At 69.1% G+C, this 42,630-nt stretch carries 37 protein-coding genes and 1 pseudogene (1 of these 38 only partly in view); 12 read left to right on the top strand and 26 right to left on the bottom strand.

Annotated features, from left to right (window positions below):
* The 11 genes and pseudogenes from rapZ to E6J58_03765 all read right to left on the bottom strand — a co-directional run.
* A pseudogene (rapZ, locus tag E6J58_03815) lies at nucleotides 1-794 on the bottom strand (RNase adapter RapZ); it reaches 85 nt to the left of the window's first position.
* On the bottom strand, nucleotides 794-1,759 hold the full coding sequence (locus tag E6J58_03810; protein ID TMB40843.1) for an HPr kinase/phosphorylase: 966 nt from the start codon (nucleotides 1,757-1,759) through the stop codon (nucleotides 794-796). Before E6J58_03810 ends, rapZ begins: the two are co-directional and overlap by 1 nt.
* 36 nt (nucleotides 1,760-1,795) lie before the next feature.
* A complete protein-coding gene (locus tag E6J58_03805) occupies nucleotides 1,796-2,980 on the bottom strand; it encodes a hypothetical protein (GenBank protein ID TMB40842.1) in 1,185 nt (394 codons plus the stop codon).
* 76 nt (nucleotides 2,981-3,056) lie between these two features.
* A complete protein-coding gene (locus E6J58_03800; protein TMB40841.1) occupies nucleotides 3,057-3,518 on the bottom strand; it encodes a PTS sugar transporter subunit IIA in 462 nt (153 codons plus the stop codon).
* A gap of 15 nt (nucleotides 3,519-3,533) precedes the next feature.
* Nucleotides 3,534-4,118 (bottom strand): ribosome-associated translation inhibitor RaiA, encoded by a 585-nt coding sequence (gene raiA, locus E6J58_03795; GenBank protein ID TMB40840.1) that lies wholly within the window; start codon nucleotides 4,116-4,118, stop codon nucleotides 3,534-3,536.
* Between the two features lie 75 nt (nucleotides 4,119-4,193).
* On the bottom strand, nucleotides 4,194-5,861 hold the full coding sequence (gene rpoN, locus E6J58_03790) for an RNA polymerase factor sigma-54 (protein TMB40839.1): 1,668 nt from the start codon (nucleotides 5,859-5,861) through the stop codon (nucleotides 4,194-4,196).
* A 13-nt stretch (nucleotides 5,862-5,874) separates the two neighbouring features.
* Nucleotides 5,875-6,600 (bottom strand): LPS export ABC transporter ATP-binding protein, encoded by a 726-nt coding sequence (gene lptB / locus E6J58_03785; protein ID TMB40838.1) that lies wholly within the window; start codon nucleotides 6,598-6,600, stop codon nucleotides 5,875-5,877.
* A complete protein-coding gene (locus E6J58_03780) occupies nucleotides 6,597-7,493 on the bottom strand; it encodes a hypothetical protein (protein ID TMB40837.1) in 897 nt (298 codons plus the stop codon). Before E6J58_03780 ends, lptB begins: the two co-directional genes overlap by 4 nt.
* The gene (locus E6J58_03775; GenBank protein TMB40836.1) at nucleotides 7,490-7,882 is read right to left on the bottom strand and encodes a hypothetical protein; all 393 of its coding nucleotides are present in this window, start codon (nucleotides 7,880-7,882) and stop codon (nucleotides 7,490-7,492) included. Before E6J58_03775 ends, E6J58_03780 begins: the two co-directional genes overlap by 4 nt.
* Nucleotides 7,883-8,123: 241 nt before the next feature.
* Nucleotides 8,124-9,029 (bottom strand): lipid A biosynthesis acyltransferase, encoded by a 906-nt coding sequence (locus E6J58_03770; protein TMB40835.1) that lies wholly within the window; start codon nucleotides 9,027-9,029, stop codon nucleotides 8,124-8,126.
* Nucleotides 9,026-9,502: a 3-deoxy-D-manno-octulosonate 8-phosphate phosphatase gene (locus E6J58_03765; protein ID TMB40834.1), complete on the bottom strand. Its 477-nt coding sequence runs from the start codon at nucleotides 9,500-9,502 to the stop codon at nucleotides 9,026-9,028. Before E6J58_03765 ends, E6J58_03770 begins: the two co-directional genes overlap by 4 nt.
* Between E6J58_03765 and E6J58_03760 the strand changes: the two genes are divergently transcribed.
* Nucleotides 9,431-10,534 (top strand): DMT family transporter, encoded by a 1,104-nt coding sequence (locus E6J58_03760; GenBank protein TMB40833.1) that lies wholly within the window; start codon nucleotides 9,431-9,433, stop codon nucleotides 10,532-10,534. The two genes, E6J58_03765 and E6J58_03760, sit on opposite strands and share 72 nt — an antisense overlap.
* On the opposite strand, the gene E6J58_03755 is transcribed toward E6J58_03760, so the two are convergent.
* From E6J58_03755 to kdsB, 3 genes are read right to left on the bottom strand one after another with little or no spacing between them, the layout of a single operon-like run.
* On the bottom strand, nucleotides 10,497-11,294 hold the full coding sequence (locus tag E6J58_03755; protein ID TMB40832.1) for a 3-deoxy-8-phosphooctulonate synthase: 798 nt from the start codon (nucleotides 11,292-11,294) through the stop codon (nucleotides 10,497-10,499). The two genes, E6J58_03760 and E6J58_03755, sit on opposite strands and share 38 nt — an antisense overlap.
* A complete protein-coding gene (locus E6J58_03750; GenBank protein ID TMB40831.1) occupies nucleotides 11,291-13,021 on the bottom strand; it encodes a CTP synthase in 1,731 nt (576 codons plus the stop codon). Before E6J58_03750 ends, E6J58_03755 begins: the two co-directional genes overlap by 4 nt.
* Nucleotides 13,018-13,749: a 3-deoxy-manno-octulosonate cytidylyltransferase gene (gene kdsB / locus E6J58_03745; protein ID TMB40830.1), complete on the bottom strand. Its 732-nt coding sequence runs from the start codon at nucleotides 13,747-13,749 to the stop codon at nucleotides 13,018-13,020. The genes E6J58_03750 and kdsB overlap by 4 nt, the downstream gene beginning before the upstream one ends.
* Before the next feature lie 61 nt (nucleotides 13,750-13,810).
* Here kdsB and E6J58_03740 point away from each other — a divergent pair, with 61 nt between their 5' ends.
* Complete coding sequence (locus E6J58_03740; GenBank protein ID TMB40829.1) at nucleotides 13,811-14,497, top strand: tetratricopeptide repeat protein; 687 nt, start codon at nucleotides 13,811-13,813, stop codon at nucleotides 14,495-14,497.
* 15 nt (nucleotides 14,498-14,512) lie between these two features.
* Here E6J58_03740 and E6J58_03735 read toward each other — a convergent pair whose 3' ends face one another.
* Nucleotides 14,513-16,162, bottom strand: coding sequence for a hypothetical protein (locus tag E6J58_03735; protein ID TMB40828.1), 1,650 nt, complete (start codon nucleotides 16,160-16,162; stop codon nucleotides 14,513-14,515).
* Between the two features lie 444 nt (nucleotides 16,163-16,606).
* Nucleotides 16,607-17,692 (bottom strand): UDP-N-acetylglucosamine 2-epimerase (non-hydrolyzing), encoded by a 1,086-nt coding sequence (locus E6J58_03730; GenBank protein ID TMB40827.1) that lies wholly within the window; start codon nucleotides 17,690-17,692, stop codon nucleotides 16,607-16,609.
* Between the two features lie 56 nt (nucleotides 17,693-17,748).
* On the opposite strand from E6J58_03730, the gene E6J58_03725 reads away from it, so the two are divergent.
* Nucleotides 17,749-18,750: an RluA family pseudouridine synthase gene (locus tag E6J58_03725; protein ID TMB40826.1), complete on the top strand. Its 1,002-nt coding sequence runs from the start codon at nucleotides 17,749-17,751 to the stop codon at nucleotides 18,748-18,750.
* Here the strand turns inward: E6J58_03725 and E6J58_03720 are convergent.
* Together E6J58_03720 and E6J58_03715 are read right to left on the bottom strand one after the other, a co-directional pair.
* On the bottom strand, nucleotides 18,737-19,735 hold the full coding sequence (locus tag E6J58_03720) for an NAD-dependent epimerase/dehydratase family protein (GenBank protein TMB40825.1): 999 nt from the start codon (nucleotides 19,733-19,735) through the stop codon (nucleotides 18,737-18,739). The genes E6J58_03725 and E6J58_03720 overlap by 14 nt on opposite strands.
* A gap of 16 nt (nucleotides 19,736-19,751) precedes the next feature.
* Nucleotides 19,752-20,072, bottom strand: a complete 321-nt coding sequence (locus E6J58_03715; GenBank protein ID TMB40824.1) for a hypothetical protein — start codon at nucleotides 20,070-20,072, stop codon at nucleotides 19,752-19,754.
* A gap of 53 nt (nucleotides 20,073-20,125) precedes the next feature.
* On the opposite strand from E6J58_03715, the gene E6J58_03710 reads away from it, so the two are divergent.
* Complete coding sequence (locus E6J58_03710; GenBank protein TMB40823.1) at nucleotides 20,126-20,779, top strand: alpha/beta fold hydrolase; 654 nt, start codon at nucleotides 20,126-20,128, stop codon at nucleotides 20,777-20,779.
* On the opposite strand, the gene E6J58_03705 is transcribed toward E6J58_03710, so the two are convergent.
* From E6J58_03705 to glmU, 3 genes are read right to left on the bottom strand one after another with little or no spacing between them, the layout of a single operon-like run.
* Nucleotides 20,755-22,062, bottom strand: a complete 1,308-nt coding sequence (locus tag E6J58_03705) for a UDP-glucose/GDP-mannose dehydrogenase family protein (protein TMB40822.1) — start codon at nucleotides 22,060-22,062, stop codon at nucleotides 20,755-20,757. The genes E6J58_03710 and E6J58_03705 overlap by 25 nt on opposite strands.
* Before the next feature lie 34 nt (nucleotides 22,063-22,096).
* Complete coding sequence (gene glmS, locus E6J58_03700) at nucleotides 22,097-23,944, bottom strand: glutamine--fructose-6-phosphate transaminase (isomerizing) (GenBank protein TMB40821.1); 1,848 nt, start codon at nucleotides 23,942-23,944, stop codon at nucleotides 22,097-22,099.
* A 14-nt stretch (nucleotides 23,945-23,958) separates the two neighbouring features.
* Nucleotides 23,959-25,440 carry a UDP-N-acetylglucosamine diphosphorylase/glucosamine-1-phosphate N-acetyltransferase gene (gene glmU, locus E6J58_03695; protein ID TMB40820.1) on the bottom strand — a complete coding sequence of 494 codons (1,482 nt, stop codon included), beginning with the start codon at nucleotides 25,438-25,440 and terminating at the stop codon, nucleotides 23,959-23,961.
* Here glmU and E6J58_03690 point away from each other — a divergent pair.
* The 4 genes from E6J58_03690 to moaC all read left to right on the top strand — a co-directional run bounded on the left by E6J58_03690 (nucleotide 25,298) and on the right by moaC (nucleotide 30,918).
* The gene (locus tag E6J58_03690) at nucleotides 25,298-26,200 is read left to right on the top strand and encodes a hydrolase TatD (GenBank protein ID TMB40819.1); all 903 of its coding nucleotides are present in this window, start codon (nucleotides 25,298-25,300) and stop codon (nucleotides 26,198-26,200) included. The two genes, glmU and E6J58_03690, sit on opposite strands and share 143 nt — an antisense overlap.
* Before the next feature lie 196 nt (nucleotides 26,201-26,396).
* The gene (locus tag E6J58_03685) at nucleotides 26,397-29,015 is read left to right on the top strand and encodes a DUF4962 domain-containing protein (GenBank protein TMB40818.1); all 2,619 of its coding nucleotides are present in this window, start codon (nucleotides 26,397-26,399) and stop codon (nucleotides 29,013-29,015) included.
* Between the two features lie 133 nt (nucleotides 29,016-29,148).
* Nucleotides 29,149-30,399 carry a tetratricopeptide repeat protein gene (locus E6J58_03680; GenBank protein ID TMB40817.1) on the top strand — a complete coding sequence of 417 codons (1,251 nt, stop codon included), beginning with the start codon at nucleotides 29,149-29,151 and terminating at the stop codon, nucleotides 30,397-30,399.
* A 9-nt stretch (nucleotides 30,400-30,408) separates the two neighbouring features.
* Nucleotides 30,409-30,918: a cyclic pyranopterin monophosphate synthase MoaC gene (moaC, locus tag E6J58_03675; GenBank protein TMB40816.1), complete on the top strand. Its 510-nt coding sequence runs from the start codon at nucleotides 30,409-30,411 to the stop codon at nucleotides 30,916-30,918.
* Nucleotides 30,919-30,923: 5 nt separating this feature from the next.
* Here the strand turns inward: moaC and trxB are convergent, their stop codons facing one another.
* The gene (gene trxB / locus E6J58_03670; protein ID TMB40815.1) at nucleotides 30,924-31,862 is read right to left on the bottom strand and encodes a thioredoxin-disulfide reductase; all 939 of its coding nucleotides are present in this window, start codon (nucleotides 31,860-31,862) and stop codon (nucleotides 30,924-30,926) included.
* Between the two features lie 91 nt (nucleotides 31,863-31,953).
* On the opposite strand from trxB, the gene E6J58_03665 reads away from it, so the two are divergent.
* The 3 genes from E6J58_03665 to E6J58_03655 all read left to right on the top strand — a co-directional run bounded on the left by E6J58_03665 (nucleotide 31,954) and on the right by E6J58_03655 (nucleotide 35,330).
* Complete coding sequence (locus tag E6J58_03665; protein ID TMB40814.1) at nucleotides 31,954-32,415, top strand: cyclic nucleotide-binding domain-containing protein; 462 nt, start codon at nucleotides 31,954-31,956, stop codon at nucleotides 32,413-32,415.
* 99 nt (nucleotides 32,416-32,514) lie between these two features.
* The gene (locus tag E6J58_03660; GenBank protein TMB40813.1) at nucleotides 32,515-33,183 is read left to right on the top strand and encodes a hypothetical protein; all 669 of its coding nucleotides are present in this window, start codon (nucleotides 32,515-32,517) and stop codon (nucleotides 33,181-33,183) included.
* Between the two features lie 5 nt (nucleotides 33,184-33,188).
* On the top strand, nucleotides 33,189-35,330 hold the full coding sequence (locus E6J58_03655; GenBank protein TMB40812.1) for a RecQ family ATP-dependent DNA helicase: 2,142 nt from the start codon (nucleotides 33,189-33,191) through the stop codon (nucleotides 35,328-35,330).
* 18 nt (nucleotides 35,331-35,348) lie between these two features.
* Here E6J58_03655 and E6J58_03650 read toward each other — a convergent pair whose 3' ends face one another.
* Both E6J58_03650 and dacB read right to left on the bottom strand, forming a co-directional pair.
* Nucleotides 35,349-35,825 carry a single-stranded DNA-binding protein gene (locus E6J58_03650; protein ID TMB40811.1) on the bottom strand — a complete coding sequence of 159 codons (477 nt, stop codon included), beginning with the start codon at nucleotides 35,823-35,825 and terminating at the stop codon, nucleotides 35,349-35,351.
* Nucleotides 35,826-35,960: 135 nt separating this feature from the next.
* Nucleotides 35,961-38,447, bottom strand: a complete 2,487-nt coding sequence (dacB, locus tag E6J58_03645) for a D-alanyl-D-alanine carboxypeptidase/D-alanyl-D-alanine-endopeptidase (GenBank protein ID TMB40810.1) — start codon at nucleotides 38,445-38,447, stop codon at nucleotides 35,961-35,963.
* Between the two features lie 117 nt (nucleotides 38,448-38,564).
* Here dacB and nagZ point away from each other — a divergent pair, with 117 nt between their 5' ends.
* Nucleotides 38,565-39,701, top strand: a complete 1,137-nt coding sequence (gene nagZ / locus E6J58_03640) for a beta-N-acetylhexosaminidase (GenBank protein ID TMB40809.1) — start codon at nucleotides 38,565-38,567, stop codon at nucleotides 39,699-39,701.
* 21 nt (nucleotides 39,702-39,722) lie between these two features.
* Here nagZ and E6J58_03635 read toward each other — a convergent pair whose 3' ends face one another.
* Nucleotides 39,723-41,879: a hypothetical protein gene (locus E6J58_03635; protein ID TMB40808.1), complete on the bottom strand. Its 2,157-nt coding sequence runs from the start codon at nucleotides 41,877-41,879 to the stop codon at nucleotides 39,723-39,725.
* Nucleotides 41,879-42,630: DUF58 domain-containing protein (locus tag E6J58_03630; protein ID TMB40807.1), on the bottom strand; the 752-nt coding region annotated here is incomplete at its 5' end. The genes E6J58_03630 and E6J58_03635, both read right to left, overlap by 1 nt.

Raw genomic sequence — 42,630 nt, 5'->3', positions numbered from 1 at the left:
ATGCTGACCGTGAGGTAGCTCTTTCCCTCGGCCCGGTACTGAGGGATCAGGAAGTGGAGCAGCGACTCCAGCCGGGCGAGGAACTCCTGCGTCTGCGTGCGCTCGAGCACCCACTGCGAGACCCTCGGGTCGTTCCCGGGGTGCGGCTTGAGGCCCTCCACGAAGTACGGATTCGGCAGGAAGCGGACGTCGAACACCAGATCGCTCGCCTCTGGAATCCCGTTGCGGAAGCCGAAGCTCAGCAGGGTCAGGTTGAGCTTGTCGTCGAGGCCTGGTCCGCCGAACTTCGCGGTGATGGCATCGCGCAGCTCGTGAACGTTCATCCGCGTGGTGTCGACGATCTGGTCGGCGAGAGCGCGGAGCTGCGCCAGCATGCGCCGCTCCTCTGCGATGCCCTCCTCGACGCTGCCGTCCGGGCTGAGCGGATGGCGCCTGCGCGTCTCGGAGAAGCGGCGGATCAGCGCTTCGTCGGCGCAGTCGAGAAAGACCACCTCCAGCTGATGCCCCTCGCGGCGCACCTCGTCCAGCGCCCCCGGGGTGGAATCGAGAAAGCGCCCCTCGCGCGCGTCGACCACGATGGCCAGCCGCTGTACCTCGTCGCTGGTCCCGTGGCTGACCAGCTCGAGCAGCTTGGGCAGCAGCAGCGCCGGCAGATTGTCGATGCAGAAGAACCCCAGGTCCTCCAGCGCCTTCGTCGCAGTCGACTTGCCTGCGCCGGAGAGCCCGGTCACCAGCACGATGCGATGGGTGTCCGCTCCGCGCTTGGGTGGGTTGTTCTCCCCGAGATCGGCCACTACTCGACCTCGTCGCCGATCCCGCGGGTCAGCGTGGCCTGCGCGATCTCGCGCGAGAGCTTCTCCTGGAACTCCTTGGCGGAGTGATGGCCCTGCAGCTTGAGCAGGTGGTTGCGCGCCGCCACCTCGACGATGGTGGTCAGGTTGCGGCCGGGACGCACCGGGATCACCAGCAGCGGTACCTCGATGTCGAGGATGGTGTACTTCTGCTCCTCGACGCCGAGCCGGTCGTACTCGACCTTGTCGTCCCACTCGACCAGCTCCACCACCATCTCCACCTTCTTGCGCTCGCGCACGGCGGACACGCCGAAGAGGTCCTTGATGTTGATGATGCCGATCCCGCGGATCTCCATGTGGTGCTTGATGATCTCCGATCCGCTCCCGTAGACGGAGCCACCCTGCTTCTTTTTTAGATCCACGATGTCGTCCGCCACCAGGCGGTGGCCGCGGGTCACCAGATCCAGCGCCAGCTCGCTCTTGCCGATCCCGCTCTTACCGAGGATGAGGACGCCGACGCCGATCACGTCGATGAGCACGCCGTGCACGGAGGTGCTGGCGGTGAGCGCCTCCTGGAGGAACCGTTCGATGTTGTCGATGAAGGTGGAGGAGAGATGGCTGGTACGCAGCAGCGGGACGCGGGCGTCGCTGGCCTCGCGCTTCACCCAGTCCTCGACCGGCAGGTTCTTGGTCACCACCAGGCAGGCGATGGGGAGGCGGAAGAGATCGCGCACGCGCTTGAGCGCCTCGTCGTGGCGCAAGGTCGCGAGGTAGCTGATCTCGGTGTTGCCGAACACCTGAAGGCGGTCCTTGTGGATGTGCTCGGTGAAGCCGCTGAGCGCCAGCCCCGGCTTCTGGATGCGAGAGCTGACCACGCGCCGATCGAGACCGCCCTCTCCGGCCAGCAACTCGAGGCGGAGATCGAAATCCAGGTCCTTGACGAGCTGCTCGATCTTGATCGAGTCCATCGACAGCGCAAGCGTAACAGAGCGCGGCGCTCTGCTCTACTTGAAGAGCTGCGGATACCAGCGGAAGGTGCAGGGCCCTGCGGAACCGGTGAGGTCCTGCTCGACCAGGGTGCCGTCGCGACCGATGACGAAGGGCCCCTTGTCCAGGTCCGCCGGGCGCACCTTGCCGCAGGTTTCTCCCGTTGCGGCGAGGATCTCGATCGGTTGACCCGATCCCTGCCGCCGCAGCGCGTATCCCTTCCCACCCGGCAGCAGGAAGAACTCGCGTAGCGTGACGCCGGCGAGCCATCGGGGAGGATCCTCGAAGCCCGCCGTCCGGGGCCGGGCGAGCGCGACGACGGCCGGGTTCCCGTCGAGGTCGTTGCTGGAGACCGCCAGCGTCCCGTCGAGGAGCGGATGCAGCTCTTGCACGGTGCACCGGGCCGGTGCGAACTCGGGGGACGTCCGGCCCCCGTCGCGATCCAGCCAGACGGCGCGGCAGCCGCCATTTGTCGTGGCGAACACCAACAGCGTGTCGCCCGACGTCGTCGTTCCCGCCAGCCAGGTGACATCCTCATCCGCTCCCAGAGGAGGGCCTGTGGCGACGACGGCGGTGGCGGCGAGCCCGGCGTCGGAGTCGAACCGGTCGTAGCGTAGCGCGTACTGCGCAGCGGATCTCTGCACTTCGAACGTGACCATGCTCCCGCCGGCGGGGTCGGCGACGACGGTCCGCCCTGCTCTGGTCGGCGTCTCGAGAGACTCCGCTCCTTGATGCGTGAGACTGTGCAGATCGATCTCGCCGCTCTCGGGCGACAGCTCGATTCCCGTGAACCCCTCCGGGTGAGTGAGGAGCGCCACCGGACCGTCTCCGCCGTTCCACTGGCGGCGTCCGAGGACCGCGGCATCCGTCGAGCGGTAGAAGACCCATGCGTTCTCGTACGAGCCGCCAACGCTGGAGTGGTACGAGGCGAAGCGCAGCGGTACCGTTCCGGTTCCCTCGTCGGACCTCGCGGCGCTGCAGATCGGCGTGGCATTCACGTTGCCGCTGCCGACGTCGACGACCAGCGGCGTGCCCGAAACCGTCGGGACCAGGCCATCGCAAGCTGTCTTGACGGTGCCGGCATCGGCCGCGACCCCGCCCGCATCGGCGCCTGGGAGACCTGCGGCCGCGGTTTCGACCTTTTCTCCGCTGCCGCAGGCGACGGCCACCAGAACCGCCGCCGCGACGAGCCCGTGCCGCATCGCCCACCCCCAGCACGGACGGTACGCATCCGGCCTTGCGATGCCCACGGGCAGACAGGCGAGCGATCGCCTGCGATCAGTACTTCGCGTCTTCCTCGGAGATCAGCCGGAAGATTGCGGCGCCGTCGTTCGCGGCGAGGATCCCCTGCCTGAACTGCGGCTGCTTGAACAGCCGCGAGATGCGGGCCAGGGCCTTGAGATGCAGGCCCGCTGAGTTGTCCGGCGCGAAGAGCACGAAGAAGAGATACGTCGGCTTGGCGTCGATGGCGGCGAAGTCGACGCCTGACTTCTTTCGCGCGAACGCTGCAAGAAGACCGGGAAGCCCGGAGAGCTTGCCGTGCGGAATCGCGACGCCCTCGCCGATCCCGGTCGAGCCGAGCTTCTCGCGCTCGAGCAACGTCTCGGTGAGCTTCTGCGCGGAGAGCGACGGGTAGACCCGGGCAAGCCCGGCGCACATCTCGCCGAGCACGCCCGCCTTGTCCGTCGCCGCGAGGTCGGGGAACACCAGGTCCTCGCGCAGGAACTCGGCGATGCGCATCGGACCGAGCTTACTTCACTTCGCGGCGACTTGCTGCTTCACGACGCTTTCACCGCCCGGCGCGATCAGACCGTAATTGCCGTCCTTGCGCCGGTAGATGACGTTCAGCTCGGAGCTGTCGGGCCTGGTGAAGACGAGGAAATCGTTGTTGAGCAGGTCCATCTGCATCAAGGCTTCCTCGACGCTCATCGGCTTGGCGAGGAACTCGTCCCGGCGGATCAACTCGGGAGAAATGCCGTCGAGATCCTCCCTCGCGGAAAAGACCTCGTAGCGGACGCGCACCGGGCCGGCCTGGTGGACGTGCGCCGGCCGGTGGTTCTTCAGGCGCTCCTTGTGCTTCTTGAGCTGCCGTTCGATCTTGTCGATCGCCGTGTCGATCGACGCGTACATGTCCTCCGACTTCTCTTTCCCGCGGACATGGAAGTGTCCGGCGTGGAGGTTGACGTCGGCCTGGTGCAGATAGCGCTCCAGGGACAGCGTGACGTGGGCCTCGGTCACCTTGTCCAGGTACTTGTCGACCACCTTGGAGAGCTTGTCCTGCACGTGGTTCCGCAGAGCTTCGGTGGCGAACATGTTCCTGAAGGTGATGTTGACCTGCATGGAGTGACCCCCAAGACCAACTTTAGGATGTACAGCCTAAAGCGTTAGCCACTACCCGGCCTTCGGCGGGGGTGGCTAAAAGTACCTCTTGCGCTTGCTGGACGGCAGGATCCCGAGCACCTCCCTGTATTTCGCGACGGTGCGCCGCGCGATGTCGACGTTCTGGGAGCGGAGGATTTCCACGATCTTCTGATCGCTGTACGGCTTGTCCCCGGGCTCGCCGGAGACGATCTGCTTGATCTGGTTCTTCACCGCCTCGCTGGCGATGTCGTCGCCGCCGTTGGCGCGGGCGATGGAGGAGTTGAAGAAGAACTTCAGCTCGTAGATGCCCTGCGGAGTGTGCACGTACTTGTTCGTGGTCACGCGCGAGACCGTGCTCTCGTGCATCCCGATGTCCTCGGCCACGTCACGCAGGATCAGCGGCTTGAGGTGCGCGATCCCCTTGTCGAGGAAGTCGCGCTGGAACTTGATGATCGAATCGGTGACCTTGACGATGGTGCGCTGCCGCTGGTGGATGGAGCGGATCAGCCACACCGCGGAGCGGAGCTTCTCCTGGATGTACTCCTTGCTCTGCGGGCTGGCGCCGTTCTTCAGCGCGTTCCGGTAGTGCTGGGAGATGCGGAGCTTGGAGAGCCCGTCGTCGTTGAGGACCGTGACGTACTGGTCGCCGATCTTGTGGATGTAGACGTCGGGCGTGATGTACTGCGGCTCCTCCCCGGAGTAGTTGCGGCCGGGCTTCGGATCGAGGCGGGAGAGGAGCTTGATCGCCGCCACCACCTCGTCGAGCGAGACCTGCAGGTCGCGCGCGATGACCGGGTACTTCTTCGATTCCACGCTCTTCAGATGCTTGCGGATGATGGCCGGCAAGAGCTCGGCGTCCGGGTCGTCCTTGCCCTCGCCCTCGCTGTTGTAGTGCTTGGCCTGGACCAGCAGGCACTCGCGCAGGTCGCGCGCGGCGCAGCCGATGGGATCGAAGCGCTGGATCTTCTTCAGCACCTTCTCCGCCGTCGCCGCCGAGACCCCGGCCTCGAGCGCAAGCAGGAGCAGCGGATCGCATTCGCTCTTCGGCTTGCGCGACTCCTGCTCGCGCCGCAACGCCTCCAATGCCTCGGGAGCCACGGCGGGGACTTCCGGCGGCTTGTCCGGATCCGCCGGCGCAGGGTCCGGCTCGAAGGCAGGCACGGTGGGCTGCAGATCAGGGTCGACGACCAGATAGCCGTCGCGGTTCAGGTTCCCGATGATCAGCCCGCCGATCCGCTCCTCTTCGGGCGACAGCCCCACCATCCGCAGCTGCTCCATCAAGTGCTCGGTGAGGTTCTCGCCGCGCGTGAGCGTGCTTTCCAGCGAGGGCAGGTCCTCGGAGCTGAACCCGCCGCCGGAGGGGGCGGTGTGCTGGGTCTGGTAGTTGTCGAGGTACTGCTCCCAGTCGATGTCGTCGCGCTTGACGTCGCCTTCGGCGCGGGCCTTCAGATCGGGTTGGGCGACTTCCGGGGCGGGCGGCGCGAGCTCGCTCGCCTCGATGCTCTGGTTGAGGGTCGAGACCAGCTCGGGCGGAGCCTCGTTCAGCTCGGTCTCGGCTCCCTCCTGCGGCTCCTCCAAAAGAGGATTCTGCTCCATCTCGGAGCGGATGAGATCGACCAGCTCGAGTCTCGAGAGCTGCAGAAGCTTGATCGCCTGCTGCAGCTGGGGAGTCATCACCAGCTGCTGCGACAACCTCAGACTCTGCTTGAGCTCCAACGCCATCCCCGCACCCCCCTTACTCTAGCCTGAACCGCTCGCCGAGGTACACGGCGCGCGCCCGCTGCGAAGCCGCGATCTCGGCCGGAGTTCCCGACTCGAGAAGCCTTCCTTCCACGAGCAGGACCGCGCGATCGCAGATCCCCAGCGTCTCTCTGACCGCGTGGTCGGTGATCAGGATCCCCAGCCCCTTCTCCCGCAGCCTGTGGATCAGACGCTGCAGGTCGTGCACCGCGATGGGATCGATGCCGGCGAACGGCTCGTCGAACAGCATGAAGCGCGGATCGGCGAGCAGCGAGCGGGCGATCTCCGCGCGCCGGCGCTCCCCGCCGGAGAGCGTCTCTCCACGGGCGTCCGCGACGCGCAACAGATCGAACTCCGTCAACAGCTCGTCGGCCTTCTCCTCCTGCTCCGCCCGCTTCATCCCGAAGCCTTCCAGGACGAGCAGGAAGTTCTGCCGCACCGTCAGCTTGCGGAAGATCGACGGCTCCTGCGGCAAGTAGCCGATTCCCATCCGGGCGCGCTCGTGAAGGGGAAGGCCGGAGAGGTCCCTCTCGCCGAGGCGCACCTCGCCCGCGTCCGGCGCGAGGAGGCCGACCACGCAATGGAAGCTGGTGGTCTTGCCGGCGCCGTTCGGTCCGAGAAGGCCCACCACCTCGCCGGGCGCCACGGAGAAGGACACGCCGTCGACGACGCGGCGTCCGCGGAAGCTCTTGGAGAGGCCGTGCGCGTGGAGCGTCGTCATTGCGCCGCGGCCTCGCGCTTGTGGGCTTCGGGGCGCAGCCGGCCGCGGGCGCGCTCGACGCGCACTTCCTTGGAGTCGAGCGCGAGATCGATGCGGTCGCCGGTCAGCACGTCGCCCTGGTCGTAGAGCTTCGGATCGCCCTGCAACACCAGCGTTCGCGCCTGGGCATCGTAGTCGGCGCTTTCCCCGGTGGCCCGCCGGTCCCCCTGGCGCACGTCCACGCCTCCCCGCAGCTCGAGCCTGGTGAGCTGCCCGTCGGCGTCGTAACGCGCCTCCATCCGCGGGCTGCGCGCCACCGCGTCGCCGCGGCGAAGCACGACGTCGTCGGTGAAACGCGCCAGCCGGCGCGCCTGAAGCAGCACGAGATGGTCCGCTTCCACCTTGACCGGCGTGGGAGGAGCAGCGTGACCCTCCTCGGCCAGCGACCGCCGCAGGACGACGCGGGGACGGATCACGTCGACGTCCTCGCTGTCGAGCCGCAGCAGGATCCGCTCCCCGGAAAGCGTCTCGGCCCCGTCGCGAACCATGGGAGGCGTCTCGAGCGTTCCGGTCAGGACGAGCGTCTGACCCTTGACGTCGACGACGCCCTGTTCGCCCGTAGCCGTCCGCGAGCCGCGCTGTACGCGCACGTTGCCGCGGACCGTAAACCGTTCAACGGTCTGCCCACCGGCGACGGCCTCGGCCTTCCTGGCCCGCGCCTTTTGCGCCGATTGCTTCCCGTACTCGGCGACGGCGTGCTCGCCCGTCACGTGGAGATCGCCGCGCGTGAGGCGGACGTCCCCATCGAGGAGCACGCGCCGACCCTGCGGCTCGATGCGCATGTCGCGAGCGTTGAAATCCAGCGGGCCGGAGAGGAGAGCGGCCGCCGCCAGGAGAACGATCGCGCCGGTCACCGCCGCGCCTCCGTCTGCAGTTGCCCGACCACGCCATCGGTGAGCCGGATGGACGTGCCATCGGTGCGCGCGACCATCCCGCGACCGTCCACGCGGTAGCCGGGCCCCTCCGCCGCCACCGGCACGTCGCTGCGCAGGAAGTCGCCGTCGTAGAACACGCGTTCGGTCCGCGCGGTATCTCCGCGCGATGTGTCGACCCGAACGGCGCCCGAGGCGATCCCTCTGCGGTTCGCAATTTCGCCCTCGACCCGCTCGGCGATGAAACGCACGGAGCCGAACGCCGCGATGCCGGTGCCCGGGTCCGGGTCGATCACGGCGCCGCCGCGGACCGCCTCCATCCGGGCGCCGGCGCGCCGGTAGTCGAGCCGCTCGGCGTTCCCTCGGGCCACCACCCGCCCTTCAGCCAGGCGGGCGAACGCTACGCTTCGCAGGGAAAGGTCAGGAGCGTCATCACGTAGGGAAATGGAGGATATTCGCGGGGGTAGGCCGTTGCCGCAGGCAGCCACCAGAACGGGCGCGACCACTCGGAAGACAGCGCGTGCATTCTGGCTTCTCATTTGCAGGGAAAGGCTATCACCGCGCTGTTTCCCTGTCGAGGCGTTCCCGCGCGTTTTTCTGTTCGCTCGCGAACTAGTTTTTCCTTGCAATATCGCCGCTCTGTGTACGCCAGCGGGGGTGCATCCAGACCCACTCGTCCGGCCGTTTCCGGATCTCTTCCTCGATCTCCCTGGTGGCTGCGGCGGTGAGCGCGAAAGAGTCTCGCTCGCGATCGCCCGTGCGAGGAACGTCGACCGGTCGCACGACCATCCGATGCACGCCGCTTGCCACTCGATGCGCGCAAGCGAACACCAGCGGCGCCCCTAGTCGTGCCGCCAGGTCGCCGGCGGCACGCGGCGTAAATGCCGGGCGGCCAAAGAACGGAACGAAGTGGCCGGCGACCCGTGTGTCCTGATCGATGAGAAAGCCGAGCATTCCACCGGCGCGCAGGAAGCGGAGGATCTGCCGCGCGGACATCGGGTCGCCTCGCCAGAAGACCCGCACGCCCGCCGCCTCGCGGCTCCGCTGCAGCAGCGCAGTGAGACGGGGATCGTGCGCCTCCTTCGCGACCGTGCCGCAGGGGAACCCCAGCGCGGCGACACGCCGGGCGAAGAGCTCCCACGCCCCGATGTGCCCGGTCACCAGGACCACGCCGTTGCCCTCCGCCTGTACCGCTCGCAGAACGCGTTCGGCATCGGGTCCCAGCTCCACGGTCTTGCGAATGTCGAGGCGGTCAGCGCGCGCCGCCTCCAGCGCCGCGAGGCCGAGATTGACGAAGCTGGCGCGGCCGATCCGCGCGCGCTCCCCTTCGCTCCGCTCCGGAAACGCGAGCGCCAGGTGCGCCTGCGCCAGCCGCCGTTGCCGCGGCACCAGATACCAGGCCAGCCAGCCCAGCGCGGCTCCTGCGCGGAGCGGCAGAACGCGGAGGAGAGGCAGGGCCGCGAGGAGCGCCCGGACGCGCAGCTCGCGTCGGAAGCGCTTTCGCCGGCCGACGCTCATGCCTGCGGAACGGGCTTCGGCTCTTCTTCAGGCGGGGGCCAACCGACCTTCGCCGCCAGGAGCACCTCGCACAGCTCGCGCACCGCTCCGCGTCCGGCGGGCCTGCGGGACACCCACTGCACTTCCGCCAGGACCTCGGGAGCGGCGTCCGCGGGCGCGCAGGAGAGCGCCACCTTTCTCAGCGCCGGAAGATCGTTCACGTCGTCCCCCATGAAAGCGGCCTCGGCGAGGGGAATGGCGAGGTCGGCCGCGATGCGCTCGATGGCGTCGCCCTTCGCGCGGCTCTGTCCCACCACATGCCCGATCGAGAGCTCGCGGCATCGCTGCTCCACGAGGTCCGCCCGGCGTCCGGTGAGCACGGCGAGCTTCACGCCGCCGTACAGCGTCAAGAGCCGCAGCCCATGGCCGTCGCGGACGTCGAACGCCTTCAAGGCTTCCCCTTGCGCGCCGTAGTAGAGGCGGCCATCCGTCATGGTTCCGTCGACGTCGAGCACCACCAGACGGATGCGCTGCAGCAGTGCGCGCGGCAGCTTCTTCGGCACGGCGCGCTTCTACCATGGCGGCCGGCGCGTCGCGGCGCGCGCTACGGCATCCTAGCCACCGTGACCGGTCCACGGCCGCCCGCGCGGCATCATCCGGCGGGCCTCCTCGGAACGGCCGTCGCAATCCTCTACGTCTTTCTCTGGGCATCCGCGTTCGTCCCCAGCCGTATCCTCGCCCGCGCCGCGCCGCCGCTCACCATCCTCTGGATCCGCTTCTTCCTCGCCGGGGGTGCGCTGTTCGTCGGCGCATGGCTCGCCGGCCTGCGCATCCCCGGCGACAGGGGGACCTGGCTGCGGCTGTTGCTCCTCGGCACCGGCGGCAACGCCCTCTATCTCGGGTTGAACTACGAGGCGCTGCGGCACCTGTCCGCCGGAATGGGCTCCATCGTCGCCAGCACCAACCCCCTGCTTCTCGCACTGCTGGCGCCGTGGCTCCTGCGCGAGCCCCTCACGCTGCGCAAGACAGTGGGCCTGTTGCTCGGGTTCTCCGGGGTCGTGCTCGCCATGCACACCCGGGCGCTGACGCAGGAGGCGCGCCCCATCGACGTGCTGATTTCCGCCGTGGGCGTCCTCGCGTTCGTGTTCTCGAACATCCTCTACAAGCGATGGCGCAGGCGGCCGCATCCGGTGGTGCTGAACGCGGCGCAGCTCCTGCTCGCCGGAGCGGTGCTGTTGCCGGCTGCGCTGCTCATCGAGGGCAGGCCACGGGTCGAATGGACGTTTCCGGTCCTGGCGAGCCTCGCATTCCTGATCGTGGTGCTGAGCATCGGCGCGTCCATGCTCTGGTTCTGGATCCTCCAGCACGGCGAGGCGAGCCGGGTCAGCGCCTATTTCTTCCTCACGCCGGTCTTCGGCCTCTTGCTCGGGGCGGTGATGCTGGGCGAGCCGCTCGCGCCGCTCGATGCAGTGGCCCTGGTGGTGATCGCTACGGGGCTGTGGCTGACAACGCGCGGCGGATCCTGAGCACGTCGCCGACCAGCGCGTCCCAGATCGCGAACGTGAGCGAGTTCGGACCGTCGGAGAGGGCGCGATCGGGATCCTCGTGCACCTCGCAGAACAGCGCGTCGATGCCGACCGCCGCGGCGGCCCGTGCAAGCGCCGGGGCGAACGTCCGGTCGCCGCCGCTCGCGGTGCCCTGCGCGCCGGGCCGCTGCACGGAATGCGTCGCGTCGAAGCACACCGGCGCAAGCTGCCGGAGGATGATCAGCGAGCGCATGTCGACGATCAGGTTGTGATAGCCGAACGATGCGCCGCGCTCCGTGAGAAGGACGTCGCGCGTACCCACCTCGCGAAGCTTCTCGACGACGTTCTTCATGTCCTCCGGCGCGAGAAACTGCCCTTTCTTCACGTTCACGGCGCGTCCGGTCTGCCCCGCCGCGGCGATGAGATCCGTCTGCCGGCTGAGGAACGCCGGGATCTGCAGCACGTCCGCCACTTCGGCGGCGGGCGCGCACTGCGCGGGCTCGTGCACGTCGGTAAGCACCGGCAGGCCGACTTCCTTCTTTACGCGCGAGAGGATCCGCAGCCCCTCGGCGAGCCCGGGACCGCGAAAGGACTTCCCGCTGCTGCGGTTCGCCTTGTCGAAGCTGCTCTTGAAGACGACCGGCACCCCGTGCTTCTGCGCGGCGTCCGCCACCCTGCGCGCGTGACGGAGCGTGAACTCCTCGCCCTCGATCACGCACGGACCCGCGATCACGACCAGCTGGCCGCCGCCGAACTTCACGCTTTGGCTACCGGCGTGCCCGAAGAAAGGACGATCTCCGGCGTGGTTGCAGTCTGCGCCGGCGGAGGCACCGAGAGCCCCTTGCGGGCGCGCTGCTCGAGCGCCGCCTTGACGAACCCGGCGAAGAGCGGGTGCGGCTGGAACGGCTTGCTCTGGAACTCGGGGTGGTACTGGCAGCCGATGAAATACGGATGCCCCTGCAGCTCGATCACCTCGACCAGGCCGAGCTGCTCGTTGATGCCGCTGGCGACGAGCCCCCTCTCCTCGAGCTGCGAGCGGTAGGCATTGTTGATCTCGTACCGGTGCCGATGCCGCTCGCTGATCTCCTGCCGTCCGTACACCTTCGAGGCGAGCGAGCCCGGCTTCAGCGTGCAGGGATAAGCTCCGAGACGCATGGTCCCGCCCTTGGCGGTGACCTGCTTCTGCTCCGCCATCAGCGAGACCACCGGGTGGGGCGTGCCCTCGTCGAACTCGTGGCTGTTCGCCTTGTCCAGCCCGCAGACGTCGCGGGCGAACTCGATGGCCGCCATCTGCAAGCCGAGACAGATGCCGAAGAACGGGATCTTCCGCTCCCGGGCGTACTTCACCGCGGCGATCTTCCCCTCGGTGCCGCGCACGCCGAACCCGCCGGGCACCAGGATGGCGTCGACATGCTGGAGCAGGGTATCGGCGCCGAGCTGCTCGATCTGCGTGGAGTCGATGAAGTCGAGCGAGACGCGGCAGTCGTTGGCGATTCCGCCGTGGACCAGCGCCTCGTTCAGCGACTTGTAGGACTCGGTGAGATCGACGTACTTGCCGACCACCGCGATGCGCACCTCGCGCGAAGGCTCCTTGATGGCCTTGACGATGCGCTCCCACTTGTCGAGCCGGGGCGCGCGGCTCCAGATGTTGAGGAGCTCCGCCACCCGATCGTCGAGCCCTTCCTCGTGCAGCGCGAGCGGCAGCTCGTAGATGGTCTGCACGTCGACCGCGGTGAAGACGGAGCCAGGCTCGACCGAGCAGAAGAGCGCGATCTTGTCCTTGATCTCCTTGGAGAGCGGCCGGTCGGTGCGGCAGAGGAGGATGTCGGGCTGGATGCCGATCTCGCGCAGCTTCATCACCGAATGCTGCGTGGGCTTGGTCTTCACCTCGTGCGCGGTGGAGATGTACGGCACGAGCGTCAGGTGGATGTAGAGCGCGTTCTCGCTGCCGACGTCGTACTTCATCTGCCGGATGGCCTCGAGGAACGGCAGCGACTCGATGTCGCCGACGGTCCCGCCCACCTCGACGATGACGATGTCGTTCTCCTCGACGGCGCTGAAGATGAAGCGCTTGATCTCGTCGGTGATGTGGGGAATCACCTGCACGGTCTTGCCCAGGTACTCGCCCTGGCGCTCCTTGTTGATCACGTTCAGGTAGATGCGCCCGGTGGTGGCGTTGTTGTTGCGGGACATCCTCGCCGAGCTGAAGCGTTCGTAGTGACCGAGGTCGAGATCGGTCTCGCCGCCGTCGTCGGTGACGTAGACCTCGCCGTGCTGGAAGGGGCTCATCGTCCCCGGGTCGACGTTGATGTACGGATCGAGCTTGAGGTGGGTGATCTTCAGGCCGCGGTTTTCGAGCAGGGCGCCGAGCGATGCGGAAGAGAGCCCTTTGCCCAGCGACGACACGACGCCGCCGGTGACGAAGATGTACTTGGTCCGCTTTCCGCGAGCGGGGTCGCCCCGGCGCTCCGTCCGAAATGCGCTCATCCGTGTCTCCTTTGCTCGTCCTCGAACAACCGGCGCACCCGCTCCAGATCTTCCGGCGTATCCACCGCAATCGAACGATAATCGCCCACTCCGACGTCGACGGGGATCCCGTAGGAGAGCGCCCGGAGCTGCTCGAGCCCCTCCGCCCGCTCCAGCGCGGTCTCGGGGAGCTTCGCGAACCGCTGCAGCGTCTCGGAGGAGAATCCGTAGATGCCGATGTGCGCGAGCGGCGCCACCTCGCCGCCGCTGCGCGGGTAGGGGATGAGCGAGCGCGAGAAGTAGAGCGCGCGGCGGCGGTCGTCGAGCACCACCTTCACCACCTGCGGAAGGTCCGCCTCGGACGGCTGCAGGGGGCGGGCAAGCGTCGCCATCTGGGCGCCCGCGCGCAGGAGCGAGGCAACCTGCGCGATCGCGCGCGGATCGATCAGGGGCTCGTCCCCCTGCACGTTCAGATAGCCGTCGGCGGGAAGATCGCGGGCAGCCTGTGCGATCCGCTCGGTCCCGTTACGGCAGGCCGGGTCCGTCATCAGGGCGCGAAATCCCGCAGACTCGACTGCCTCGACGATCCGCGCGTCGTCCGTCGCCACGGCCACCGCGTCGACGCCTGCGGTCTGGCGGGCGCGCTCGGCGACGCGCACGACCATCGGGACCCCGCCGATGTCGGCGAGAGGCTTTCCGGGCAGTCTCTGGGCGGAGTAGCGCGCGGGAATCAGGGCTGCGAGGCGCACGTCGTGTTGTAAATCGACCTGGGCCGTCTCTGCAACCGGAACGTGCTATCCACGCTTTCGGATGGGAGTTCTGGACGACATCCGACACGCCGCGTTCGAGCTGCGTCAGACCGATCCGCAGGAGGCGATCCGCGTCCTGCGCCGCGCCGCCCAGCAGGGAGGCGAGGCGGAGGTGCTGGCCCGGGGGGCGCTGGGGGAGATCTACCTCGATGAGCTCGGCGATCTGGACGGCGCGGAGCACGAGTTTCGCCGGGTCCTCCAGCTCGCGCCCGGCCTGAGCGCGGCGGAGATCGGTCTGGGGCGCACCCGTCGCGAGTCGGGCGACGTGAAAGGGGCGGAGACGGCGTTCCTGCGCGCCATCGAAGGTCTGTCCCGCGACGTGCGCGGGTTTCGCGAGGGCGGAGCCCTGCCGGCCGGGGCGGAGGAGGTGGTGCTGACCCTGCTGGAAACCGCCGTCGAGCTGGCCGAGCTGCGCAAGGGGGCCGTCCCACTCGAGGAAGAGATCCTTTCCTGGGCGGCGTCGCAACGGCTCTTCGACGCCGAGGACGACCGGGACGATTGGGTCCGCTTCCATGCCCTCTGGACCCGGCTCCGCATCCTCACCGACCGTCCGGAGGAAGCCGTCACCGCGTTGCGCGAAGCGGAGCGCACGGGCGAGCTCCCGCCGGACGAAGCCAAGGAGCTGCTGCGTCTCGCCCTCAAAGAGCTCGGTGCCCCGGTCGTCGTCCCGCTCGGCACGAAGAGCTGAAGACCTCCCGATCCGTTACCCGCGCTGGTTGCGCGCCCAAAGCTCCAGGCAAAGCAAAGTCCACGCCTGCTGCGGATTCCCTCGAGGCACGAGCGATTGCGCGAGCGCGCGATCGATGGCGCGCGGGTCGAGCAGGGTCCTGATCCGGGCGGTCGGCGCCCGCACGAGATCGTGGAGCATCTGCCGCAGCGGTCCCCGGAGCCAGGCGCCGATCGGGACCGAGGGAGGCCGCGGAGGACGAATGAGCACGTCGCGGGGCAGCAGATCCGCCACCGCTTCCCGCAGCAGCCGGCGCACGTGGAGGCGGCCGAGCTTCTCCCTCCAGGGAGGCGGGACGACCGTCTGCGCCAGATCGACGTCGACGAACGGCGTGCGCACGTCGCGCCCGTTCGCAGCGACGTCGAGGCGGAAGAGCACGTCGTCGGGAAGCGAGACCTCCAGATCGAACGCCAGCGCCGCCTCCAGCCCTTCGAGATCGGCGGTGCGCGGGCCCGGCGCCGTCCGGGCCGAGCTCCCCAGGAGCGCCGCCCGCTCCTCGAAAGTGAAGATCTCCACCAGCGCGCGCGCGCGCTCGGGCCCGGTGGTCCGCAGGGTCACGGCCGCCCGGTGCAACGTGCCGCGGTGGCGGATCGGCGCCACTTTGCGGAGCAGGTTTGCCGCGCTCGCGGCCGGCCGCAGCTCCGGGATGCGCGCCGCCCGCAGGTAGCGGACGTGGCCGGCGAAGAGCTCGTCGGCGCCGTCCCCGGTGAGCACCGGTCCGTGCATCTCCCGCAGAAGTCCCGCCATGGCGAGCAGCGCCGGGTCCGCGAACGGCTCGCCGGCCTCGGCGATCAGGGCGGGAAGGTCCTCCGCCGGCCGGTGCACGACGCGCAGCTCATGGTGCTCGGATCGGAAGCGCTCCGCGATCCGCCGCGCCAGCTCCAGGTCCTCGTCGCTTCCGGCTGCATAGGTGCGAACCCGGCCGGAAAGCCGGGTCATCAGGGCGACAAGCGCGCTCGAGTCGAGTCCTCCGGAGAGCAACGTCGCCGGCCGGTCGGCGAGCCGCCGCCGGACTGCCTCTTCCAAACGCGCGCGCACCGCGATGCGCGAGGGCCTGGGCCCGGAACCGGGCAGCGGCGTCTCGAACCAGCGATCCAGGCGCGCGCCGGACTCATTGAACCGGACCAGGTGTCCGGAAGGCACCTTGCGCACCGCGCTCCAGGTCGTGGCTGGCGCGGGAACGTAGCCGAGCTCGAGATAGTCCGAGAGCGCGGCGCGGTCGATCTGGCCGCGCGGCGCTGCTTTTGGCGAGCGCGTCCCGAACCAGATCTGCTTGCCGGAGACGCAGTAGTAGAGCGGCTTTCGTCCGAGGGCATCGCGCGCGAGCAGCAGGGACCTCGACTTCTCGTCCCAGAGGGCCACCGCGAACGCGCCGCGCAGGCGGTGCAGCGCGCTCTCGCCGTGCTCGGCAAAGAGACGCGTCACCTCGTCGGCGCCGACTTCCCCGGTGAGCAACAGACCTTGCTTGACTTCCCCGGACAGATCGAGGTGTCCGTTCACGCGCTGGGGCCTTCCGGATGACGCGAGCGCGAGGGACGCGGCCTGTCCTTCGGCGTCCAGAGCCGCTCGTCGCCCGGGCGACGCAACCGCGCCGTCATGCCGTGGCGGGGAAGGTACGCGCCGCATCGCGGGCAGGTCGGAATGCGGAGATTGCGCACCATGCGTCCGCAGGCGCCGCAGAAGCGCGTGAGATAGAGGTACCCGACGGTGACGATCACCACCGCGAGAACCAGCGCGATCCGGAAGCCCGGCGACGCGTGCAATAGCAAGCCGCGCTGGGCTGCGACGCCCACGAGGAATCCGGCGAGGGCGAGCAGCGTGACCCGTAGCGCGATCCGCTTCAGGTTGCCCCGCGTCCGCCCGCGGGCCAGGAACCACAGCCAGAGCGCCGCCGCCAAAGCGACCGGAACGATGAGCGCGGCCTGCACGCGCCTCGTTTAGGCCGCATTTGAGGGCCTGTACAGCTTAAAGCAGCTGCGTAGCCGCATACCCGCACTTCGTGCGGGAGCGGCTAGAACAGCCGCGAACGCAGACGGCGCAACTTCGCGAACCGCCTTCTCGTCTTCCGCTTCATCGTCCCCTCTCGCAGAACCCGACCAGCACCCCTGCCACCCGCTCCGCCGCGCGCCCGTCCCACAACTCGGGAATCTGTCCGCGCCGGCCCCCGCCGGCGAGCACCTCGCGCGCCGCCGCGACCGCCCTCGCCGGGTCGGTCCCGACGAGCTGGTTCGTCCCCACTTCCACCGTCACCGGGCGTTCGGTGTTCTCGCGCAGCGTCAGGCACGGGATGCCGAGCGCCGTGGTTTCCTCCTGGATTCCGCCCGAGTCCGTCATCACCAGCCTCGCGTCCGCGATCAGGGCGAGGAAGTCGAGGTACCCGAGCGGCTCCACCAGCCTCAAGCCGGGCGCGTCGAGGTCCGGCGGGAGGCGTGCGCGCGTCCGCGGGTGGATGGGAAACACCACGGGTACCTGCGCCGCGACTTCGGTCAGCGCCGAAAGCAGGCGCCCGAGCGCGACCGGTTCGTCGACGTTCGCCGGCCGATGCAGGGTCGCGAGCGCGTAGTTGCCGCGGCCAAGCTCGAGGCGCTGGTGGATGCGGCTTTCCCGCGCGCGCGGCAGAGCGGCGTGGAGAGAGTCGATCATCACGTTGCCGACGAAGTGCACGCGCGCCGGATCGATCCCTTCCTGGCGCAGGTTCTCGTCGCCGTCGCGCGAGGGCGTGAACAGCAGATCGGAGAGGCGGTCGGTGAGGACGCGATTGATCTCTTCCGGCATCGTCCAGTCGCGCGAACGCAAGCCGGCTTCGACGTGCGCGATGGCCACGCCCATCTTCGCCGCCACGAGGGCGACGGCGACCGTGCTGTTCACGTCGCCTGCCACGACCACGACGTCGGGGCGCTCGCGGACGAGGACCGGCTCGATCTCCATCATCACCTTCGCCGTCTGCTGCGCGTGGGTGCCGCTCCCCACGCCGAGGTGGACGTCGGGATCCGGCATGCCGAGGTCGCGGAAGAAGACGTCCGACATCCTCGCGTCGTAGTGCTGTCCGGTGTGCACCAGGACCTGCTTCACTCCCTCGAGCCGGCGAAGCTGGGCGAGGATGGGCGCCACCTTCATGAAGTTCGGGCGCGCTCCGACGACGTGAAGAATCTTCACCCGGCTACCGTGCGCACGGCTGTCGGGGACCGCAACTTCCGTTGTTATACAGATGACTGGGAGACAGCCTGGCGGACGATTCGCTCATCCATTACGAGGTCGAGCCCAACTACGCGGGCTGGACGCTCGCCGCGTACGTGGCGGAGAAGCTGAAGCGCCCGCTCCCGCCGGACCGTCTCGATCGCCTGCTCCGAGGCCGCGCCCTGGTTCACACGGAGGCGGAGCTGCTTCCGCACACGAAGATCTGGCCCGGCCTGCGCTTCTCGCTGCGCAAGAGAAGTCCGGGCGATTCGGGCGAGCCGCCGCACGTGCCGGTCATCTACGAAGACGAGGCGCTGCTGGTCGTCGACAAGCCCGCGGGCCTCGCCGTGCACCCCACCGCGCGCTATCACATGACGACGCTGACCTGGGCCCTGGAGCAGCGGCACCGCAATGCCCGCGGAGAAAAGCCGGACCCTGCTCACCGCCTGGACCGGGAAACCAGCGGACTCCTTGCCTGTGGACGCTCGTCCCTCCACACCCGGCGCCTGAAGGCCGCCTTCGCCGGCCGCGAGGTCGAGAAAGCCTACCTGGCGGTGGTGCAGGGTTCGCCGCCAGAGGACCGGTTCGACATCGATCTGCCGCTCGTCGTGGGCGGCGGCAGGGTGAAGGTGAAAGTGCGCGTCGACGCCGCGGGTGCTCCTTGCCTCACCTCGTGCGAGGTGGTTCGACGCTATGAAGGGGCCACCCTGCTCCGCTGCGTTCCTCGCACGGGCCGGCAGCATCAGATCCGTGCGCACTTGCACGCGGCGGGATTCCCGCTCTTCGGAGACAAGCTGTACGGCCCCTCCGAGGAGATCTTCCTCCGGTTGGCGGAGAGCGGCGGCTCGCCCGCGCCGCCGGGCATGTTCGACGAGCTGATCACCGCCGAGGAGCGCCGCCAGCTGCGCCTGTGGCGCCAGGCGCTGCACGCGAGCGAGCTGAGCTTGCCGCACCCGGTGAGCGGGGAGCCGATGCGATTCGAGTCGCCACTGCCCGCGGACATCGCGGCGCTGCTCGAGAGTTTCAGGCCGATCTAGAGCGGCTTTGCCGGCTATTGCTCGAGGCTGAACCGGTCATGGCGCCTCGAAAGAACGCCACGACGCCGGCGAGGCCCTCCGCGAGCTGCAGGCGTGGCTCGAATCCGAGCAGCGCCCGCGCGCTGGAGATGTCCGCCGACGACTCCCGGAGGTCTCCGGGCCGCGGCGCCTGGAACTCGATCTCCACCCGCGCCGCGGACTCGCCGATCACCTGCTTGAGCGTGGCGATCAGATCGAGCAGGGACGAGCTGCGCCCGCTGGCGACGTTGATCACCTCGCCCGGCGCCTTCTCGCTCATCGCCGCGAGCAGGTTCGCGCGGACGACGTCTTCGACATGGACGAAGTCGCGCGTCTGCAGCCCGTCTCCGAACACGATGGGCCGCTGCCCGGCGAGGAGCCGCGTGGTGAACCGGGGGATGGCGGCGGCATACTCGCTCTTCGGGTCCTGCCGCGGCCCGTAGACGTTGAAGAACCGCAGTGCCACGCACGGCAGGCCGTACGCGCGCGTATACGTCTGGGCGTACAGCTCGCAGGCGATCTTCTGCGCCGCGTAAGGGCTCATCGGGCGGGGGACCAGGTTCTCGTGCTTCGGTTGCTCGGGACTGTCGCCGTACGCCGCGCACGAGCAGGCCAGCACCACCCGGCTGACGGCCGCCGCCCGGGCGGCCTCCAGCACGTTGACGGTCCCGCCGACGTTCACGGCATTGGTCCTCTCCGGTTCCGCCATGGACAGGGGCACCGAGGGAATGGCTGCGAGATGAAACACCCAGGTGGACCCCTCCACGGCCCGTCGCGCCGTCTCGCGATCGGCGACGGAGCCTTCGATGAGCGTGAACTTCGGATGTTTCGCGAGCAGCGCCGCCGTGTCCCGCTTGCCGCTGGAGAAATCGTCGAGCCCCACCACGTCGTGCCCTTCGCGAAGCAGGGTCTCGGCGAGATGCCCGCCGATGAAGCCCGCCACGCCGGTCACGCACACCTTCGACATCAGCGTTCCCCCCCGGCTAGCGCGTGGCAGCGGGTGTCTCCGTCGGAGCGAAGGTGTAGGCGAGTCCGCACGCCTGTCTTCCCTCCGGCGTGGTCAGCTTGTCGCAAGTGCATTCGTTGGCGTCCAGCTTCGCCTGGCAGAGTTGCTCGTCTTCGTTCCGAATCGAAAAAACCTTCTCCTGCTGCCTGACCTGGGCTTGGCACCCCGACCTCAAGACGTCGTCCGGCTGACAGTTGCAGATCTGATCCGCCAGCTTGAGGCAGGCGTTGCCGCAGCCGGCGGCCTGCGTGACAGTGAGCACGAAGCCGAGCAGGAGCAAGGGCTTGAAGCGGTGCATGGCCGGCGCGCGATCTAGCACAGCTCTGCGCCGGCACGGGATAAAAGAGCCCGATGCGCTTCCTCTGGGTGCACGGATTCGCGAGCGGCCCGAGCTCCAGCAAGGGGCGTTTCGCCAGGGATCGCCTGCACGAACGCGGCGTCGAGCTCGCGATCCCGGATTTCAACGAGCCGTCGTTCTTCGACCTCACCGTCTCGCGGATGCTCACGCGGATCGACGGACTCGCAGGCGAGGATGAGCCGGCGATCCTCTTCGGATCCTCCCTCGGCGGATTCGCGGCGGCCACCTGGGCGGCCATGCGTCCCGAGCGCGCCAGAGCGCTCGTGCTGCTCGCCCCTGCGTTCGATCTGGCGCCGCGCTGGGCGGCGCGCATGGGCCCGCAGGAGGTCGCGCAATGGCGGCGCCGCGGACGGTATGCGTTCGATCACTACGCCCGCGGGCGGAAGGAGGAGCTCTCCTGGGCCTTTCTCGAGGATGCCGGCCGACATCAGGGCTTTCCCCTCCCCCGTTGCCCCACGCTCGTCATCCAGGGATCGAGAGACGAGGTGGTCGATCCCGCTCTCGCCCGCGAATTCGTCCGCCGCATGGAAGGGCGCGCCCGGCTCATCGAGCTCGACGAAGGGCACGAGCTGACGGCGGACCTTCCCGCGCTGTGGAAGAGGATCGAGCGGTTCCTCGCCGCTCAGGCGCTCCTGCCGACCCCGTAGTACGAGAATCCCAACGCGCGCAGGCGGGCCGGATTCCAGATGTTGCGTCCGTCGAAGAGGACCGGCTGGCGCATCGCCGCCTTGATGCGAGCGAAGTCTGGCTGGCGGAATTCGTTCCATTCGGTGACGAGGAAGAGCCCGTCGGCGCCCTGGACGGCGAGATAAGGGTTGTTGACGAACTGGACCTTGTCGCCGAACTCGCGGCGGACGTTGTCCATCGCCACCGGGTCGTGCGCGGCGACCACGGCTCCTTCCGCCAGCAGCTCGTCGATCAGCGCCAGCGCCGGAGCGTGGCGGACGTCGTCGGTCTTGGGCTTGAAGGCGAGGCCCCACACGGCGAGCTTCTTTCCCCGCAACTTGCCGGCGCCGAAATGCGCCCGCGCCTTCTGCGCGAGGAGCCGCTTCTGCCGGTCGTTCACCGCGTCCACAGCCGAGAGCAGCGTGAAGTCGAGGCCGTGGTTGCGCGCGGTGGCGATCAGCGCCTTCACGTCCTTGGGGAAGCAGCTCCCTCCGTAGCCGCATCCCGGGAAGAGGAACTTCTGACCGATGCGCTCGTCGGCACCCATCGCCTTGCGCACCGAGTCCACGTCCGCGCCCACGCGCTCGCAAAGCATGGCCACGTCGTTCATGAACGAGATGCGCGTCGCCAGCATGGCATTGGCGGCGTACTTGGTCAGCTCCGCGGAGCGCGGGTCCATGAAGTAGATCGGGCTCTCGGTGCGGACGAACGGCGCGTACAGCTCGGCCATGATCGCCTTCGCCCGCTCGCTGGGAGACCCGATGACGATGCGGTCCGGCCGCTGGAAGTCGTCGATGGCGGCGCCCTCCTTGAGGAACTCGGGATTGGAGACGACGTCGATCTCCACCTTCGCGCGCGCAGCGATCTCCGCCTGCATGCGCGCGGCGGTCCCCACCGGCACCGTGCTCTTGTTCACCACCACGGTGTAGCGCTCGGCGCAGTCGGCCACCTGCTGCGCGACCGACATGGCCGCGCGCAAGTCGGCGTCGCCATCGTCGCGCTGCGGGGTGCCGACGGCGATGAACACCACGTCGCTGCCGCGCATCGCGTCCGCCAGCGCGGTGGAGAAGCTGATCCTCTCCGCCGCGATGTTCTTGTGCAGCAGCTCATCGAGGCCCGGCTCGTAGATCGGGCTCTCGCCCTTCTTCAGGGCATCGATCTTCGCGGCGTCGACGTCGACGCACACCACCGCATGCCCCGAGTCTGCGAAGCATACCCCTGCGACCAGGCCGACGTAGCCGGTCCCGACGACGACAATACGCATGGAGCGTTTTCTACCCCGCTCCGTCGAGTCGGCGCTACTCGACCGTGACCGACTTGGCGAGGTTGCGGGGCTGGTCGACGTCGGTGCCGCGGTGATCGGCGACGTGGTAGCTGAAGAGCTGCGTCGGGATCACCGACACCATCGGCATGAGCAGCGGGTTGGTCTGCGGCAGCGGAATCGATGCCTCCGCGAGAGAGGGCACCCGCGCATCGCCCTCCGAGTGGATGGCGATGACCCGCCCGCCGCGCGCCCGCACTTCCTGGATGTTGCCGAGGATCTTCTCGTAGTTGACGCCCGGCTCGCTCTCCGAGTCGCGCGGCGCGAGCACCATCACCGGCATGTTCTCGTCGATCAGCGCGATGGGCCCGTGCTTCATCTCGCCGGCGGCGTAGCCCTCGGCGTGGATGTACGAGATCTCCTTCAGCTTGAGCGCGCCCTCCAGCGCCACCGGGTACTGCGGCCCCCGCCCGAGGAAGAGCAGATCGCGCGCCTGGCTGAACCGGTACGCCGCCTGCTTGATGATGTCCTCGTACTTGAGCACCCGCTCGACCAGCATCGGGACCTCGTTCAGCGCCTGCAGATGACGCTGCGCTTCGGCCGCCGAGAGCGTGCCGCGCAGGCGGCCGAGCCGCACCGCCAGCAGGAAGAACGCCGCGAGCTGCGTGGTGAACGCCTTGGTCGAGGCGACGCCAATCTCGGGACCGGCGTGCGTGTAGAGCACGTCGTCCGCCTCGCGGGCGATGGCGCTGCCTACCACGTTGCAGATGGCCAGCGCCCGCGCCCCGCGCGCCTTCGCCTCGCGGAAGCTGCCCAGCGTGTCCGCCGTCTCCCCCGATTGCGAGACCGCGATGCAGAGCGTGTTTCCATCGACCAGCGGCTCGCGGTAGCGGAACTCGCTCGCCAGGTCCACCTCGACGGGCATCCGGGCCAGCGTCTCGATCATCAGCTTGCCGGTGAGCGAGGCGTGCCAGCTCGTTCCGCAGGCGACGATCTGGACCTTGGAGAACCTCTGGACCATCTTCGCGTCCAGGTGGCAGCCGTCGAGGTAGACGTCGCCCTCCTCGACGCTGGCGCGGCCGCGGATGGTGTCAGTGAGCGCGCGCGCCTGCTCGTGGATCTCCTTGTGCATGAAGTGCTTGTGGCCGTTCTTCTCGGCCATGGTCGGAGTCCACTCGATGCGCTTCACGCCGCGGGAGAGCTTGTGGCCGGCCTTGTCGGTGAGCTCCACGCCCTGCTTGGTGATCACCGCGAAGTCGCCCTCCTCCAGGTAGATGACGTCGCGGGTGTGCGCGAGGATGGCGGGGACGTCGGAAGCGACGAAGTTGCAATGCTGGCCGAGACCCACCACCAGCGGGCTCGCGTTCTTGGAGACGACCAGCATCTCGGGAAACTTCTCGGAGACGACGGCCAGCGCGTAGGTTCCTCTCACGTTGCCGAGCGCTGCGCGCACCGCCTCGGGAAGCTGCAATCCCTTCTCGATCTCCACCTGGATCAGGTGGGCGAAGATCTCGGTGTCGGTCTCGGAGCTGAACTTGTGCCCCGCCCGCGTCAGCGCCTCCTTCAGCTCGAGATGATTTTCGATGATCCCGTTGTGGACCACCGCCACGCCGCCGTACTTGTGCGGGTGCGCGTTCTCGTCGGACGGCTTGCCGTGCGTGGCCCAGCGGGTGTGGCCGATGCCGGTGGCGCCCTTCGGCATCGACTCGCCGAGGCGCTTCTCCAGATTCGACAGCTTGCCCTTGGCCCGCACCACCGACAGGCCGTTGTCGCCAAGGACGGCGACGCCGGCCGAATCGTATCCGCGGTACTCCAGCTTCCGCAGCCCCTCGACCAGCAGGCCTGCGCACTGCTCATCCCCGACGTATCCCACGATGCCGCACATGATCCCGGTTCTCCCTAGGCTTTCTTCGACGCCTTCTTCGGCGCTTTCCGTTCGACCCACCCCTCGATGTTCCGCTGCTTGCCCGCGCTCACTGCGAGCGCACCCGCCGGAACCTCTTCCCGAACCGTAGTGCCCGTTCCCACGTAGGCGCCCTTGCGCACGGTCACCGGAGCCACCAGCTGCGTGTCGCTGCCGATGAAAGCGCCGTCCTCGATGGTGGTGACGTGCTTGTTCACCCCGTCGTAGTTGCAGGTGATGGTGCCCGCCCCGATGTTGCAGCCTTCGCCGATCACGGCGTCGCCAAGATACGTCAGATGGCTTGCCTTGCTCCCCCTTCCGAGCACCGTATTCTTCAGCTCCACGAAGTTGCCGACGTGCGTCTGCTCGGCAAGCTGTGCACCCGGCCGCAAGCGCGCAAACGGCCCGACCGTGGCACGTGCCCCGACCCGGCACTCCGTCAAATGAGAGTACGGCAGGATCTCGGCGCCATCGGCGATCTCGCTGTCCACGATCACACAGCCCTGGCCGATGCGGACGCCGCGGCCGATCCGTGTCTTGCCCCGGAGCGACGCCATCGGCTCGAGGACCGTGTCGGCGCCCACCTCCACGCCCTCGTCCACGTACGTGACGTCCGGGTCGAGGAAGGTGACGCCGTCCTTCATCAGCTGCGCATTGCGCCGCTCGCGAAGCTGCGCGGCGCTCCTGGCAAGCTGCGCGCGATCGTTGACGCCGGACACTTCGCTCTCCTCCGCCACGACCGCAACCGCGCGGCCCCTGGCGACGATGTCGGTCAGATAGTACTCGCCTTGGGCGTTGTTGCGTCCCACCCCCCGCAGCGCACCGAGGAGGAATCTCGCGTCCGCGAGGTAGATGCTGGCGTTGATCTCGGAGATCTTGCGTTCCTCCACCGAGGCATCCTTCTCTTCGACGACCTTCGCCACCGTGCCGTCGCGGCGGCGCACGACGCGGCCGTACCCGGTCGGATCGGTGGCCTTGCAGGTGATCAGCGCGACGTCCGCGCCTTGCCGCGCCGCGATCAGCTTCTGCAACGTCTCGACGCGGATCAGCGGAACGTCGGCCGCGAGGATGAGGACGCTTCCCTCGAACCCGCGAAGCGCTTCCTCCGCGCAGAGCACGGCATGCGCCGTGCCGAGCTGCTGCGCCTGAACCGCGAAGCGGACGGGCGCGCCGGCGAACTGACGTCCGAGCACATCCTGCACGACGTCTGCCTGGTGCCCGATCACGACCACCACGGGCGACGCGTCGAGGGCCAGGGCCGCCCGGATGGGAAAGAACGCGATGGGCCGTCCCGAGGCCTCGTGAAGCACTTTCGCCTTCTCCGACTTCATCCGCATGCCCTTGCCCGCGGCGAGCACGACGGCGGCGATCTTCTGTCCGGCTTCCGACAAGACCTTCCCCCCGCGCAGTTGTCCCGGTTTGGTAGGCAGTCGGCCGCCTCCTGCCAAGTGGATGCCACATGTTAGCGTCCTCCACATGTTCGTCGATCTGCACCTGCACGCCGACGGGATTCCCGACCAGGATCTGGCGACGCTGGCGTATTTCGGCGTGAAAGCTGCGGTGACGTGCGCCCGGGACGCAGGGGCGGGCAGCGCTGCCGATCTGCGGCGGCACTGGGACGAGCTGGTCCGCGTGCAGACCGCGCGCCTCCGGCAGGCCGGCATCCGGCCCATGGTGGCGCTGGCGCTGCATCCTTCGCGGATCCCCTGGCACGGCGTCGACGACCTGCTGCAGCGGCTGCCGCACTATTTCGACGATCCGCGGGTAGTCGCCCTTGGAGAGCTCGGCCTGCAGGACGGCGGCGAGCGCGAGGAAGAGATCCTCTCGCGCCAGCTCGAGCTTGCCGCCCGACTGCGCAAGCCGGTGATCGTGCACACTCCCGACCGGAAGAAGGCGGCGCGAACGCGGCGGCTGCTCGCGCTGCTGAAGGAATCGGCGGTGGAGCCTGAGCGCGTGCTCGTCGATCACGTGAACGCTGAAACCTTCGCGCTCGCCCGGGGCATCGGATGCTGGGCCGGCCTCACCCTGCAGCCTGGCCTCTTCGAGGCGGAAGCCGCCGCGGCGCTGATCTCGAAGCACGGCGCCGACGGCATCGTCCTCACGAGCGACATCGGCGAAGGCCCGACCGATCTGCTCGCGCTGCCCAAGGCCGCCGAGGCGCTGAAGGCCGCCGGTCTGAGTGACGAGCTGCGGCGGCGCGTCTTTTTCGAAGGACCGCTCGCGTTCCTTCAGGCGTGAGCCGGATACGCAAGGGTGTGCGGTTTCACACCTCGACCCAACCCAGCGAGGCCCCGTAGGGTTTCTCCTCGACCGGCGCGGCGCTCTCCCCTGGCGGGAGGGCGCGGCTGGCCGGGAAGGGGCAGCGCTTCCGCAATCCCGCGGACCGCTGGGTGAACGTCGCCGGAAGCCGGGCACGCGCCTCGAGGAGGCGTATTTGCTGGCTCTCGTCTCAGCCCTGATCGCGGCGACGCATCCGTCGCTGTTCTTCGGCGCCTCCGACGTCCCTGCCCTGCGGCAGTCCGCGCAAACGACGCACGCGGCGATCGCCTCGCACATCACCGCCATCCTCGATCAGCACCTCAACGACCCGGCGCCGACGCCGGGCGACTACGACGACTACCGGTTCCTCGGGAACCAGGTCGCGGTCTGGGCGTTCGCGTACCAGATGACGGGCAACGCGCAGTACGCCGCGATGGCCCGGAGCCAACTTCTCACCTACGCAGACTGGAGCAGCTGGGACAACGGCGAGACCGCCGATCTCGGCGGCCCGGACCTGAACACCGCCCACATGCTGCTCGGCAACTCCGTCGCGTACGACTGGATCTACGAGACGCTGTCGGCGGCGGATCAGGCGACGATCGCGAACAGGATCGGCGTCGAGGCGGAGAAGGTCGCGGCGTACATGCCCGACGCGTGGTGGGTCGACGAGTACCTGCAGAACCACAACTGGATCGACACGGCCGGCCTGGGGATGGCGGCGCTGGTGCTGCAAGGGGAGGACTCGCGCGCCTCCAACTGGCTTTCCCTCGCGCAGGGCAACCTCGACATGCTGCAGCAGACGATCGGCCTCATCCCGGATGGGTCCTGGCACGAGGGCTTGCCTTACGAAGGGTATGGGCTCGCCATGTCGCTGCCCTTCTGGCAGGCGATGCGCCGCGCCGGCTCCGACTACACGGACATGGGCCTTCTGCGCGGGTACGGCCTCTTCTTCCTTTACGCAGGCATTCCGGACGCGCCGCGGCAGGTGATTCTGCCCTTCGGCGACTTCACACACTGGCCGGGCCAGATGGTGATGCAGATCAGCCGCTTCGTTGCCTCGCGGTTCGGCGACGGATTCGCAGAGGCGGCCGCGCAGCGGTACATCAACGCCGTCGGCCGCGGGAACTTCCTTCCCGAGCTCTGGTACGACGTGTTCGAGTTCATCGGCTACGACGCGACGGTCGCGGCCTCCGACCCACACACGCTGCCGCTCGACGGGTTCTTCACCGACATCGGGTCGGCCGCGCTGCATACGACGTGGGATCGCGGCGATCTGGCGCTGGGGTTCAAGGCCGGCGTGTACGGCGGGCGCGTCAACTTCAACCGGCTGGCGGTCCAGGGGTCGCCGGCAGGCGGCTGGCTCGACTGGGGCCACGACCACAACGACGACATGACCTTCTGGCTCTTCGGCCGTGGAGTGTGGCTTGCGCCGGAGGCGATGGGCTACGACGCCGGCAGGAGCACCGACTACCAGTACCCCGCGAACCAGACCGCGTATCACAACGCGATCCTCGTCGACGGCACCGGACAGCTCGGCGACACGCGCGTCTCGGATTCGAACTACGGCAACGGATGGTTCTTCAACCGCGTGTCGACGCCGCTCTTCACGCCCACCGGCACCGCCGATTACGCCATCGCCGGAGGCGCGGGTGCGAAGCTCTTCGCGACCGCGCTGGGGATCTCGCGCTGGGATCGCATCGTGGTGCTCGCGCGCGGACGGTACGCGCTGGTGCGCGACGACGTCGAGGCGGCCAGCGCGCACGCCTACGACTGGATCTGCCATTTCAACGACGGCGTCTCCGTCGACACGGCCTCGGGCTGGGTGCAAGGCATCGGCAAGGCGCAGCAGTCCCTCGGCATTCGCGTGCTTGCTCCGTCCTCGTGGACCGCGACCACCGGCACACAGACGGCGCAGCTGATGGATCAGTTCGATCCGGACGGGCAGGTTTTTTGGGTGCGCGTGCGGCCCTCGGCAAACGCCGCGAACGTGCAGTTCCTCCACGCGTTGATCCCGGTGGCGACTTCGCAGTGGGCGTCGCGTACTGCCGTGAACCGCCTCGACGACGCCGACGTCGGCGCCGGCGCCGTAGTCGCTCCGGGCTCGCCGCTCGAGGAACGCTGGATCTTCGCCGGCGCCGGCGCGGTTGGGAAGAGCGCGGGAGATCTCGTGCTCACCGGCTCGCAGGTCGGCATGGCGGGGCGCGATGCGACGGGAGCTCCGGCGCGCGCCGTGCTGTTCGGGCCCGGAAGCATCTCCGACCAGAGCGGAGGACGGCTCCTGCTGTCCACGCAGAGCGCGAACGCGATCGAGACGAAGCTCGTCGGCACGACGCTGGCGGTGACCGGCAATCCGGTCCGCGACTTCCAGGCATATGCACCAGCGGCGTCCGCGGTGACGCTCAACGGCGTCACGGTCGACGCGACGCTCAGCTCCGGGCTCGTCGTGTATCCCGCGGGCTCTCCGCCTCCGCCCGTCGACGCCGGAACCCCCGACGCGGGAACACCCGACGCCGGCGCGCCCGACGCAGGAACCCCGGATGCCGGCACGCCGGACGCGGGAACGCCAGACGCAGGGCTGGCCGACGCGGGGGGTCCCGGCGATCTGTGCGGGAACTGCCAGCCGCCGGCTGACGGCGGTTCCAACCCGCCGTTCGATGCCGGCAGCGGGATCGGCGGCGGAAAGCTGCCGGACACAGTCTCCCACGGCTGCTCACACGCCGATGGAACGATCGGGTGGTTGGCCGCCTTTGTGTTGACGGCGCTCTCCGTACGCCGGCGGCGAAACGGAACTTGAGTCGAGCCCGATTGCCAGACACACTGGCGTTGGAGGGTCTGCTCGGTCAGTCGGCGTGTGGTACCGTGTGGGTGCCGCGCGGCCCGCCTGTCGGGAAGGCCAAGGGCGCGCCCGAGTGTTCGACAAGCCAGCGATGACACACAAGCTCCCCCGCTACCTGCTCGTGGTCACCGTCGCCTCGGTTGCCGCGATCTCGTGCAGGGAGCAGTCCGTCGCCGTCGTCCCTCCACTCATTCCGTTGCAGAAGTCATCGCTCGTCGGCGGCCCGTCGGCGTCCGTCGCCAAGCCGCTCGATGCCGCCTCCTCCGACTCGCGCCGCGAGGCCCATGCTCCCCCGGCACCGTGCCTCAACGTCGCCGGAGGCCGCGAAGCGGCGCTCCCCGACTTGCTGAACGAGGCGGCGCGCGATTTCGAGGCAGGCCGCTACGAGAACGCGCTCGAGTGCGCACGCGAGGCGAGCCGCGGTGATCCGGCCAGCGTGGCCGCGCACCATTTCCGCGGCGCCGCGCTGGCGGAATTGGGCCACATCGACGAGGCGCGCACCGCGTACGCCCGGGCGATGGCTCTCGACCCGGACGATCCGGAGATCCTGCGCTCCGCCGCCGATCTCCACGTGCGGCGGCTGGGGTCCCGGGACGATCTCGAGCTCGCGCTCCAGTACGTGAAGCGAGGTCTGCCGCGCGCGCAGAAGGGCCGCGACCGCTCGCTGCTCAAGGAATTGCACCTTCTCCAGGCGATGGCGCTCGACGACCTCGGCCGCCCGGGCGACGCATTGGCCGCCGCCACCAAAGCGCTGGAGTACGAGCCGAAGGATCGCGAGGCGAGGCGCGAGAAGGGCGTCGCCTTGTTCGAGCTCTGCAGATTCGATCAGGCCAAGGCAGAGCTCTTGCGGCTCGCCGCCGAGACGCCAGACGCGTGGGCCGAGCACTACCTCGGGCTGATTGCAGAGCGCGCGCAGGACGACGTAGCGGCCGCCGTACACTTCGCGCGAGCGCACAAGCTGGACCCCGAAGCGTTCAAGCCGACGGCGCAGGCGCCGCGCACCGTGTTCCAGACGATCGTCCAGGAGGAGCTCGAGAAGCTGCCACCGTCGATCAAGGCCGGCCTGGCGAAGGCGAATTTCGAGGTCACGGACCTGCCGGACGTCGGCGACCTCGTCGCCACCGATCCTCCGCTGTCGCCGGGGATTCTCGGCCTCTTCCGGCCGGCCGCGGAGACCGCTTCGCCGGAGGCCCGTCCGACCATCCTGCTCTACCGGCGAAACCTTTCCCGCGCTGCCCACAACGACGACGAGCTGCGGCGCGAAGTGCGCGACACCCTGATGCATGAGGTCGGCCACCTCAATGGCGAGGACGACGAGCAGCTCCGCGATCGCGGGCTATAGACTCCCACCATGAAGATGATCGACGTCGGGGAGAAGGATCGCACGTCGCGGGTGGCGATCGCGCGCGCCGAGCTCCGCTGCTCGCGCGAGACGCTCAAGCTCCTCAACGAGGGCCGGCTGGAGAAGGGCGACGCGCTGGCCGCGGCGCGGCTGGCGGGCATCATGGCCGCGAAGCGGACTCCGGACATCCTGCCGCTCTGCCATCCCATCGTCCTTGCCGGCGCCGACGTCGACGTTGCCTGCGACGAGGGCGCGGGCGTGGTTCGCATCGAGGCTCGGGTGCACGCCATCGAGCGCACCGGCGTGGAGATGGAGGCTCTCGCCGCGGCGATGGCCGCGGCGCTGACCATCTACGACATGGCCAAGCGGCACGACCGCGGGATGGAAGTGGTTTCCGTGCGGCTCGTGCACAAGAGCGGCGGACGCACGGGCGAGTGGAACCGCAACGACGAGGCGCCGCAGCCGCGGCCCGATCAGCCGCTCACCCCGGCTTCCCGGGCGAAGAAGGTTCCGCGCTAGTCGTTCTAGTGCGTCCCTCCGGAGCTGAGGAAGCGCTCGGCGTCGATCGCAGCCATGCAACCGGTTCCCGCCGCGGTCACCGCCTGCCGGTAGACGGGATCGGCCGCGTCGCCCGAGGCGAACACTCCGGGGACGGAAGTCCGCGTGGTGCCCGCCGCCACTTTGATGTAGCCGACTTCGTCCATCGCGAGCTGGCCCTTGAAGAGCGACGTGTTGGGCTCGTGGCCGATGGCGATGAAGAGACCGCCCATCGGGATCTCGCGCATCTCTCCGGTCCGCGTGTCCCGGGTGCGGACTCCGCGCACGCCGCTCTGCTTCTCGCCGAGGATCTCGGTCACTTCCTGGTTCCAGGCCCAGGCGATCTTCGGGTTGGCCATCGCCCGCTCCTGCATCACCTTGCTGGCGCGGAGCGCCTCGCGACGGTGGATGACGGTCACCTTGCTCGCCATCTTGGTGAGGAAGGTCGCCTCTTCCATGGCGGTGTCGCCGCCCCCCACGACGCCGACCTCCTTGCCGCGGAAGAAGAAGCCGTCGCAGGTGGCGCAGGCGGAGACGCCATGGCCGGAGAGCAGCTTCTCCGAGGGAATGTCGAGCCATTTGGCGGACGCGCCAGTGGCGATGATCGCGGTCTCCGCGAGCATCTTGTGGCCGCCGTCGCCTTCGATGTGGAACGGCCGCCGCGACAGGTCGACCTTCGTGACCACGCCGTCGATGATCACCGTCCCGAATCGCTCGGCCTGCGCACGGAACAGCTCCATCATCTCCGGCCCCAGCACGCCTTTGGGAAAGCCGGGGTAGTTCTCGACGTCGGTGGTGATCGTCAGCTGGCCGCCAGGCTGCAGCCCCGAGAACAGCAGCGGCTTGAGATTCGCGCGCGCCGCGTAGATGGCCGCCGTGTATCCCGCTGGACCCGATCCGATGATGACGACCTGGTGCTTCTCCACGATGGCTCCTTGCAACGTGCGGCGCAGTCTACCTCGGAAAAGGGCGACCGCCCGGACCTTCTGGTACAGTGAAAAGCGGCCCGGGGAGACCTTGGATCCCGCACAGCTCAAGAAGATTCCGCTCTTCGCCAACCTCACCGCCGACCATCTGGACAAGGTGGCGAACATCGCCACGCAGAAGCAGGTGCGCGCGAACGAGAAGATCTTCCAAGAGGGCGAAGTGGGCACCGAGATGTACCTGATCGGCGCCGGCAAGGTGCGCATCTCCAAGATGGTTCCGGGCGTCGGCGAGGAGGCGCTGGCCATCCTCGAGTCCGGCAGCTACTTCGGCGAGATGGCGCTGATCGACGATACGCCGCGGAGCGCCGACGCCACCGCGAACATTCCCTGCACCCTGTACGTGATCCAGAAGGCGGATCTGGAAGAGCTGATGTTCCTGCACAAGGATCTCGCCTACGAGCTTCTCTGGACCTTCGTGCGCACGCTGTCGGCGCGCCTGCGCGAGACCAACGACAAGATCAAGGCGTTCTTCGCGCTCAGCGCGCGCTTCTGATCGGTCGCGTTTCTGGACCGGGGTGTCGGTCCGGGAGCCTGGGAATGGAACCCGCTCCACGGAACGGCCCTGGCACGTGCGCTGCATTGCCCAGACCGCGTGAGACAGGCGGAGAGAATCCTGAGCGAGGGCGCGGCGGCGCTGCCGGATGCGGAGCTGCTGCGCGTCGTCCTCGGCGGCCGCGACGAGGTGCTCGCCGGCCGCCTCCTCTCGCGCGGCCTCTCTTCGTTGCGGCGCGCGAGCGCGGGCGAGCTGCTGCTCGAAGCGGGGATGAACGCTGCGCTCGCCGGGCGCGTGATCGCCGCGCTCGAGCTGGGGCGGAGAGTGGCGCTGGCGCCGGCCGCGGATCGCCGGCGCCTGCTGCGCGCACGGGACGTCGCGGCGGTTCTCTGGGGCCGCGTCGCGCATCTCCCGCACGAGGAATTCTGGGTGGTCCTGATGAACGCGCGGCTGCAGGAGATCCGCTGCGTGCAGATCGCGCGCGGAGGACTGACGCAGTGCTCGGTCTCACCGCGCGAGGCGTTCGCACCGGCGCTGGTGCACCGCGCTCCAGCCATCGTCTTCGTGCACAACCACCCTTCGGGTGATCCGGCGCCTTCCGGCGAGGACCAGCGGCTGCAGCTGCTCCTCGACGAGGCCGGGCACGCGCTCGGCGTTCGCGTCGTCGATCACCTGGTGCTGGCAGAGGCCGGGTTGCACAGTGCCGTCGAAGGCGCGTGCGGGCCGCCGGATGCGGTTTCACTCGTTCCGCGCGAAGGCGTGGGGTAAGGAGAATGGAGATGGAGTTGCTCGACGCCCTGAAGCAGCATTTCGGGTACGACGCCTTTCGCAAGGGACAGGAGGCCATCGTCCGGTCGGTGCTCTCCGGCCGGCCCACCATCGCCATCCTGCCGACGGGCGGCGGCAAGAGCCTCTGCTATCAGCTTCCGGCGCTGTTGCTCGAGGGCACCACCGTGGTGGTCTCGCCGCTCGTCGCCCTGATGAAAGACCAGGTCGATGCGCTGCGCGCACGCGGAATCGCGGCCACGTTCGTGAACAGCTCGCTGCCGGAGAGCGAACGGCAGGACCGCCAGGGCGCGCTGCGCCGGGGCGAATACCGCCTCGTGTACGTGGCTCCGGAACGGTTCAAGTCCGCTTCCTTCCTCTCGGCCATGGCCGACCTCACGGTCCCGCTCCTCGCGGTCGACGAGGCGCACTGCATCTCCGCCTGGGGACACGACTTCCGGCCGGAGTACCAGCAGCTCGCCCGGGCACGCGAGCAGGTTCGCGCGGAACGCGTCCTCGCCTTGACCGCCACCGCGACGCCGGAAGTGCGCCGCGACATCGCCGACGCACTCGAGCTGCGCGATCCGCGGGTATTCGTGGCCGGGTTCGACCGGCCCAACCTCTTCATCGAGGTGCTGCGCGTGTCCGGCGACAAGGACAAGCTGGGCCGTCTCGTCGCGCTGTCGCGGTCGGGCGGCCCCGGCATCGTCTATGCCGCGACGCGCAAGAACGTTGAGAAGGTGGTGGGCGTCCTGCGCGCCTCGGAGATCGACGCCGTGGGCTACCACGCCGGCATGGGCGACGCCGAGAGGACGGCGGTGCAGGAACGCTTCGTGCGTGGGGAGGCGCGCGTCATCGTCGCCACCAACGCGTTCGGAATGGGCGTCGACAAGGCGGACATCCGGTTCGTCGCCCATTTCGACGTTCCCCGCTCCCTCGAGGCGTACTACCAGGAGATCGGACGCGCCGGCCGCGACGGCCTGGGCAGCCACGCTCTGCTCCTCTTCAACTTCGCAGACGTGATGATGCAGCGCCGGATGATCGAGGCGGGCCGGCCATCCCGCGACCTGGTGGAGCGCGCCTGGGAGGCCGCGCGCGCGTTGCTCAAGGGATCCGTCGAGGAGGTCGCGAGATCCTGCGGTTGCAGCGCGCCAGAGCTTTCCGGCGCGGTCCGGTTGCTCGAGAGCGCAGGCCATCTGGAGCGCGGGCTCGCTCGCGATGGTCAATTCTTCGTGGCTACGCCCTCGGTCTCCGCCGACGATCTCGCGGTCGATTTCGAGCTGCTCGAGCTGAGGGTCGCCCGCGAGCGCCAGATGCTCGATCGGCTGGTCCGGTTCGCCGACACGCGCGGCTGCCGTAGGCACAATCTCCTGCGGTATTTCGGCGACGACGATTCCCCTCGTTCCTGCGACGCATGCGAGAGCTGCAAAGGAAGCCGCGCGCCCGAGCCGGAGGAGGTCACGGCAGCGCCCCGCAAACGGAAGCAAACCGAGGCTCCGTCCGCGGACGACACCCCTTACGACCAGCAGGTCTTCGAGAAGCTACGGGCACTGCGGACGGACCTGGCACGCGAGACGCGGGTGCCGCCGTACGTCGTGTTCCACGACGCGACGTTGCGCGAGCTTGCCCGGGCGCTGCCGCAGGACGAGAAGGGGTTTCTGGCCGTCAAGGGAGCCGGGCCCGGGCGCTGGCAGCGCTATGGAGAGCGTGTCGTGGCGATCACGCGCCAGTCGCCGCCTGCCGAAACCACTCCGGTCGTCAGCGAACCGCGTTCGCAGCCCGAACTGTGCTTCGGGCAGCCGCGCGCGCGGCACGACCATCCTTCGCCGACCGATTACGGACCAGCGGCGCGCGTCCGGCCGGCGACGGAGCTGTGGGCGCTGTGCGCTTCCGGCGCCACTCTCGCGGATCTCTGCGCCCGGCTGGGGAGGTCGGCCGGCGACATCGCCTCCGACCTGGCCGACGGTGTGCAGCAGGGAAAGAGCCTCGATGTCTCGCGCCTGCTCGGGCCCGAGCGGGCCGACGCCATCCGCATGGCGGCGCGCGGTGCGAACGGCGATGTCGTCGCAGTCCGGCGCCGATTGCCCTTCCCTGCGGCGCTGGCGGAGATCCGGTTGGCGCTCACGACGGGCGAGCCGCCTCGAAGCTGAGCGCCGACCTTGCGGCGCTCAGAACGGGATGTCGTCCTCCGCGGGCTTCGGGCCGCCGGAAGGAGCCTCGTCGAGCCCCGGAGGAGGGCCGCCGAAGTCGTCTGCCGGTGCACCGGATCCGCGCCCTGCCCCGCGTCCTCCGCCGCCGCGGTCGCCACCGGCCAGGAAGACGACGCCTCCCACGGGGTTGGCAACGACTTCGGTGGTGAACTGCTTGGCGCCTTCCTTGTTCGTCCACTCGCGGGTCTGCAACCGGCCCTCGACGTAGACCTGCCGGCCCTTGGAGAGGTACTCGCCGCAGTTCTCCGCCGACTTGCCCCACACGACGATGCGGTGCCACTCGGTTCGTTCCTGCTTCTGGCCCGCCTTGTCCGTCCACGCCTCGTTGGTGGCGACGGTGAAGTTCGCCACCGCCTGACCGCTCGGGGTGTACCGGACTTCGGGGTCGCGGCCGAGATTGCCGATCAGGATGACCTTGTTGACGCTGCCCGCCATGCTCGCCTCGCTTCAGGATTGAGGGACGCACCCTAGCACAGGGGTCCGACAACGGAGCTTGCGATCAAGGCTCAAAACACAGGCAAAAGCCGACCCCCGCGGGCTGCGGGACAGCCAGCGCGACCCCGCGCCGGGCTAGCCTCCGCCAGGGCACGCCGGCGACTGCGCGGTGCAGACAGCCGATGCCGGCTTGGCGTCGGTGGCCGGCGTCACGAGGACTGCGGGGCCGGTCCGTGATGCCGAGGAGGGATGCGCCCCCGCATCGGCCTTGGTCGGCGCGACGGCCGGGGTCGGCGCCGGGACCGGTGCGGCGGCCGGCACGGGTACGGGGCTTGCGCCCGGTGGTCCCGGTGGCGTCGGCGCAGCGGAGGGTTGCGCGGCCGGTGCAGGCGCCTGCGGTGGCGCCGCATGGACCACCGCCTCCGGCGGCCGCGCCGGACGGCGCTCGATGGCGGCAAGCCAGACCTCGAGCTGCGCGTCGGGCGCGCTCGCGTCCGCGATCTCCTTGCGCAGCGCGAGCGCGAGCGGATAGCGCGCGACGTCGGTCCCGGTCTGCTCGACGCCCACCGCGACCAGCTCCACGGCGGCCTGGGCCTGCGCGGCCGGCGCGGCGCGGAGCCCCGTGAACATCTCGTCGGGGGAAGCGTCGCCCACCTCGACGAGGCCGTCGGAGAGGAGGGCAGCGAGCTGCTCGTCCCGGTGCGTTCCGCGGGCGAGCGGCGCCAGGGCGAAGAGACGGGCCAGCGCTTCGGCGCTGCCGTCGACGGCCAGGTCTAGCAGCGACGACACCGCCGGAACCGGCAGCGCGAGCTCCCGTCCGACGCTGCGCAGCCGCAGGAACAGCTCTGCCGACGGCGGCATCACCTCCAGGAGGACACCGCCGCCCTGATCCGGATCGCTCCGATACACGGCGTCGGCGAGCACGATGCGCAGCAGCGGATCGCGCTCGCTGCGCAGGGCGGAGCGCAGGAAGGGCAGGTTCTTCTTGTCGCCCGCCGAGGCGAGCCCCGCATACGTGGCGATGCGCGCCCTCAGCTCGGCGGGCTGCGCCTCCTGCGGCAGCGTGGCCGCGGCCAGTGCGGCTTCCCGCACTCCCGCCTCGGGCGCGCCGAGTGCGGCGAGCATGCCGCCGAGGCGATCGATGGACGAAATGACCGGAGCGCTTTTTCCCGACCAGTCGTTCACCAGCACCGAGAAGACGAATCGCTCGCCTCCGAGGCTCTGCACGTATCCGGAGAGCGCGGTGACCCGCTCGAGCGTACCGGTCTTCGCTCGCAGCCGGCCGGCGGCGTCGGTACCTTCCATGCGCAGGCGCATGGTGCCGTCGCGCGCCGCGATCCCCAGAGAGGAGACGAACTCCGAGGCCACCGGGAACCGCTTCCACACCGCCTGCAAGAGGGTCGCGAGCTGGCGCGCGGTGAACCGATTGGTGTCGTTCAGTCCGCTGCCGTTCTTGAGCACGTAGGTTCCGCGGGGAATCCCCAGCTCGGCGAGCAGGTCCTCCGCCACTTCCAGGCCCTTGGGCCACGACCCCGGCGTCCCCTTCAGCTCGGCTCCGAGCGTCTTCACCACCATCTCGGCGATGAAGTTCGAGGAAATCTTGTTCATGTCGCGGATGATTTCGGCCAGCTCGGGCGACTCGTAGCCCTGGATCAACAACGCCGTCTGCGGAATCGCGCCTCGCTTGACGCCGCCCGTGACGCGGATGCCGCGCTGCCGCAGCAGCATGCGCAATGTCTGCCCGTAATAGAACGCCGGATCGCCCACGCGCCGGGGCATGACCATCGACTCCGCGCGGAGCGGGATCCGGCCGTCGACGACGATGCGCGTCCGGTCGCCCTCGGGAATGGCGCGCGGCCGCAGCTTGCGCCGGCCGTTCGCGCGAACGGTCGTCACCCGGTTGTCGATGATGAAGTAGTCGCGGGAGTCCGGCTCGACCTCCACCTTCGCCCGCGCCCCGACCTTGTCGCCCGGCGTGATGTAGATCGCGACGGCGTTGTGGTTGAGCGAGAGCGCGCCGACGCCCGCGGCCCAGGCCTTGTCGCTCGGTTCCTGTTCCCAACCCGGCCCGAACTCCTCCCGATCGAAGAACGAGTCGTCGAGCACGATGGCGCCGATGGTGCGGACGCCGCGGTGCCAGAGGTCGGAGACCAGCCCGTCGAGACGCTCGGTCGTCACCGACGGATCGCCGCGGCCCTTCACGTACAGGGTGCCGATCCGGCCGTGCGCCATCGGCTTGTCGGCGAGATAGTCGGTGATGAAGCGGTACTCCGGACCGAGGCGCAACAGGCCCGCCGCGGCTGTCACCAGCTTGGTATTGGAAGCGGGATTGAGGAGGTCGTCCGGATTGCGCGAGTAGATGACCTGCCCGTCATCCAGCGACTCCACTTGGAGCGCCACCCGGGCGTTCGAGAGCGGCGGCTGCGAGAGCAGTTGCTCGACCGCCTTGCGCAACGCCTCGCGGTCGGACTGAGCCCCCCGCGCCGCAAGCGGCGCCACCGCGAGCACCACGACCGCCAGTGTCCGTTTCACCTTGAACCTTTCGCCCAGGCTCCAGCATGAAAGGTTATCAGGCGATCGTCCGCCCGGCAATAAAACTGTCCGGTAATCAAACGTTTGCATGTACGTTCAGCACACGGACGACACCCGGTCGCACGTACGCTGGCACAACAACCGGACTTTCCCGCGGCACCCCGCCATGCGAGAGTTCGCGGCCGCCCTTCGGCCCGAGGTAGGGAAATGGACGAGTTCGACCGCGAGGCAGCGCGCTGCGTCTTCGTCGGGATCCAGGGACACGCTCCCAGCCCTTCCGAACTGGACCTCATCCGCCGCGGCGTCGGGGGGGTCATCCTCTTTGCCCGCAACGTGGTCGACCCGGGTCAGGTCGCGGAGCTTTCGCGAACGCTGAAAGCCGCCGCCGGCGGTCCGCTCCTGATCTGCATCGACCAGGAAGGAGGACGGGTCCAGCGGCTCAAGCCTCCGCATTGGACGGCCTGGCCCAGCATGCGCCGCCTCGGCGAGATCGATCAGCAGGGCGGCGTCGGAGACATGAACGGAACGGTGGTCGTCGAGCGCGTGGGCCAGATGATTGCCCGCGAGCTTTCCGCCTGCGGGATCGACCTGGACTTCGCGCCGGTGGTCGACGTCGACACCAACCCGCGCAACCCCGTGATCGGCGACCGCTCGTTTTCACGGGATCCGCGGCGCGTCGCCCGGCTCGGCGTCGCGATGGCGCAGGCTCTCGAGCGCGCCGGCGTGGCGAGCTGCGTGAAGCACTTCCCCGGCCACGGCGACACCTCGCAGGACTCGCACCTCACGCTGCCGCGCCTCGCTCACGACGACAAGCGGCTGTGGGAGGTCGAGTTGGTCCCGTTCGTCGCCGCTGCGCGGGCGGGCCTCGCCTCGGTGATGACGGCGCACGTCCGGTTCGAAACGCTCGATCGGCTTCCCGCCACGCTCTCACCGGTCGCGCTGCGGCTGCTGCGCGAGGACGTCGAGTTCCGCGGATGCTGCATCTCCGACGATCTGGAGATGCACGCCATCTCCGATACCTGGGGCGTGCCCGACGCCGCGGAGCTGTCCATCGACGCCGGCTGCGACGCGGTCCTCGTCTGCCACACGCTGCAACACCAGCACGACTCCATCGACGCGATTGCCCGGGGCGCGCGGGCGGGTCCCCTGCCCCGCGAGCGGCTCGCCGAGGCGTCTTCCCGCGTCGAGGCGTTGCAGAAGTTCGCCCGTCCAGCCAGCGCCATCGATCCTCGCGCCGCAGCGGGATCCTGCGGAACCGTGGAGCACCGCCAGTTCGCGGAACGGCTGATGGAGACGGCAGCACGCATCGAACGCCCGATCGATCCCACCGAACGCCGCGCGTAACGAAATCCGGCTTCAGAGCCGTTACCTTCGGGTCAGGGCGCCTTCGCCGAGGAGCGCCAAGGCGCCCAGCAGCAGGAGGCCGCTCCACAGGGGAGTACCGTGGGCGCCCTCCGCCGCGGCGGCCGAAGCGGCCACCCGCGCCGAGCCTGAGCCACCGAGCTGCGCCTTCAGCTCCGCCTCGTCGACGCGCCGAAGATCGCTCTCCCGCGGGTCGAGCGTCGCCACGAAAGCCAGCGTCGGCTCTTCCCGGGGCTGCACACCTGGGGGCGCGACCAGCGCGCGGTACTGGCCGGGCGCCGGCAGCGCCACGGTGGCGTCGTCTGGATGCGCCGTCTCCCGGCGGAGCTGCAGCGCCTCCCCTGCTGGTCCAAGGACTCTCTCCACCCTCGTTCCCGAGGGCGCCGCGAGCGTCCGCTCCTCGCCGACCAACGCCGGCGTCGGCTGCCGCTGCTCGATCGCGTCGGCGAGCCAGCTCACCGCCTGCTGCAGGACGGGAAGGAAGGAGACGCGGATGGGCCAATCGGTCCACGTTCGCGAAGCGGAGCTCGTGTAGAGCAGGACGCGGCCCGCCCCGAGGCGCTTCTCGATCAGCGCCGGGGCGCCGTCGTCGTACGAGGCGAGCGTATGCGCCTGCCCCTCGGGCTTGAGGAGCGCATAGCGGAAGGTGCGCGCGCTCTCCAGGCCCTCGCGCTCGGCCGGACCAAAGACGCGGAAGAGCGGATGCGCCCACTCGATCACGCCGAAGCGCGCGGCGTGCTCCTCCGATCCCTGCGCTCCGGGCTCCGCCGCCGTCTTGATCAGGTGGAGCGGACGGGGCAGCAGGTCGCCGAATGCGGCGTTGTACGCGTCGGGATCGACGTGATCGCCGAGCGCGAGGAAGATCCCCATCCCGCGCTGGCTCGCCGCCTGCCGCAGCTTCTCGACGAACGCCTTTTGCGGGGCCGCCACGTTCAACAGCAGGACGACGTCGTATCCGTCCAGTGAAGCGTTGGCCGCCGCGTCTGCGTCGAGGGTCTGCGCGTGGATGCGCCCCCCGGTCCGCGCAGGCGCCAGCGCCGCCTCGACGAAGAACGCCTCGTCGCGCGAGCGCAGGCTGCTGGGAGCGCCGTCGACGATCAGCGCCTTCACGTCCCTCGGCACGTGAACGACGAAGTCCTCCCCGTCGTCCTCGTCGAGCCCTTGCGCCTCGACGCGCGCGAGCTCCACGCGGCCGCTGACCACGCCGGCCGGCAGCACCGCCGCCAGCGTCTTCTTCGCCGTTCCGTGCGCGGGGACGTCGACGAATCCCTTGGCGACGATGTTGGGTCCGATCTTCAGCGATACCTGCAGCCCCGACACCGGTTGCGTTCCGGAGTTGGCGATGGTCGCCACCACCTCGTATCCACGCGGTCCCAGCGACCCCGAGGGCCGCACGGCCGTGGCGACGACCGCGGCGTTGGGAAGCTCGCTGCCGCGCGCCGCATCGACGAGGACCACGTTGGGGCGGATACCTTGCGCGCCCGCTGGAGCGTTCGGCGGTGGCGGGACCAACGGCGGCGGCGCGTCCAGACGGATGGAGTGCGCAGCCAGATCGCTGAAGGCGATGATGCGCTTTCCCGCGACCGGGCTGTCTCCCAGCGCCTTGGCAGCGGCGGCGAGGCAGCCGGTCATGTCGCTGGAGAGGTACGTCGGCTGGGCGGACTGCAACAGTCGCCGCGCGGCGAGTCGATCGAAGGAAGGCGCCGCCATTCCCGCGCCCGCGAAGCCCGAGGACCCGGCGCAGAGCCCCACGGTGGCGGGCTCGTCGGGACCGAGCCGATCGAGCGCGGCCAGCGCTTCGCTGCGGGCCTTCTCGAACAGCGTCCTGGACCCGATGCGGTAGCGCATCGACAGGGACGCGTCGAGCACCAGGGCGGTGGCCTGCGGGCCCGTCGCCTGCGCCGCCTGCACCCCGCGAGGCCGCAGCGACGGGCGCGCCAGCGCCAGCGCCACGGCGGCGATCAGGAGGCAGCGCAGCGCGAGCAGCACGATCTGGCGGAGCCTCAGCCTTCGGGCCCGCTGCCGTTGCGAGCGGAGCACGAATTCGATGGCGCCGAAGCTGAGCGGCCGCGGACGGCGCTGGTTGAACAGGTGGACGAGGATCGGCAGCGCGATCGCGAACAGCCCCCAGAGGTAAGCAGGATGCGCGAACTGGAACATCAGGCGGCTTCCCTGCGGGCGAGGAGCTTGAGGAGCACGCGGTCCGGAGCGGCGTCGGTGGCGATCTGCTCCACCTCGACGTCCGAGCGGGCCAGCTCCTTGCGGGTGCTCTCCAGGAACCGGCGCATCTCCACGAGGTAGCTCTCGCGGATCTGCCGCGGCTGGGCCTCGATCTGCCGGTCGTCTTCCATGGAGAGGAAGCGGGTCGGGTCGTCGAAGGGGAAGTCCAGCTCCTCGCGATCGAGCGTCTGCAGGAGCAGGACGTCATGGCGGCGCGAGCGAAGCATCTTCAAGGCCGGCAAGCTCTGCTCGGTGGCATCGAAGAGATCGCTGAGCACGACTACGAGCGCGCGCCGCCCCGCTTTCTCGGCGGTGAAGTCGAGCGCCGCCGGCAACAGGGTCGGTCCCTTCCCCTGCGATCCCTCGAGCATCCGGAGCAGCTCCTGCACGTGCGTGGGCGAGGACGCGAAAGGCAGGAATTCGCGCACTCCCTCCGATGTGCCTCCGTCGCCCGCGACGCAGAGACCCACCTGGTCGCCTTGGCGCGCGAGCAGATACGCGAGGGCGCCGGCGCAGACCGACGCGTACTGGAGCTTGGTCATCGCCCCGCGGCCGTACGCCATGCTCCCGCTGGCGTCGAGCACGAGGAGCGCGCGGAGGTTGGTCTCCATCTCGAAGCGCTTGACGTAGTACTTGTCCAGCTTGGCGAAGGCGCGCCAGTCGATGTGCTTGATCTCGTCGCCGGGCGCGT

It is taken from the genome of Deltaproteobacteria bacterium, from assembly GCA_005879535.1.
Lineage (GTDB): Bacteria > Myxococcota > Myxococcia > Myxococcales > 40CM-4-68-19 > 40CM-4-68-19.
The sequence above is the reverse complement of the archived record's forward strand: the minus strand, read 5'-3'. Positions and strand labels throughout refer to the sequence as shown.

Bases quoted from the DNA above. Each gene is read 5' to 3' on its own strand.
- moaC (TMB40816.1), top strand. From the start codon at position 30,409: ATGAAGATGATCGACGTCGGGGAGAAGGATCGCACGTCGCGGGTGGCG.
- E6J58_03650 (TMB40811.1), bottom strand. From the start codon at position 35,825: ATGGCGGGCAGCGTCAACAAGGTCATCCTGATCGGCAATCTCGGCCGC.
- dacB (TMB40810.1), bottom strand. From the start codon at position 38,447: ATGCAAACGTTTGATTACCGGACAGTTTTATTGCCGGGCGGACGATCG.
- E6J58_03715 (TMB40824.1), bottom strand. From the start codon at position 20,072: ATGCACCGCTTCAAGCCCTTGCTCCTGCTCGGCTTCGTGCTCACTGTC.
- E6J58_03740 (TMB40829.1), top strand. From the start codon at position 13,811: ATGGGAGTTCTGGACGACATCCGACACGCCGCGTTCGAGCTGCGTCAG.
- glmU (TMB40820.1), bottom strand. From the start codon at position 25,440: ATGTGGAGGACGCTAACATGTGGCATCCACTTGGCAGGAGGCGGCCGA.
- E6J58_03810 (TMB40843.1), bottom strand. From the start codon at position 1,759: ATGGACTCGATCAAGATCGAGCAGCTCGTCAAGGACCTGGATTTCGAT.
- E6J58_03750 (TMB40831.1), bottom strand. From the start codon at position 13,021: ATGAGCGCATTTCGGACGGAGCGCCGGGGCGACCCCGCTCGCGGAAAG.
- E6J58_03735 (TMB40828.1), bottom strand. From the start codon at position 16,162: ATGCGGCGCGTACCTTCCCCGCCACGGCATGACGGCGCGGTTGCGTCG.
- E6J58_03680 (TMB40817.1), top strand. From the start codon at position 29,149: ATGACACACAAGCTCCCCCGCTACCTGCTCGTGGTCACCGTCGCCTCG.
- E6J58_03690 (TMB40819.1), top strand. From the start codon at position 25,298: ATGCCCTTGCCCGCGGCGAGCACGACGGCGGCGATCTTCTGTCCGGCT.
- rpoN (TMB40839.1), bottom strand. From the start codon at position 5,861: ATGGCGTTGGAGCTCAAGCAGAGTCTGAGGTTGTCGCAGCAGCTGGTG.
- E6J58_03800 (TMB40841.1), bottom strand. From the start codon at position 3,518: ATGCGCATCGCCGAGTTCCTGCGCGAGGACCTGGTGTTCCCCGACCTC.
- glmS (TMB40821.1), bottom strand. From the start codon at position 23,944: ATGTGCGGCATCGTGGGATACGTCGGGGATGAGCAGTGCGCAGGCCTG.
- raiA (TMB40840.1), bottom strand. From the start codon at position 4,118: ATGCAGGTCAACATCACCTTCAGGAACATGTTCGCCACCGAAGCTCTG.
- E6J58_03710 (TMB40823.1), top strand. From the start codon at position 20,126: ATGCGCTTCCTCTGGGTGCACGGATTCGCGAGCGGCCCGAGCTCCAGC.
- E6J58_03765 (TMB40834.1), bottom strand. From the start codon at position 9,502: ATGACGGATGGCCGCCTCTACTACGGCGCGCAAGGGGAAGCCTTGAAG.
- lptB (TMB40838.1), bottom strand. From the start codon at position 6,600: ATGACGACGCTCCACGCGCACGGCCTCTCCAAGAGCTTCCGCGGACGC.
- E6J58_03720 (TMB40825.1), bottom strand. From the start codon at position 19,735: ATGTCGAAGGTGTGCGTGACCGGCGTGGCGGGCTTCATCGGCGGGCAT.
- nagZ (TMB40809.1), top strand. From the start codon at position 38,565: ATGGACGAGTTCGACCGCGAGGCAGCGCGCTGCGTCTTCGTCGGGATC.
- E6J58_03705 (TMB40822.1), bottom strand. From the start codon at position 22,062: ATGCGTATTGTCGTCGTCGGGACCGGCTACGTCGGCCTGGTCGCAGGG.
- E6J58_03635 (TMB40808.1), bottom strand. From the start codon at position 41,879: ATGTTCCAGTTCGCGCATCCTGCTTACCTCTGGGGGCTGTTCGCGATC.
- E6J58_03760 (TMB40833.1), top strand. From the start codon at position 9,431: ATGGCCGTCGCGGACGTCGAACGCCTTCAAGGCTTCCCCTTGCGCGCC.
- E6J58_03770 (TMB40835.1), bottom strand. From the start codon at position 9,029: ATGAGCGTCGGCCGGCGAAAGCGCTTCCGACGCGAGCTGCGCGTCCGG.
- E6J58_03805 (TMB40842.1), bottom strand. From the start codon at position 2,980: ATGCGGCACGGGCTCGTCGCGGCGGCGGTTCTGGTGGCCGTCGCCTGC.
- E6J58_03655 (TMB40812.1), top strand. From the start codon at position 33,189: ATGGAGATGGAGTTGCTCGACGCCCTGAAGCAGCATTTCGGGTACGAC.